Origin of the sequence: Paraburkholderia panacisoli (genome assembly GCF_008369935.1) — a bacterium.
GTDB lineage: Bacteria > Pseudomonadota > Gammaproteobacteria > Burkholderiales > Burkholderiaceae > Paraburkholderia > Paraburkholderia panacisoli.
In genome coordinates, this window is sequence record NZ_VTUZ01000026.1 from 1 (window position 1) to 56201 (window position 56201).

Sequence of the window (56201 nt, forward strand, 5' to 3'; positions counted from 1 at the left end):
GACGCGCTTGCCGACACACCGTGCCGCCGACATCACGCAACTGCTTCCTCATCGCTGGACGCCGACCACGGCTTGATCGTTTCAGCGATTGCCCTTGTCAAGATGCCTTCCCCGGGTGCTTACGCTCAAATCGCCATAGGCGCGGTCAGCGGCTCGTGATGCCGATAACCGACCAGCGAAAAATCCGCAGGCTCAATCTTCTCCAGCCACTCGGGTTCATACACGCCGGTTTTCGCGTACTCCGGCACGCGATCCGAAATCGCCAGAGTCGGGCTTTCATAAGGCTCACGCGTGAGCTGGTGCTGCAACATATCGAGCTGGTTCTCGTAGATGTGCGCATCGCCGATGAAATACGTGAACCAGCGCGGCGTGTACCCCGTCAGGCGTCCGACCAGGTGCAGCAACGCCGCGCCTTCGGTCAGGTTGAACGGCGTGCCGAGCCCGACATCGTTGCTGCGAATGTACAGACACAGCGAGATTTCGCGGCGCGCGACGTTCGGCAGAAACTGATAAAGCAGGTGGCAAGCCGGCAGCGCGATCTGATCCAATACCGCCGGGTTCCAGGCATGAAACAGAATGCGCCGGTCGGCGGGGTTCTGCATGATCGTATCGAGACACTGGCGCAACTGGTCGATTGCCTTGTAGAGCAGCACTTTAGGGCTGCCGTCTTCTTCGAATCCGGTCACCACCTGGAAGCCGCGCGCGCTGGCGTCGGCAAGCTGCGCGCTCGCGCCGGCGTCGAGTACCTTGTACGCCGGCCACTGGCGCCACTGCACGCCGTATACGTCGCCGAGATCGTCCGGGCCCTGCCGGTACGGATTGGCAAGCCATTGCGGATTCTGGTTGGCGTTCGCATCCCACACCTTGCAGCCGAGGTCGCGGAAATCCGCCGCGCTGCGCGACGCGCGCAGAAACCCGACCAGTTCGCCCACTGCCGACTTGAACGCGAGCTTTTTCGTCGTGACAGCGGGAAACCCCTGCTGGAGATCGAAGCGCAACATCGCGCCCGGCATGCTGATGGTGCGGATGCCGGTGCGATTCTCCTGCCACGTGCCGGTGTCGAGAATCGTGCGAACGAGGTCCAGGTATTGTTTCATGCGGGTTCCTTCGACGCGGCGCCCGCGCAATGTCAATGCGCGTGCCACGGGGATTGAGCGGAAAACCCGATTTTAACAAGCGCGGCAGCTCGACGCCTTGTCGCGGCAAGCAGTGGAGAAAATTTCGCCGGAGAAGTTGCCTTGAGAGAAAGGTGTGACGATGGACAGACGGGGACGGACGGGCCAGGACGGCTCTTGTTGCAAGAGTCCGCGTGAAGCGCGGAAGTTAGCGCGGCCCACCAGGCCAGTCAAACGCCATGGCGAGGCCCGTGTCCGCCCGCGGGTAAGGACCAACGCGCCTGATGAGCCCTAAAAAGGCCCCAAGCGCCGCCCCACCCCGCCTCAGCAAATGCCCGCAACCCGCCTAAAGATGCGGCACCGAAGCCGGCAAATCACCATGCGGCGTGGACAGCGGCTCGCCTTCCATATGCCGCATTCCATGCGAGCACAGCAGCCGATACAGCGTCACGCGCGAGATGCCCAGTTCCTGCGCGGCGTCGCCAAGCCGCCCGCGATGACGCAACAGCGCGAGTTCGATCGCCTGACGCTCGGCCGCCTCACGCGCCTGCGCAAGCGACACCGGCACGATCTCGACATATTCCGCCAGCTCCAGATCGCGTGCCGTGATCGCACGTCCCTCGGACATCACGATTGCGCGCCGCACCCGGTTGATCAACTCGCGCACATTGCCCGGCCAGCCATAGTTATGCAACGCCGCGATTGCATCGGGCGCGAAGCCGCGCAAGCGGCGGCTCGCATCCTTCTTGAAACGCTCCAGCATGTGGCGCGCAAGCAGCTCGATGTCCTTGCCGCGCGCGCGCAGCGGCGGCTCGTCGATCTGCAGCACGCACAGCCGGTGATAGAGGTCGGAACGAAAACGCCCTTCGATCATCGCCGCGGTCATGTCGACGTGCGTCGCCGAAATGATCCGCACGTCCACGTCGATCGCGCCGTGGCCGCCCAGCCGCTCGACCTTGCGCTCCTGCAGGAAGCGCAACAGGCTCGCCTGGCTCTCGAGCGGCAGATCGCCGATTTCGTCGAGAAACAACGTGCCGCCGTTGGCGGCTTCCACCCGGCCGATCTTGCGCTGATTGGCACCGGTGAACGCGCCGCGCTCATACCCGAACAGTTCCGATTGCAACAGATGCGGCGGAATCGCGCCGCAGTTGATCGGCACGAAAGGCGCATGGCGCCGCGCCGAGCGTTCGTGAATCGCGACAGCCGTCAGTTCCTTGCCGGTGCCCGATTCGCCCGAGATGAACACCGGCGCGTCGGTCATCGCCACTTTGCGGATCGAGCGGAATAGCGCGAGCATCGCGTCGCACGAGCCGACCATTTCGCCCTCGGCGCCTTGCGAGCCATCGTTCGAAGCCGGCTCGCCCAGCGAGATCATGCCGTACGCGTGCCCGACGGAATCGACGATGCGGTCACCCGAATACGGCACCGTCACGTAGTCGAAACAATAGTCGCGCACGAGCCGGCGCAAAGCGGCGTCACGAAGCTGGCCAGGCGTGGTGGCTGCCACCCAGCCGACGTTCGGCATGGTCAGGCAGGACTCGAAAGCGGCGATTTCGTGCGGCTGGAAATCGCTGGAGAGATCGAGCAGGCCGCCCGCCGCCGTTCCGGCGCGAACCGCCCGGCGCGCGTCGCGTGCCGAACCCACGACTTCGACATGCCAGCCGCGCTGATGAAACCTGGTATTCAACTCCGCGCTCGGATCGCGTGAAACGTAAATCAGTTGCCGCGTTGCGGGTTCCATTATTCAGATCCTCTCGTCAACGAACGTTAAGGATGACGCACGCACCTGAACTGCAATTCAGACACGCTGACTCATTCGGGATTCGCGAATAGCAAAACCCGAACGGCCATTCCATTCCGTGCGGACAGCTGATCCCCAAGAAAGCGGCGTGTGTGTTTGAGACGGCCTGATAGCGGCCTTTTTTAAATGTGAAGCTGTTTTCGAGAGCTTACTATACGTCAGCCGCTTCGAAAACATTTATACGAATTTAATCACGGAGTCCTTTACCACCAAGGCTCGGCGGTGGATAAGCATTTATTCAGCCGACGAATAAAACATTAGTGGAAGCGCTTTTCCTGGCGTCACCCGAAGGTAGTTTGTACGCGCCCGATTAACGAATTACAGGTATTTTGTGCCTACCGTTTCAGCGCTGAAACGTTTTTCTCCGATTTGTCGAATAACGCTCCCTGGTATGTAGATCGCATCCATACGCATCAACGGATTGCGAGCGATGGCACACGTTTCGCTAAATGCCATGCACCAAGGAGACCCATCATGCGACTCGCTCCCCGCATCGACCAAATCGGCGTCGCTGCCTGCGCGGCCCTGTGCGCGGCGATCGCCCTGATCGTGCTGCCCGCCGAGGTCCATGCCCAGTCCCTACAGACTCGATCCGCCACGCTGGCGGATCTCGCCGGGACCAGCCCCGAAGGCGACAGCGTCGCCGCAGCCTCGTCGGATGCGACGCCCGGCGCGGCTAAAGAATTCGGCCAGCTCGCGAGCGATGCGCCGGGCGCGCCCGCCGATGCTGCATCCGTGAACGATATTTCTCTCGACGACCAGGTGCTGGCGCGCCAACGCGGCGGCGCGGTCGGCATGTTGATGGTCGCCGCGACACCGCAGCTAATGCGCGGCAGCAGCGGCGGGCACGTGACGCTGTGGGACGAGATCGCTCCGCCCCCGCCGTTGCCAATCCCGGTCGACGCCGCGCGCGCCGCCCAAGGCAACGTCGCCACGTACCAGAGAAAGTAGAGCGAACAAATTTGCGATGCAACAGCGGCAGCGCAGAAACGAAAACACCGCGCGCCGGGAACACAAAAAGAAAGGACCGAACCATGACTACCTCCATAGGGACGCCGCGCGCGCACAGCTCGCCGGCGGCGTCACCACCCGTCGCCCTCACGGGACTCCCGGCGGCCCTCGCAAGCGTTCTCGTCCTGTTCACCACATGCTTTGCCGACAGCGCGGCCGCACAGCAGGTCGTCAATCCGGGCGACATCGTCGTCGAGCGCACGGTCACGCCGCGCGACGCCTTCGTCCCCGTGCCGCGCGACCAGGACCCGGTCGCGGTGCGCGCCACCACTTTCCCCGCCAACTCGTTCAATCCGGCCATCGCGCAACTCGTGGGCGACTCCGATCTGACGAACGCGCACGGATCGAGCGGTGTGGCCGCGGGCGGCGTGCCCGGCGGCACCGGCATGCAGGCGGTCGCGCAGATCCTGAGCGGCAAGGCGACCGGCAACAACATCGCGCTCAATGCCGGCGGCATCGGCGGGCCGACGGCGGGCATCGGCGGCGCCATCAGCTCGTCGGTGACGGGCGCACTCGCGCCGCTGTCGAATGTACTGGGCGGCGCGCTCGGAGGTCTGAAATGAGCCCGCTCCGAGTCACTTCGATGCACGCGGCGCTGTGCGTGTGCCTAAGCGGCGCGGCGCTCCTGGCGAGCCACGCGCAAGCGCAAGCGGTGCCGGCCATCAGCGCCGGCTCGACCATCGCCAGCGGCGCGGGCGCCGGCGTAACCGGCGCGTTCACGGTCAACCAGACAGCCGGTCTCGACAACGCGCAGGCCAATCAGATCACGATCACGAACGGCGGCGCGGTGGGCAATGAGAACGCCAGTGTGCAAAGCGCGTCGGTGGCCGCGCGGGTCACGGCGGCGCGGGCGTCGATCGAAGCCAATGCTTTTTCGAATACTTCCGGCGCGGTGCTGGTGAACCAGTCCGCCGGAGCAGGGAATCTGCAGCGCAATAGCACCCAGTTGGGAACTGCGGCGCTCGGAGTCGAGACCGTCTCGGATGGGGAGCTATCCGCGACGGCCCCGAAAAACGGCGGTCTGGGTCAATCCATCGGGGTTCATGGCGTACGCGAGGCAAGCATATCGAGCGATGCCTTCAAGAACGTCAGCGGGATCGTGCAGATCAACCAGACAGCCGGCGCCGGTAATGCCACGGCAAACAGTTTTGTGCTCCGTCCCCCGGCGGGCACTTTTTTTAACTGACCACATTTAAAGTATCGGAGCGAATCATGAAGCGCACTCTTATTGCCGCAGCCGTTCTCGCCGCCGCATCCGGCAGCGTGCTAGCCGCACCGCCAAAGGCCTATCTGTTCAACACCACGCTGATCGGCGACGCAATCGGCGTCGAAGGCATGGTCGGACTGTATGGTTGCGTGCACGTGTCCAGCACGGCCGGCGCAGTGGTCAACAACAACCAGTCGGTCAACGTGAACGCATCGCTCGTCGCGCCAGCGCAGAACTACATGAGCGGCAGCGTGGCGACCACCTACAACAACCGCGCGATCTCGGTCAAAGGCAGCGGCGCGGCTTTCGCCGTGCTGACGCAAAGCCATTCGTCGATGACCTCGAGCTCGCAAGGCTTCCAGGCATCGGGCGGCTATGCGTATGGCAATCAGAGCTCGTCGGTGGCGGGTGGCGGCTATGAAACCAGCCAGCAGGCCGCCGGCATCGCAGGCAGCGTCAGCCACACCAGCTCCAACTCCGGCGGCCATATCTCGGCCGGCGGCTCGATCGGCGGCGGCTACAACTATCAGGTCCACAACACGCCGTCGCACGGCAGCGGTTCGTTCAGCGCCGGTGGCGGCCTGCGTGCCGGCTACAACCAGTCCAGCTACGCCAACACGTCGAGCCTCGCCGGCGGCTTCGAAGCCACGGAAGCGTCCGGCCAGGGCCGCGTGTGGGGCTTCCGCGCGAACCAAGGCTCGGGCTTCGCGGCGGTCGGCGAACATTCGTCCGGCTACAGGGCGACCCGCTCGTCGTCCACCGACGTCTACGGCGCAGCCTTCGGTATCGACGCCAGTCTGGCCACGACCGACGTAAGGACCACCGGGACGGTCACCCAGTACTACAACAACCAGGCGGCCGGCACGCTGAACGCCACCACTGGCAACAACGCGGCCAACGGTGTGTCGGGCAACCTCGGCATCAACATCGCGGAAGGCATCAGCAACGCGCAGAGCAACGACGTGTCGCTCGCGTCGGTGGACGTCGGCAATGTGTTCGGCAACGCGCAGGTGTTCAACACGCAAGCGTCGAGCGGCACCGCCCAGATCAACAACTTCAATCTGAACGCGTCGATCGGGGATGGCTCGCTGTCGGGGGTGACGGGCAATGTCGGGGTGAACGTCGCCTCGGGTATCGGCAACGTGCAGAACAACAGCCTCGCCGGCGCAGTGACGACGACCAAGCCGGGCAAAGCGTTGACCACCGCGATGGTCGCCACGGATGACAACTCGCAAACCGCCGCGATGACGGTGGTGGGTCAATTCCAGGGCACCGCGATGCTGGGCGCCAACTCGCTCGCCGGCGCGTCCGGCAACATCGGCGTGAACATCGCGGGCGGCGCGGGCAACCTGCAGCACAACGGCCTCGCTATCGCGGCGCTGAACAGCGGCAAATAAGCCGGCGGCACCGACCGAGGGCAGTCAGAAGAAGCAAGAAAGCAGTAAGGGAGGACGCGCCGGCAGCGATCGCAGCGGCCGGCGCGTACACCGCGGGAGACCAGCATGTACGGGTTCAAGGGGTTCCCGGCGCTACAGCTCGCCGTAGCGCTGGCAGGCTGCATGTTGTGCGTGGACCACAGTTACGCACAGTCGAGCATCGACACGTCCAGATTGGCGGGCGTGCCGTTGACGAAGACGGTTCGTTCGATGAAGGACATCCGTTACAGCCACATCGTCAATCAGCAGTTCGACTTCAGCTGCGGCGCGGCGGCGCTCGCCACCCTCCTCAAATTCGGCTACGGCATCGACATTCCGGAGACCGAACTGATCCGCCGGATGATGGTTTTCTCGACGCCCGACGTCGTTGTCCAGAACGGCTTCTCGATGCTCGACATGAAGAAGTTCGTCGAGACCATCGGTTTGCGCGGCCGCGGCTTTCGCGTGAACACCGACGCTCTCCACCATTTGCAGATTCCCGTGATGGTTCTGATGAACATCGACGGGTACGAGCATTTCGTGATCGTCAAGCATGCGCAGGACGGCCGCGTGTTCATCGCGGACCCGGCGCTCGGCAATCGCATCGTGCTCGAAGAGGACTTTGCGAAGACCTGGAACGGTCTCGTGTTCGCGGTCCTCGGCAAACCATTCAGGGAGGACTCACCGCTGTTGCAGGACAACGAGTCGCTCGCGCTGAAGCTGCGCGCCAGCGCGCTGGCCAACGGCACGGCTGCGACTCCTTTTGTCGACTACGGCTTGAACAAGGCAGACATGTTCTGACCCAACCATGAAGCAATACCTCACCCAGCTCGGCCTTGCCCTCTGCGCCATCACGTGCGGCGCAACCGGCAGCGCCCATGCGTCACAAGGCGCCGGCTCGCCACCGGTGCCCGAGTTTCCCGCTTCACACGACGCCGACTCCGCGGCCCTCAAGGTGCAGATAGTCGGCGATGATGTCCTTGCCAATCAGACCGGCAAATATGCCGGCGCTTCGATGATTTCCGGCTTCGTTCTGAATGTTCTGTCGCAATGGCAATTGCCCAACGGCGTGACCGCCCTCGCCCAGGGCACGCTCGCCGCGGTGCAGAACACGGCCGGTCAGATCTCCACCTCCGTCAGCACGCTTGCGAGCGTGACGGGCGGCGGCCCCGGCGGCAACGCAGCCAACTCCGGGGCCAATCCCAATGCTCGGGTCAACGGCGGACAAAGCATTGCGGTCAACGGGGTTTCACAGGTCACCCAGGTGGGCGGTGATCGCAACAGCGGCGCGAACTCCGCGCTGATCGACTTCAACAATAGCGCCGTGACGCTGGCGGGCGCCGCCAACGCACCGTCAGCAGCGGCCAGCAACTCGACCGGCTCCGTCAAAGCCGGCATTACGTTCGGCAGCGACGGCGTGCGCGTCGCGCTGCAGACTCCGGCTGGGCTCGCCACCCAGACCATCGCGCCAGGCAACGGGCAGATCGCCCAGTTGCTGCAGATTGCAGGCAATAACCAGCAAGTCGCCAACGCATTGCAGTTGCATCTGCAGACCCAGCAGATGCCGACCTCGATGATCCGTCAGTTAGGCGTACTACAAGCTCTGCAAAACAGGAGATGAACAGGCGGGCCGCCACCCGCCATCGAGCAGCACAGCAGCACAGCAGCAAAGAAAGGCCACGCGCCGTCAGGGGATGGGCGATGCGCGGCCGGAAACACCGGGGGATCAAAAATGAAAAGTCTTTCATTGACCAAGGTGCCGCACATGGCACTGGCGGCCATTCCGGCCGCCGTCATGCTCTTGGCCCTTTCACAAGCAGCGAACGCGCAGGCGCTCGCCGGACAGTCCGTAGAAGAACGTTTGAACACGTTGATGCGGATCGTCGACGAACAGCAGCGGCAGATCCATTCACTCGAACGCCAGGTCACCAACCTGGAAATGGCGCAGCGCGGCCGCGGCGTGCCGGGCGCCGGCGCGCCGGCCGGCAACCAGAGCGTGGCCGATCAGCCCGGCGCCGACGGCTTGCCGGTGCCGCTGCCGCTGCCGCCGCTCGCGCAGCTCAACCCGAGCACGCCCGCGCCCGGCGGCAACACGGGCACGGCGACCGGCGTGCCCGTGTTGCCGCCGCCGCCCGAAGGCGGCAGCGCGGGCGGCCTGCCGGCCGCCACCGACGGCAGCGGCGCCATCGGCCAGACCCAGCGGGCCGCCGAACCGGTGCGCACGCAGGCCGAGCAGGCGGTCGTGCAACGCGAACACGCGCCGCTCTTCGATCACAAGCTGACGATGGACTTCGGCCTCAGCGACACATACTACGACCGGCGCCAGTTGCAGTTGTCCGGCTTCCTCGCGCTCGACGCGATTTTCCTCGGCAACATCAACCTGGGTGAGACCAAGTCGCACCAGTTGATGGCCGATCTCGACACGCGCTACGGCCTGACCGACCGCATCAGCGTCGACGTCGACGTGCCCTACGTGTACCGGCGCAGCAATTTCATCGTCGGCGGCGCGGGCGGCGCGGCGAGCACGATGTCGGACGCGACGGTGAGCAGCAGCGCGCTGGGCGACGTCAACTTCGGGATCTATTACCAGTTCCTCAAGGAGACCTACAGCCTGCCGGACATCGTCGGCAGCCTGCGCTTCAAGGCGCCGACCGGCACTTCGCCGTTCGGCGAGAAGGTGGTGCAGATCGAGCCCGACAACACCAATCTGGTCGCGCCGACCAAGCTGCCCACCGGCACCGGCTTCTGGAACGTGACGGCCGGCGTCTCGGTGTTGAAGACCTATGACCCGGTGGTGCTGTTCGGTAGTGTTTCGTACACCTACAACATCGCGCGCTCGTTCGCGGATATCTCGTCGGTGCAGGGGCAAACCCAGCCGGCGACGGTCAAACTCGGCGACATCGTGCAGTTCGGTGGCGGCGTGGCGCTGGCGTTCTCCGACAAGGATTCGGCCAGCGTGTCGTTCACGATGGCGCTCGAACCCGAATCGAAGACCCGTGCGCCGGGCGGCTCCTACGAGAAGGTGCCGGGCAGCGAAACCACGGCCGCAGCGATGAATTTTGGCTTGAACCACGTTGTGAACAAGAACCTGACCATCAACGGCGCGGTGTCCATCGGGCTCACGCCCGATGCGCCGAACTTCGTGGTCGGCGTGCGGTTTCCCTATACCTTCTGACGTGCCAACGATGCGAGGTCGACTGTGCGTGAATCACCTCATCTGACCAGTGTTGCTCCGGTGGCGGGAGCGGGATCGCATTTGTCGCTTGCGCGGCCGAAGGAGATAGCCGCGACGCAGCCCGTCGACGTGCCGGCGAGCCGAATGCCGGCCGCCTTGTCCGTGGCCGACGCCGGCGCGGCGGCCACGGCCGCACCGCGTTGCCAGCGCGAACGCCCGCTGCTTTACGTCGCGCGCACGCTGGACGAAACGCTCGTCGCGCATCTGAAGAGTCGCGGCTGGCAGGTCGCCACGGCGCGCTCAGCGCACGAACTCGGCCGGCTTGTGAAGCCCGACGCGGCCTGCGCCGGCATCGTCGATCTGGCGAGCTTCGCGCCGCGTGAGCTGGCCGGGCTCGAAGCGAGTTTGCGCCAGCAGCAGGTCGGCTGGATCGCGCTCGCCACCGGCGAGCGGCTCAACGATCCGCTCGCGCGGCGGCTCGTGCGCCATTACTGTTTCGACTTCGTGAAGATGCCGGTGGCGAACGCGACGGTCGATTACCTGGTCGGCCACGCGTTCGGCATGGTCACGCTGTGCGAGCCGGAACTCGCGCCGCCCGTCGGCGAGTCGGGCGACGACGAGATGGTCGGCACCTGCGAGGCGATGCAGCAGCTCTTTCGCACCATCCGCAAGGTGGCGAACACCGACGCGAGCGTGTTCATCGCCGGCGAGTCGGGCACCGGCAAGGAGCTGACCGCGCTCGCGATTCACGAACGCTCGCCGCGCCGCAAGGCGCCGTTCATGGCGATCAATTGCGGGGCGATCCCCCATCATCTGCTGCAGTCCGAACTATTCGGCTACGAGCGTGGTGCGTTCACGGGCGCCAATCAGCGCAAGATCGGCCGGGTCGAAGCCGCCGGCGGCGGCACGCTGCTGCTCGACGAAATCGGCGATCTGCCGCTCGAAAGCCAGGCGGGCCTGCTGCGCTTTCTGCAGGAAGGCAAGATCGAGCGGCTCGGCGGGCGCGAATCGATTCCGGTCGACGTGCGGATCATTTCCGCCACCCACGTCGACCTGGAAGAGGCGATGCGCGACGGGCGCTTTCGGGCCGACCTGTTTCACCGGCTGTGCGTGCTGCGCGTGGACGAGCCGCCGCTGCGCGCGCGCGGCAAGGACATCGAGATTCTCGCGAATCACATTCTGCACAAGTTCCAGGCCGACAGCGCGCGTAAGATCCGCGGCTTCACGCCGTCCGCGATCGAGGCGCTGTACAACTACAACTGGCCCGGCAATGTGCGCGAGCTGATCAATCGCGTGCGCCGCGCGATCGTGATGGCCGAGAACAAGCTGATTTCCGCCGACGACCTCGACCTCGCGCAATTCACCGAGCAGCAGACCATGACGCTGACGCAAGCCCGCGAAGCCGCCGAGAAGCGCGCGATCGAGGCGGCATTGCTGCGGCACCGGCATCGGCTGAACGAGGCGGCGGTGGATCTGAATATTTCGCGCGTCACGCTGTACCGTCTGATGGGTCTGCACGGCCTGCGCGAACTGAGCGGCGCCGACGCGAAAGCGCCATTCGCCGCCGACGATCCGCCGCACGAATGACGCTGCCGGCGCATGACCCGAGGGGCCGCGCGGCGGCCCGCGCCGGCGCGTCAGGTAGAATTGGTCCGGTTACGTTCCCCTTTCCATTCGATGACGACGCTCACCCTGATCGTCGCTCGCGCCAACAACGGCGTGATCGGCCGCGACAACCAGTTGCCCTGGCGACTGCCCGAAGACCTCGCGTTCTTCAAGCGCACCACGATGGGCGCGCCCATCATCATGGGCCGCAAGACGCATGAATCGATCGGCCGGCCGTTGCCGGGACGCCGCAACATCGTCGTGACGCGGGATGCGGCGCGCCGCTTTCAGGGCTGCGACTCTGCCACGACCCTCGAGGACGCGCTGCGGCTCGCCGGTCAGGACCAGGCGCCGGAAGCGTTTCTGATCGGCGGCGCGCAATTGTACGTGGAAGGGCTGCGCCTCGCGGACAAGCTGATCATCACCGAGATTTCCGCGGACTTCGACGGCGATGTCACGTTCCCCAAGCTCGATGACAACGAGTGGGAAGAAGTTGCGCACGAGACGCATCGTGCGCACGCGCCGAACGACTTCGACTACGCGTTCGTCACGTACAAGCGCAAGAGCGCCTGAAAGCGCGACACTTAACTCGTTACGCGTCGCGCGCAATAAAAAACGCCACGCAGATTTTGCGTGGCGTTTCCGCTTTCTGCGCCGCCGGGACGCAGCCCCAACCGCTTACTGCCCCGCGATCGTCATCCGTTCGATCAGCACCGAGCCGGTCTGTTTGGTGCCGCGCGTGATCGTATCCGCGCCGATCGCGACGATATGGCGGAACATCTCCTGCAGCGTGCTCGCCACCGTGATCTCCTCGACCGGATACTGGATCTTGCCGTTCTCGACCCAGAAACCCGACGCGCCGCGCGAATAGTCGCCCGTCACGTAGTTCACGCCCTGCCCCATCAGTTCGGTCAGCAAGAGGCCAGTGCCGAGCTTCTTCAGCATCGCTTCGAAGTCGTCTTCCGGGCGCGTGTTCGTGCTGCGCAACGACAGGTTGTGCGAGCCGCCCGCGTTGCCGGTGGTCTGCATGCCGAGCTTGCGCGCCGAATAGGTGGACAGGAAGTAGCCTTCCACCACGCCGTCCTTCACCACCGAGCGCTGCCGGGTGCGCACGCCTTCTTCGTCGAACGGCGCGCTGCCCATTGCGCGGACCACATGCGGATCTTCGACGATCTGCACGTGCGGCGCGAACACCGGCTTGCCGAGACTATCGACGAGGAACGAGGTCTTGCGATACAGCGCGCCGCCGCTCGTGGCCTGCACGAACGCGCCGAGCAGCCCGGCGGCGAGCGGCGCTTCGAACAGCACCGGCACCTTGCGCGTATCGAGACCGTGCGCGCCGATGCGCGCGAGCGCGCGTTGCGCCGCGTAGCGGCCCACCGCTTCCGGGTCGGCCAGTTCCGACGCGCTGCGGGTCGACGTGTACCAGTCGTCGCGCTGCATGTTGCGGCCGCTACCGGCGATCGGCGCGCACGCGATGTAGTGGCGCGAATACGGATAGCCCGCGAGGAAGCCGCGCGAGGTGGCCAGCACGAACTGCGAGTGCTGCGCCGACACGCTCGCGCCTTCCGAATTCTTGATCTGCGGATCGGTCGCGAACGCGGCATCTTCCGAGCGGCGGGCGATTTCGACCGCTTCGTCGGCGGACAGATTCCACGGGTGATAGAGATCGAGATCGCGCGGCGCGGTTTCCAGCAGCTCGGCTTCGGCAAGGCCGGCGCAGTCGTCTTCGGCGGTGAAGCGCGCGATGTTGTAGGCCGCCGCGACCGTGTCCTTCAGCGCCTGCGACGAAAAGTCCGAGGTGCTCGCATTGCCGCGCTTGTTGCCAATGAACACCGTCACGCCGACCATCTTGTCGCGATTGTGTTCGATCGTCTCGACTTCGCCGCGCCGCACGGAGACGGACAGGCCGTCGCCCTCGGAGATTTCGGTTGCCGCGTCGGTGCCGCCGAGCGACTTCGCGTGACGAAGGATGTCCGAGGCGATTTCCTTCAGTTCATCCTGGGTATGCGGAAAAAAGCGCTGCTTGACGTCCATGTCTGCTGCCATTGTCGTTGCCGTCCTGTTCGGGGCCGAGCGGCCCTGGGTGTTCGCACATGCCGCGCTCATGCCCGCGCACGTGCGTGATGGTTTACGCATCCCGCGATCATAGCAAGGTACGCGCCGCTGTACCTGGCAATCGCTGAGGCTCGCGTGCGTCGCCGCGGGTTGCCGGCTGGCTGTCCGGGGGTTGCCCCGCGTGAAGCGCTTCCCCACGCCCAAGCCCTCGTGCGCGCCGCCAGCGCGGGTGTGGCGGGCGCGGCACGCTACAATACCGGCATGACACGCAAAACCCGCATTCAACCCATCGAATCCGCCGCGCCGGAAGTCGACGAAAACGGCTACGACCGCCCCAGCAAGTCCCAGCTCAAGCGCGAAATGCACGAGCTGCAGGAGCTGGGCGCGGCGCTGATCGCGCTGCCCAAAGACGCGCTCAAGCGCATGCCGATGCCCGAAAAGCTCGACGACGCCGTGCGCGAAGCGCGCCGCATCACCGACCACGAAGGCAAGCGCCGCCAGGTGCAATACGTAGGCCGCGTGATGCGCTCGCTGCTCGACGAGGAAACCGCCGCGCTGCGCACCGCGCTCGACACCTACAACGGCGTCAACAAGGCGGAAACGGCCAAGCTCCACTGGATCGAGCGCACCCGCGAGAAACTGCTCGCCGACGACGCCGCACTGACCGAGTTCATCCGCCAGCACCCGAATGCCGACCCCCAGGAGGGCCGCACGCTGATCCGCAACGCCCGCAAGGAAGCGCAGCAGAGCAAGCCGCCGCGCTATTTCCGCGAACTGTTCCAGTGGATCAAGAACGCGGACGGCCCGTCCGCGCAGAGCGATTCCGACGCCGACGACGCCCCGGAAGACGACGATGACGAGCGCGACGAGTAAGCCCATTCGCCGGCACCCGGACGAGATCGTGATCGGCCTCGTGTCGATCAGCGACCGCGCGTCGAGCGGCGTGTACGAGGACAAGGGCATTCCGGCCTTGCAGGAGTGGCTGGGCGCGGCATTGATCTCGCCGTTTCAGGTGCTCACCCGGCTGATTCAGGACGACGTGCCGACCATTTCCGCGACGCTCATCGAACTGGTCGACGAAGCCGGCTGCGATCTGGTGCTGACCACCGGCGGCACCGGCCCGTCGCGCCGCGACGTGACGCCTGAGGCGACGCTTGCGGTCGCGACGAAGGAGATGCCCGGTTTCGGCGAGCAGATGCGGCAGATCAGCCTGAATTTCGTGCCGACCGCGATCCTGTCGCGCCAGGTGGCGGTGATCCGCGAAACGGCGGATCACGCGGCGCTGATCATCAATTTGCCGGGTCAGCCGAAGTCGATCAGGGAAACGCTGGAGGGCTTGCGCGATACGGAGGCAGGCGGCACGGCCGGCGCGGTGAAGGTGCCGGGCATTTTCGCGGCGGTGCCTTACTGCATCGACCTGATCGGCGGCCCGTATGTGGAAACGAATGCCGACGTGGTGAAGGCGTTCCGGCCGAAGAACGCGGTGCGCGCTCCCCGGCCGGCCTAGCGCTTATTCGGCGCTGGCGGGCGCGTCCGGCGCCGACGGAATCAGGAAGTGCTCGCGGTAGTACTTCAGTTCGTCGATCGATTCGTGGATGTCGGCCAGCGCGGTGTGCATCGCGCGCTTCTGGAAACCCTTGTAGATGGCCGGCTGCCAGCGGCGGCACAGTTCCTTGAGCGTGCTGACGTCGAGGTTGCGGTAGTGGAAGAAGCCCTCCAGATCCGGCATCCAGCGCGCCATGAAGCGGCGGTCCTGACAGATCGAGTTGCCGCACATCGGCGACTTGCCGGGCGGCACGTACTGTGCGAGGAAATCGCGGATCAGCTCGGTGGCATCGGCCTCGCTGACCGTGGATACCTTCACGCGGTCGATCAGCCCCGAACGGCCATGCGTGTTCTGATTCCACTGATCCATCTTGGCGAGCGTTTCGTCGCTCTGGTGAATCGCCAGCACCGGACCTTCGACCATCCTGTCGAGCGTCGAATTCGTCACCACCACCGCGATTTCGATGATGCGGTCGGAGTCGGGCTCGAGCCCGGTCATTTCCATGTCCAGCCAGACGAGATTCATGTCGCTGCGCACGAGCGGCGGCTGTTCGGTGGATGCGAGGATGTCAGTCATGAAGGCAACCCTGATGGCCCGGCCGGCGGCTTCTGTGCAAGCGCGCTTGCCACGGCGATTGTTCGTTTGAGATTGGTTTGAGCGGTTGGCTGGAGCCGGTTTCAGCCGGTTTGACCACGTCGCCCCGCCGCGAGGCGGGAAGAAACATATAATTCTCGCATAGATACCACGGAATCCCCGGATGCCCACCCTGTACTTCACCGTTCTGTTCGTCGTCGCCGTCGTGGCGATGGTCGGCACCAAACTCTGGCTCGCGTCGCGGCAAATCCGCTTCGTCGCCGCCCACCGCGAGCAGGTGCCGAGCCAGTTCGCCGGCACCATCGCACTGACCGCGCACCAGCGCGCCGCCGACTACACCATCGAGCGCACCCGCCTCACGATGATCGAGATCCTGGTCGGCGCGGCCGTGCTGATCGGCCTCACGCTGCTCGGCGGCGTGCAGGCGCTCGATCTGGCGATCTCCGACTGGCTCGGCCGCGACTACATCGGCCAGATCGCGCTGATCGTCGCGGTGATCGCGATCACCGGCGTGATCGACCTGCCGTTCGACTATTACCGGCAGTTCGTGATTGAACAGCGCTTCGGCTTCAACCGGATGAGCAGGCGCATCTTCTTCCTGGATCGCGTCAAGGGCACGCTGCTCGGCGCCGCGTTCGGCCTGCCGCTGCTGTTCGTCGTGCTGTGGCTGATGAAACAGGCGGGCGACCTGTGGTGGCTGTGGACGTGGATCGTCTGGGTGGCGTTCCAGATGCTCGTGCTGGTGCTGTACCCGTCGTTCATCGCGCCGCTCTTCAACAAGTTCGAACCGCTGAAGGACGAGGCGCTGAAAAGCCGCATCGAAGCGCTGATGCAGCGCTGCGGCTTCGCCGCCAAGGGCCTCTTCGTGATGGATGGCAGCCGCCGTTCGGCGCACGGCAACGCGTACTTCACCGGCTTCGGCGCGGCCAAGCGGATCGTGTTCTTCGACACGCTGCTCGCGCGCCTGTCGGGCAGCGAGATCGAAGCCGTGCTCGCGCACGAACTCGGCCACTTCAAGCGCCGTCATGTGATCAAGCGGATGCTCGTCACGTTTGCGATCAGTCTCGTGATGCTCGCGCTGCTCGGCTGGCTTTCTCAATGCGTGTGGTTCTACGAAGGCCTGGGCGTGCGGCCGTCGCTGCTGGGCGGCAATAGCGGTCTTGCGCTCGTGCTGTTCTTCCTCGCGCTGCCGGTGTTCCTGTTCTTCGTCACGCCGCTGGGCAGCCTCAGCTCGCGCAAACACGAGTTCGAAGCCGACGCGTTCGCCGCGACGCAGACCGATGCGCAAGACCTCGTCAACGCGCTCGTCAAGCTGTATGAGGACAACGCGTCGACGCTGACACCCGATCCGCTTTACACCGCGTTCTATTACTCGCATCCTCCGGCGTCGCAGCGGATCGACCGTCTGCTGCGGCACGCATGAGCGGCCGCTCCCCGAAAGCGCCGCGCGCGCCGTCCAGCCCGCGCGTAGGCGGCCTCGTGGTAGCCGCGCATGGCCGCCACTATCTGGTGGCGCCCGAGGACGGCGGCGCGATGCTCCAGTGCTTCCCGCGCGGCAAGCGCAGCGAGGTGGCGGTCGGCGATCGCGTGATCTACGAGCCGACTTCCGTGGACCAGGGCGTGATCGTCGAGATCGGCGAACGGCGCAATCTGCTGTATCGCTCGGATCAGTACAAGTCGAAACTGTTCGCCGCCAATCTCGATCAGCTGTTGATCGTGCTCGCCACCGAACCGCATTTCAGTGAAGACCTGCTCGGCCGCGCGCTGGTCGCCGCCGAAGCGAACGAGCTCAAGCCGTTGATCGTGCTGAACAAGATCGACGTGACCGGTGCGCTCGACGGCGCGCGCAGACGGCTGGAGCCGTATCGCGCGTTGGGCTATACGGTCGTCGAGGTGTCGATCAAAATGCAGCCCGTGGCGGCTCGTGACGCTTTGATCGAACATTTGCGAGGTCATTCGACGCTGCTGCTGGGACAGTCCGGCATGGGGAAATCGACGCTCGTGAACCTGCTGATTCCCGATGCCGAAGTCGCCACGCGCGAAATCTCCACGGCACTGAATAGCGGGCGTCATACCACCACTTTTACGCGGCTCTATCCGTTGCCGAACGTCGACGATAGCGGCGCAGGCGGCGCATTGATCGACTCGCCCGGCTTTCAGGAATTCGGCCTGCATCATCTGACCGAAGGCCGGCTCGAACGCGCGCTTCCGGAGTTCCGGCCGCTGCTGCCGAACTGCCGCTTCTACAATTGTCATCACTTGCACGAGCCGGGCTGCGCGATTCTCGAAGCGGTCGCCGATGGCCGCATCCGTCGCGAACGGCATGCGCTGTATGCGCAACTCGTGCACGAAGCCAGCCAGATCGTACGCTGACATGAAACTGATGCGCGCGCCGAATCTGATCACCGGACAGCATTGGGTGAATGTGCTGGAGACCGCGGGAATCCGTTGCGAGCTGCACAACCGCTATCTGAACGGCGCGCTCGGCGACATTCCGGCGGATCAGTGCGCGCCTGAGCTATGGCTCGTCGATGAACGCGACGAGGCGATGGCCCGGCGATTGATCGACGCGGCAGCGCATGGACCGGCGGCGGGCTCGCCCGACTGGCGATGCCGTCAGTGCGGAGAGACGCTCGAAGCGCAATTCACGGTGTGCTGGCAGTGCGGGACGGCGCGTGATCCGTTGGATGGGTGAGGCGTGCGGCGCGAGCGTTGTGCGAGATGGCTGCGGGAGATCCGTTAGTCAAGGCGGTTTGAGCGCGGGGCATCGTGGGTGAGCAGTTTCGGGCACGGAGCATCGGGTGATGGGCGGCCCGCGTCGCGGGCAATGAACGGCATGTCCGCGTTGGCCGAACCAATAAAAAACCGGGCAATTGCCCGGTTCTTTTATGTGTTGCGCTAGCGTGCCCGTATCAAGCGAGCCATACCGCGATGGTCAGCATCAACAGCAGAATCATCCACAGCACCACCGCGCGCCACACCAGACCCACCGCCGATTGCAGCGTGCGCGGCGTGCAGTCGTCGCCGACCTGCATCGGGCCGCCGTCGCCGGTAGCAAGCGCGTCGAGGCTCGACGGTTCGGCAAGCGGACCGCTCAGACGCGCGCCCAGCGCGCCGCTTCCGGCGGCCAGCAACACGCCGTCGTTCGTATCGGGCCACTGACGCGCATGATTGCGCCACGCATAAATCGCATCCTCGAAATTGCCGACGATCGCAAAGCCCAGCGATGTCAACCGCGCCGGCACCCAGTCGATCACGAAGAACGCTTGCTGCGCGAAGCTCGAAAACGCGGCGGTCCGATCGTCGGCCGGCCGCGCCCATGCGCGCGCCAGGTATTCGGCGATCCGGTACAGCACCGCGCCCGCCGGCCCGACCGGAATCAGGAACCAGAAGAACACGCCGAACACATGGCGATGCGAGGCGACCACCGCGTGAATCAGCGTATGACGGACGATCTCGCTGACAGGCATATCGACGGTATCGAGCCCGGTCCATTCATTCAGAATTTCACGCGCGCGCGGCACGTCGTCATTGTTCAACGCGAGATGGATATCCGTGAAATAGTGGCTGAACTGGCGGAAGCCGAGCGTGAAGTACAGCACCGCGACGTTCCATAAGAACGCCAGTGCGAAGTGAATGTGATACAGCACGTAGTAGACGAGCGCGACGGCCAGCGTCCAGGGCACCACCACTACGAGCCACGCGAGCAGGCCATGCTTGGGCTTGCCGGCATCGAATCCGTGCGCCGCCGACTCCGCATGGTATTGAAGCAGCGCGGACACCGGGTTATTCGGTGACAGCGCGCGTACCTGTTCAATGATCAGAGCCAGCAATACGGAGAAAAAAGTCATGCGATGCGCCGTGCTTTTTGAGTTTTTACGATTATTTTATAACGATAGCACAGGGTCGGATTCGTCTGAGTGCAGACACTGACAAACAGCCAACGACTGCACGGTCCGGCGCGCTTCACGCAGCGAGGAAACGATACAGGTTGCGCAGCATCGCCGCTGTCGCTCCCCAGATGAAATGGTGAGCCCCGACTTCGCTGACGCCCTGCCCGCTCGCCGCCGCCGACTCGCTGCGCGGATACGGCATCGCGAAGAAGCGGCGCTCGCCGCCCTCATAACGGAACACGCGCTCCTCGTGATTCGCGGGGTCCATCAGAAAAGCGAGCGGCACTTCGAAGACTTCGGCCACTTCCAGTTCATCCATTTTCAATGCGAACGGCGGATGCACGAGACCGATCACCGGCGTCACGCAGAAGCCGGTGCCCGTCAGGTAGTCGGGCAACGCACCGAGAATTTCCACTCGCGACGGCGCGAGGCCGACCTCTTCCTGGGCTTCGCGCAGCGCGGTAGCGATCGCGTCGGCATCGAAGGGTTCCTGGCGGCCGCCGGGAAAACTCACCTGGCCGGCGTGATCGTTCAGATGGTCGGCACGTTGCGTGAGCAGCACGGTCAGCCCGCGTTCGCGGACCACCAGCGGCACCAGCACTGCGGCAACACGCGGATCGCCCGACGTGTTGCGCCATTGCACTTCGACGACAGGCTCCGGCACCCAGGTAAGGCGCTGTTCGAAACGTGCACGCAGGCGATCAGGTGTGAGGCGCTCGGCGGCCACCGGCGGCAAATGGGCGCCAGTCGCTTCGACAGGGAGGGTTTCAGGCTCAAAGATGGGGCGGGTCAACGGGTCTCTCTGAATAAGCGGATATGGGACATGCCGCTATTTTGACCTGGCAAACAAAAAAGCACCCGCGAGGGGTGCTTTTTCTTACAGCATTTACGCTTGGGAAGCAGCGCGGTCTTTCGAGACCAGCTTTTCCTTGATCCGGGCCGACTTGCCCGAACGGTCGCGCAGGTAGTACAGCTTCGCACGACGCACATCGCCGCGACGCTTCACGACGATGCTTGCCAGCAACGGCGAGTACGTCTGGAACGTACGCTCGACGCCTTCGCCCGACGAAATCTTGCGGACGATGAACGACGAATTCAAACCACGGTTACGCTTGGCGATCACGACGCCTTCGTAAGCCTGAACACGCTTACGCGTGCCTTCAACCACGTTCACGCTGACGATCACCGTGTCGCCCGGAGCGAAGTCGGGGATGGTCTTCTCGCCGAGGGCGCGCGCGATTTCTTCCTGCTCGAGTTTTGCAATCAGATTCATTACTGACTCCTAGATCCATCTTGTCGGCGTTCGTACCTGCCTTGCGGCTACGGCCCCGATAGAGGATGGGTTCACTTCTGGCGCCGAACACGCATGTGCGGCGCCGCCTGGTGTCCGCTCGAAAGACCGCCGGCTTTACGCCTTCGATTCTTCCTTCGCGAGACTCGCGAGCCATGCCTCGTCGGCACGGCTCAACATCTTGTTCTTTCTGGCCTTCACGATCAGATCGGGCCGCTTCTTCAACGTGTTGCGCAGCGCCTCACGCCGACGCCACGCCTCGATTTCCGCGTGATGGCCACCGAGCAGCACATCGGGCACCCGCACGCCGTCGTATTCCTCGGGACGCGTGTAATGCGGACAATCCAGCAGCACGTCGACAAAGCTGTCCTGCACCGCCGACTGCGAATCGTTCAGCACGCCGGGCAACTGGCGCACGACCGCGTCCATCAACGCCATCGCGGGCAATTCACCACCCGACAGCACGAAGTCGCCAAGGCTGACCTCCTCGTCGACGACACGGTCGAGCAGACGCTGATCAATCGCTTCATAGCGCCCGCACAGCAGGATCAGACCGGGTTCGGCGGCGAATTGCATGACGCGCTCGTGATTCAACGTTGCGCCTTGCGGCGACATCATCACGACGCGCGACGCGCCGATGCCCTGCTCCGCCTGCGCCGCTTTCGCCGCGCCGATCGCATCTTCCAGTGGCTTTGCCAGCATCACCATGCCGGGTCCGCCGCCGTAAGGGCGGTCGTCGATTGTGCGGTAGTTGTCGGTGGTGAAATCACGCGGATTCCACGTACGCAACCCATAGCGCTCCTGCTTCGCGGCACGGCTGGTGATACCCCAGTCGGTCAGCGCGCGGAACATTTCAGGAAAGAGCGTCACGACATCGAACTGCATCGCTCTCTCCATTCAGCGAATGTTTTTAGTAATCGGCTTCCCAGTCGACGATGATCTGCTTCGCCGCCTGGTCCACCGTTTTGACATAGACGCCGACGAACGGGATCAAACGCTCGCCTGCGACCGGCTTGCCGTTTTTGTCGGTAGCCGGATATTCGATGCGCAACACCGAGTGCGCACCGTTGTCGATCATGTCTGCAACCTTGCCGAGATTGACTCCGGCAACGTTCACCACATCCAGGCCGAGCAGGTCGACCCAGTAGAATTCGTCGGCTTCGAGGGCCGGAAATTCGCTGCGGCTGATATAGACGCGAGAGCCGCGCAGTGCCAGCGCCACATCGCGGTCAGTGACGCCGCCCAGATGGGCAACCACACTGTCGCTATGCGTTTTTGCCTGCAATGACGGCGCCGACTTGCGCTCATGGCCTTTCAGCAGCCACCAGCGCTTCGCGCTCAGCAAAGCGTCGCCGCCATGCCCGGCATCCGCATGCGCGGCTACCTTGACCCAGCCTTTGAGGCCGTAAGCGTCGACGATTGCACCGACCTCGACCGCGTCGGCCGGCCAGCTTTCCACCGTTTCCGCGCGCATTTCCGCTGCAGCGGAACTGGTGGCTTGTGCAACTTGGGCTTGCGCCCTGCCTTCGGCCCGTTCGACCGGCTTGCGGACGAATGCACCGAACGGCGCCTGACCAGACGTCTTCGCGTGCGAAGCTGCCGCCTTTGCCTTCACGCGACCTGAACTGCCGGAATCACGCTCGGACATAGGAAAACCTCGCTGCCAGCTTCGACGTCTGCTTCAGTAAAACAACTCGCGCATCGGACTGCTCACGCAAGCTGCGCGAGCCGCCGGCCGAACCGACGACGATACGCAGGCTAGCTACCATTAAGCAGCCGGCTGCGCCTTTTGCGCTTCCTTCACGAGACGCTCGACGGTCGGCGACAGTTGTGCGCCAACACCTTGCCAGTACGTCAGGCGATCTTGAGCGATACGCAGGGATTCACCCTTCGTAGCGACCGGGTTGTAGAAGCCGACGCGCTCGATGAAGCGGCCGTCACGACGGCTACGCGAATCGGTTGCGACGATGTTGTAGAACGGGCGCTTCTTGGAGCCGCCACGAGCCAAGCGGATGATGACCATACTAGAATCCTTGAAAACCGGGGTTCGGAACGACTGAAACACGCGATTATAGCGGGAAACCGACGCCATAACAAACACTTACCGGGATAAACTGGGCGACCGGCCCGCGCCGGCCGCCCGCAAAATGGCCCAGGACCACGCCAGAACGCCCGGATTACCTGATGGAGCGCCCGTGAAACTGCTGCCGCCGACTGCTTTTTTGCCCGCTTTTCTTCTCGTATTTAAGTGTTTTGCCAGCCTCATGCGCAACTCGCGCCGCTGCACGTTACGCTTCGCGGCGGCCGCGTTGCTCGCCGGCCAGGCCCTGGCGGCGGTTGCCGCGCTGCCGGTTGAGCGCATCAAGTTGCCGCCGGGCTTTCACGTCGAGGTTTTGTCGGACACCGTGCCGAGCGCGCGTGCGATGGCGCTCTCGCCGAAGGGCATTCTTTACGTAGGCAGTTTCGACGGGCAAGTCTATGCGCTCGAACTGCAAAACGGCCGCGTGACAGGCCGCCACGTAATCGCCTCCGGTCTGGAATCGCCGGCGGGCGTGGCGTGGCGGGACGGCGCTCTGTATGTGTCCGCGGTGTCGAAGATTGTACGCTTCGACGCGATCGACGCTCATCTGAACGATCCGCCCAAACCCGCCGTCGTCATCGACACGCTCCCCACCGACACGCATCACGGCTGGAAATTCATCGCCTTCGGCCCGGACGGCAAGCTCTATGTGCCGCAAGGCGCACCCTGCAATGTCTGCCTGAGAGACCGCGACCGGTTCGCGATGATCGGCCGGATGGACCCGGACGGCAGCCACTATGAAGTCGTGGCACGCGGCGTACGCAACTCGGTGGGTTTCGCGTGGCATCCGGCGACGCACGAACTGTGGTTCACCGACAACGGTCGCGACCTGCTGGGCGACGACGTGCCCAGCGACAAGCTCAACCGCGCGCCGCGCGCCGGGATGGACTTCGGCTTTCCTTATTGTCACGGCGGCGACACGCCCGACCCGGAATTCGGCCAAGGCCATCCGTGCAGTTCGTTTGCGCCGCCGGTGGTCAAACTGGGCGCGCACGTCGCCGCGCTCGGCATGCGGTTTTATACCGGCTCGATGTTTCCGGCTGCATACCGGAACACTATTTTCATCGCCGAACATGGGTCGTGGAATCGCAGCAAGAAGGTTGGCTACCGTGTGGTGCGGGTGATCACCGACCCGGATGGCGGCAACGCGCGGCAGGAAGTCTTTGCCGAAGGCTGGCTGCAGCCGGGCGAAGCCGTCTGGGGACGCCCCGCCGACGTGTTGCCGTTGCCCGACGGTTCACTGCTGATCAGCGACGACTACGCGGGCGCGATCTATCGCGTGACGTATTCGGCCCCATAGTGTTGACGGGTTCACGCACGGTGGCGGCCAGACCCGGCCGCCTTGCTACCCGTTCCAGGCTGGGCACGAACATCCGCCTGCCGACGTGCCCAAATTCCGCGCAGCACGCTCCATTCGCATAAGCCGTAACTTCGCAACCCGCTGACCCATCCCGTGCCCCCGCCATGCGGCAGGCGTAGAATGCGCGTCGGTCCGCACCCAATGGCGCGCCGCTCCTTTCGACCGCCTGTCATCGCCCACGCCTACATGTCCACTGCTGCTTCGATTTCCTCGCGCTTCCGATCCAAGACGATTACCGCCGCGCTGGCGTTCCTTGTGGGCAGCCTCGGCGCCCACCGCTTCTATCTGTTCGGCAAACGCGACGTATACGGCTGGGCTCATCTGCTCGGCACGTTGATCGGCATTCCCGGCGTCATGCTGCTGGTGGCAAGCGAGCGCGCTTCGATCCTCGGCTGGGTGTTGGCTTTTTTCGGCGCGGTTTCGGTACTTTCCGCGTTTCTCGCCGCGATCGTCTACGGGCTGCGTCCCGATGAAAAATGGGACGCGCAGTTCAACGCGCACACGCAACGCAAAAGCCGCTCCGGCTGGACCGTTATTTTCGTGGTGATCTTCTCGCTGCTGATCGGCGCATTCCTGCTGATGACCGGCCTCGCCCTGTCGTTCCAGACGTACTTCGAAAATCAGGTGGAAGCGGCCAAAGCGATCTCGCAATGACGTGCGGCGCGCCCCGCTAAAAGAGCTTCAATTGCGGATTCACGCGCACCGGCTCTTCGGCTTGCACCGGCTCGCTCCGGCGAAAGTGCGACATATCGAGAATGCCGCGATCGCGGCGGTTCAGGCCTAACCGGCGTACCGCGTTGTGGAATCGCTGCCTGAGCAGATCCGCCCATAAGCCCTCGCCCTTCATTCGCGTGGCGAACGATGCATCGTAGTCTTTGCCGCCCCGCATATCGCGCACGCGGCTCATCACCCGCTCGGCGCGGTCGGGGAAATGCGCGGTGAGCCAATCCTTGAATAGCGGCGCGACTTCCCACGGCAGACGCAGCACGATATAGCTCGCATTGCTCGCCCCCGCTTGCGCGCATGCTTCGAGCACCCGCTCCATGTCCGGCTCGGTAACGAACGGGATCACCGGTGCAATGCTGACGCCGACCGGAATGCCCGCCTCACTCAATGTGCGGATGGTGCGCAGCCGGCGCGACGGCGTGGCCGCGCGTGGTTCGAGCGTGCGCGCGATCTCGGCGTCCAGCGTGGTGATGGTGATGGCCGCCATGAATTGCCCGCGCGCCGCCATGGGAGCAAGCAGGTCGATATCGCGCTCGATCAGCGACGATTTGGTGATGGCAGCAAACGGATGGTTGCGCTCGCTGAGCACTTCGATCACGCGGCGCGTGAGGCGCAATTCGCGCTCGGCGGGCTGCCACGCGTCAGTATTGACGCCAAGCGCAATCGGCTCGGGCACATAAGATTTCTTCGACAACTCCCGCTCGAGCAACTCCGGCGCGTTGATCTTCGCGTAGATCCGGCTTTCGAAGTCGAGCCCCGGCGACAGCCCCAGATAGCTATGCGTAGGCCGCGCGAAGCAATAGATGCAGCCGTGCTCGCAGCCGCGATACGGATTCAGCGACACGCCGAACGGAATGTCCGGCGACGCGTTGCGCGTGAGGATGGTCTTCGCGCGCTCTTCGAAAATCTGCGTGCGCAGCGCCTTGGGCTCGTCGCCGTCTTCCTGCGCGGCGGGCAGCCAGCCGTCGTCCACCGCTTCGCGCTGGTCGACTTCGTAGCGGCCTTGCAGGTTCGTCACCGCGCCGCGCCCCTTGCGAGGCGCCGGCGGCGCGATCGGAAATTCTTCGGCGGTACGGGTGTCGGAGTTAGCCACGGCTGGGTCACGCAAAACAAACAGAAAACGGCGCAAAACACCTGTATAAATATACAGTGTTTACGCCGTTTGTCGAGCCCTACGTACTGCTGCCGCAACGCCTGTTAATCGCCTACCGCGATCGTCAGCGTCTCCTTGATTTCCTCCATCACCACGTAGCTCTTCGACTGCACCGCGCCGGGCAATTGCAGAAGGATGTCGCCGAGCAGCTTCCGGTAATCCGCCATCTCGCCGATGCGCGCCTTGATCAGATAGTCGAAGTCGCCCGATACCAGATGGCATTCCAGCACCTCGGGGATCTTCTGCACTTCACGGCGGAACTGGTCGAACATGTTGCCGCTCTTGTGATCCAGCGTGATCTCCACGAACACCAGCAGCGCCGCGCCGAGGTCGGCCGGGTTCACCCGCGCATGGTAGCCGGTGATCACGCCGTCGCGCTCCATCCGTTTGACCCGCTCGATGCACGGCGTCACCGACAGCCCGACCTGCTCCGCCAGATCCTTCATGGCCATCCGGCCGTCCTGCTGCAGACGCCGCAGGATCTTGTGATCGAGTTTGTCGAGGGTCCGGACGGGTTGGCGCTGTGTACGCATGGTGTTTTTGCTGAAAATTCTGAAAATACAATAACAAAACCTACCTGACTGTTAATAGTATACCGGTTAACACTGGGCGATCAGCGTTACACCTCGTGAATCGAATGAAATCAGACGAATCGACGAGCGCCGCGCCCTCCAACCTATTTTGAGTTTCCTGGAGCAGCTATGCGAGTCGTCGTTTTGGGCAGTGGCGTCGTCGGGGTGACAACCGCGTATTACCTCGCGCGCGCCGGTCATGAAGTGACCGTGATCGACCGCGAGGCCGGTCCCGCGCTCGAAACCAGTTTCGCCAACGCCGGCCAGATCTCGCCGGGCTACGCGTCGCCGTGGGCCGCGCCCGGCGTGCCGCTGAAGGCCGTCAAGTGGATGTTCCAGAAGCACGCGCCGCTGGCGATCCGTCTGGACGGCACGCAATTCCAGCTGCAATGGATGTGGCAGATGCTGCAGAACTGCACGTCGGCGCGTTATTCGGTGAACAAGGGCCGCATGGTGCGTCTCGCCGAATACAGCCGCGACTGCCTGCAGGCGCTGCGCGCCGATACCGGCATCCAGTACGAAGGCCGCACCGGCGGCACGCTGCAGGTGTTCCGCACGCAGCAGCAATTCGACGGCGCCGCGAAAGACATCGCCGTGCTGCAGGAAGCCAACGTGCCGTATGAACTGCTGTCGGCTCCTGAACTCGCGCAGGCCGAGCCGGCGCTCGCGGCGGTGTCGCACAAGCTGACCGGCGGATTGCGTCTGCCGGGCGACGAAACCGGCGACTGCCAGATGTTCACCACGCGCCTCGCGGCGCTGGCCGAGCAACTGGGCGTCAAGTTCCGCTACAACACGCCGATCGACGCGCTCGCGATGTCCGGCGACCGTGTTGCCGGCGTGCAATGCGGCGGCGAGCTGGTGCGCGCGGATTCGTTCGTCGTCGCACTGGGTTCGTACTCGACGCAGTTCCTAGCGGACCTGGTGAAAATTCCGGTCTACCCGCTCAAGGGCTATTCGATCACCGCGCCGATCGTCGATGAAGCGGCGGCTCCCGTCTCCACCGTGCTCGACGAAACCTACAAGATCGCGATCACGCGCTTCGACAACCGGATCCGGGTCGGCGGGATGGCGGAGATCGTCGGCTTCGACAAGTCATTGCGCGAGGCGCGCCGCGCCACGCTGGAACTGTGCGTGAACGACCTGTTCCCCGGCGGCGGCGATACGTCGAAGGCCAAGTTCTGGACCGGTCTGCGTCCGATGACGCCGGACGGCACGCCGGTCGTCGGCCGCACGCCGGTCGCGAACCTGTTCCTGAACACCGGCCACGGCACGCTCGGCTGGACCATGTCGTGCGGCTCGGGCCAGTTGCTGGCGGACGTGATGTCGGGCAAACAGCCCGCCATCAAGGCGGATGACCTGTCGGTGCATCGCTATCTCGGCGAGACCGGCGGCGCGCATCGTCCGGCTTATGCCTGAGACCGGACGCCGGGCGCCGCACGCCTCGCCAACGCGTACGTTGGCCAGGCCCTCGGTGGAACTCACGCAAGCATGAAAAACGGCGCCTCGCTTCACGCGAGGCGCCGTTTGTTTTCACGCCGCGGCAGCGAGCCGCGAGCGTTGCGTCAAAACTGATCTTCCGACAAAGCCAGCACGCTCTCCCCACCCTTCGCGCTGACAATCGACGCTTCGAGCGCCGACGCCTGCGGCAGCACATGCTCCGCATAAAACTGCGCGGTCGCGATCTTCGCGCCGTAGAACGACGGATCTTCGTCGCGCTTCCGAACCGCGACGAGCAGCGCACGCGCCATCTGCCAGCCGCCCAGCACGATGCCCGCGAGCTTCAGATACGGCACGCTGCCGGCAAACACCGCGTTCGGATCGCCCTTCGTATTCGCGACGACGAAATCCACCGCCGCGCTCAGCGAACGTTGGCCTTGCGCCAGATACTTCTTCATCGACTCGAATGCCGGGCCTTGCTGCGAACCAAGCGCCTCGACCGTAGCCCCGACGTCGGCGAGCAGCGACTTCGCCACCTTGCCGCCGTCGCGCACGGTCTTGCGGCCGATCAGGTCGTTGGCCTGAATCGCGGTCGTGCCTTCGTAGATCGGCAGAATGCGCGCGTCGCGGTAGTACTGCGCGGCGCCCGTTTCTTCGATGAAGCCCATTCCGCCATGCACTTGCACGCCCAGGCTCGTGACGTCGATCGACAGCTCCGTGCTCCAGCCCTTCACGATCGGCACGAGGAATTCGTAGAGCGCCTGGTGCCCGGCGCGCTGCGCTTCGTCCGGGTGACGGTGCGCGATATCGCAGTGAGCCGCCGCGACGTAGGCGAGCGCGCGTGACGCCTCGGTAAGTCCGCGCATCGTGGCGAGCATGCGGCGCACGTCGGGATGCTGGATGATCGCGACCGACTGCTTCGCGGAGCCATCCACGGGACGGCTCTGCACGCGGTCTTTCGCATACGCGACCGCCTTCTGATACGCGCGGTCCGAAATGCCGACGCCCTGCATGCCGACCGCGAAACGCGCCGCGTTCATCATGATGAACATGTACTCGAGACCGCGATTTTCTTCGCCGATCAGATGCCCGATCGCACCGCCGTGGTCGCCGAACTGCAGCACCGCGGTCGGGCTCGCCTTGATGCCGAGCTTGTGTTCGATCGACACGCAATGCACGTCGTTACGCTCACCGAGCGAACCGTCTTCGTTGACGAGAAACTTCGGCACGATGAAGAGCGAAATGCCCTTCACGCCTTCCGGCGCATTCGGCGTGCGCGCCAGCACGAGATGGGCGATGTTCTTCGCCATGTCGTGCTCGCCCCACGTGATGAAAATCTTCGTGCCGAACAGCTTGAACGAACCGTCGCCCTGCGGTTCGGCGCGCGTGCGCACCTGCGCGAGATCGGAGCCGGCCTGCGGCTCGGTGAGATTCATCGTGCCGGTCCACTCGCCGGAAATCAGCTTCGGGACATAGGTCTGTTTTTGCGCTTCGCTGCCGGCGGTCAGCAACGCTTCGATCGCGCCGTCGGTCAGCAGCGGACACAGCGCGAAAGACAGGTTCGACGCGTTGAGCATCTCGACGCAAGGCGTCGCGATCAGCTTCGGCAAGCCCTGACCTTCGTAGTCGAGCGGATGCTGCACGCCTTGCCAGCCGCCTGCACTGAACTGGCGGAAAGCCTCCTTGAAACCCGGCGTCGCAGTGACCACACCATCCTTCCAGCTGCTCGGATTGCGATCGCCTTCGACATTCAGCGGCGCCAGCACTTCACCGCACAGTTTCGCCGACTCGTCGAGCACGGCCTGAGCCGTGTCGAGGTTGGCGTCCTCGAAACCGGGCAGCGTCGCAATGTCTTCGAGACCGGCCAGTTCCTTCATCACGAACAACATGTCCTTGATCGGCGCCGTGTAGTTCATTTTCGTTCTCCTCCTGCCTCGATAAAAAAAAGGGCGCTGGACTCGTTCGGTCCTGCGCCCTTCGTGTGTTGCCAGACGCCTTTTACCCGGCGTTGCGGCGCTACGGTGATTAGCCGAGTTCCCTGACGAGTTCCGGCACGAGCGTGAACAGATCGCCGACCAGACCGTAATCGGCGACGCTGAAGATCGGCGCTTCGGGGTCCTTGTTGATCGCGACGATCACTTTGCTGTCCTTCATCCCGGCCAGATGCTGGATCGCACCCGAGATGCCGACTGCCACGTACAGTTGCGGCGCGACGATTTTTCCCGTCTGGCCGACCTGATAGTCGTTCGGCACGAAGCCCGCATCCACTGCGGCACGCGAGGCGCCCAGCGCGGCGTTCAGCTTGTCCGCCAGCGGTTCCAGAATCTTGGTGTAGTTCTCGCCGTTGCCCAGACCGCGGCCACCCGAGACGATGATCTTCGCCGATGTCAGTTCCGGACGATCCAGCTTCGTCACTTCGCGGCTCACGAACTGCGAAATTCCGCTGTCTGCGGCGGCTTCTATCTTTTCCACCGATGCGCTGCCGCCTTCGGACGCCACTGCATCGAAACCGGTCGAGCGCACCGTGATGACCTTGATCGGATCGGCCGATTGCACTGTCGCGATGGCGTTGCCCGCGTAAATCGGACGCTCGAACGTGTCGGCGCTGTCCACTGCGGTGATGTCGCTGATCTGCGCGACATCGAGCTTCGCGGCGATACGCGGCGCGATGTTCTTGCCGTAGGCAGTCGCCGGCGCGAGGATGTGCGTGTAGTCCTTCGCGATGTTCATCACGGTTGCTTCGACGTTTTCCGCGAGGCCCGCTTCGAGTTGCGGCGCGTCGGCCAGCAGCACTTTGGAAACACCCGCGATCTTCGCTGCCGCATCCGCTGCGGCTTGCGCGTTGTGACCCGCCACCAGCACGTGAATATCACCGCCAATCTTCTGCGCTGCTGCAATCGTGTTCAGCGTCGCAGCCTTGATCGACGCGTTGTCGTGTTCTGCAATTACCAGATTCGTCATTTTGTCCGTCTCCTCACAGCACCTTGGCTTCGGTCTTCAGCTTCTCGACCAGAGTCTTCACATCCGGCACCATCACACCGGCGGAGCGCTTCGGCGGCTCGACAACCTTCAGCGTCTTCAGACGCGGCGTGACATCCACGCCGAGCTCTTCCGGCTTGATCGTTTCCAGCGGCTTTTTCTTCGCCTTCATGATGTTCGGCAGCGTCACATAGCGCGGCTCGTTCAGGCGAAGATCGGTGGTGACGACAGCGGGCAGCGTCAGCGACAGCGTTTCGGCCCCGCCGTCCACTTCGCGCGACACGGTCGCCTTGCCGTCAGCCACGACCACCTTGGAAGCAAAGGTCGCTTGCGGCAGATTCGCCAGCGCGGCGAGCATCTGGCCGGTCTGGTTCGAGTCGTCGTCGATCGCCTGCTTGCCGAGGATGATCAGCTGCGGCTGTTCCTTGTCGACCAGCGCCTTCAGCAGCTTCGCGACCGCCAGCGGCTGCAGGTCTTCACCCGACTCGATCAGGATCGCGCGATCCGCGCCGATCGCCAGCGCCGTGCGCAGCGTTTCCTGCGCCTGCGTGACACCCGCCGACACGGCGATCACTTCAGTCGCCACGCCCGCTTCCCTCAGACGCACCGCCTCTTCCACCGCGATTTCATCGAACGGATTCATCGACATCTTCACGTTCGCGATGTCGACACCCGTGCCGTCCGATTTGACCCGGACTTTCACGTTGTAGTCGACCACTCTTTTGACTGGCACCAGGATTTTCATGCACACGCTCCAAAGTTACGAATACGTCAACCCAACGGACATTATAGCGACTGCCCTTATGGCAGCCGATGTCGTGGGCCCTTTATCAGGAGGATATCGCTCCTCGTCAGCGTGACGGCAATAGCGAACGATCGTTCTATTTTAATCTCGAAAAAACCCGGGTGGCAACCCCGGGTTATGACCTACGTCGCAAATTCGCCATTGCCGTCGTGTTTTGCGATGCCGGAAGGCCGCCGGCTCACCACGCGGTGATCACCGACCCGCCGAATTTGCTGTCGACGAACTGCTTCACTTCCGGCGAATGATACGCCGCGACCAGCTTGGCGACCCACGGCTTGTTCCGGTCGACTTCGCGGATCGCGATGATATTTACGTAAGGCCCTTTCGGGTCTTCGATGGCGATCGCGTCCTGCTTCGGCTTGAGGCCGGCTTCCATCGCGAAGTTCGTGTTGATGGCGGCGGCGTCCACGTCGTTCAGCGAGCGCGGAATTTGCGCTGCATCGAGTTCGACGATCTTCAGCTTGCGCGGGTTGTCGACGATATCCAGCGGCGTCGCCTTCAGGCCCGCATCGGCGCGCAGCTTCAGCAGCCCCTGCTTTTGCAGCAGCAGGAGTGCCCGGCCGCCGTTGGTCGGATCGTTCGGCACCGCGATCTTCGCGCCCGGCTGCAGTTCGGCAAGCGTCTTGATCTTCTTCGAATAGATGCCCATCGGGTACGTGACCGTATCCGCGATGCGGATCAGCTTGTAGCCGCGGTCCTTCACCTGCGCCTGCAAGTACGGGTCGTGCTGGTAGCTGTTTGCATCCAGATCGCCGCCGGCGAGCGCCGCGTTCGGCTGCACGTAGTCGGAGAACTCGACGATCTTGATGTTCAGACCGTTCTTCGCCGCGACCGTCTTCACGACGTCCATGATCTGCGCGTGCGGACCACCGGTGACGCCGACCTTGATCGTGTCCTCGGCGTGCGCGGCGGTGGCGAACAGCGACGCAGCGCCCAGCGCCGCGGCGAGCTTGAGAATGAAACGACGTTGCATGATGGACCTCTTGCGAGTCTGCCGACTCTGTTAGCGGGTTCCGATGACCCTTGTTTATTTATGGCTCAACCGACGCACGAGCCAATCCCCGAACGACTGCACCAACTGCACGAAGACGATCAGAATCACCACGACCGTCAACATCACTTCCGGCAGAAAACGCTGATACCCATAGCGGATCCCGAGGTCGCCCAGCCCGCCGCCGCCGATCGCGCCGGCCATCGCCGAATAGCCGACCAGCGACACAAAGGTGATCGTCAACCCGGCGACCACGCCCGGCAGCGATTCCGGCAGCAGGACCTTGAACACGATCTGCGCGGTGGTCGCGCCCATCGCCTGCGCCGCTTCGATCAAGCCGCGGTCGACCTCGCGCAGCGCGGTCTCGACCAGACGCGCGATGAACGGCGCGGCGGCGATCGTCAGCGGCACGACGGCGGCCGCCGTTCCGATCGACGAACCCACCACGAGGCGCGTGAACGGAATCACCGCCACCAGCAGGATGATGAACGGCGTCGAACGCACCGCATTGACGACCACGCCCATTACGCGATTCACCGCGACGTTCTCCAGCACGCCCTGACGGTCCGTCAGATACAGCAGCACGCCGAGCGGCAAGCCCAGCAATGCGCCGATCAGTCCGGAAATGCCCACCATCACGAGCGTTTCCCAGAACGACTGAACGAACATATCGAACATTTCACTCAACATGCGAGAGCTCCTCCACCACCACACCCTGTTCGCGCAGATACGTCAGCGCCTGCGCCACTTTCGCCGGTTCGCCGCCCGCGAGCACCGCGAGCGAGCCGAACGCCTGCCCCTGGATCTCGTCGATCTGGCCGTGCAGGATGTTGAAGTCGAGTTCGTAACGGCGAATGGTTTCCGACAGAATCGGCTGATCGACGCCCGAGCCCGTGAACGCGAGGCGCAGCAAATGGCCGCTGCCGGTCTTCAGCCGTTGCGCGACGCGCGCCTTCATCGCGGGCGGCAGTTCCTGCGCGATCACGTCGCCGATCAGCGCGCGCGTGACTTCATGATGCGGCTGCAGGAACACGTCGATCACCTTGCCCTCTTCGACCACCCGGCCCGCGTCCAGCACCGCGACGCGGTCGCAGACCTGCTTGATCACGTCCATCTGGTGCGTGATCAGCACGATCGTCAGGTTCAGTTCGCGATTGATGCGCTTGAGCAGGTCGAGGATCGCCCGCGTGGTTTCGGGGTCGAGCGCGGACGTCGCTTCGTCGGACAGCAGCACTTTCGGCTTGCTCGCGAGCGCGCGCGCAATGCCCACGCGCTGCTTCTGGCCGCCGCTGATTTGCGCCGAATAGCGGTCCTTCTGTGCCGACAGGCCGACCAGATCGAGTAGCGGCAGCACGTTCGCTTCGATTTCGTCGCGCTTCATGCCGGCCAGTTCGAGCGGCAGCGCGACGTTCTCATAGACCGTGCGCGACGACAGCAGGTTGAAATGCTGGAAGATCATGCCGATCTCGCGGCGCGCCTCGCGCAATTGCGCGGCGGCCAGCGTGGTCAGATCGCGGCCGTTGACGACGATATTGCCTTCGGACGGACGCGTCAGCAGGTTGATGGTGCGCACGAGCGTACTCTTGCCCGCGCCGCTGCGGCCGATGATGCCAAACACCTCGCCCGTCGGGATCGACAGATTGACGTTGTGCAGCGCCTCGACCCAGCCCCGGGGCCCGGCGAACCGCTGGGAGATATTGCGTATTTCGATCATGGAAAAACGAAACGGCGGAGTCTGTCGGCGAGCGTTGTGCGCTCCCGGCAAGCGGCCGCCGTTGCTTTTATTGGGATTTGAGGCCGCAATTCTACCGCAGCGTCGTCATTCCCTTTAATAATCAATTACGATCTTTTCACAACGTATGGGTATTAGAGGGACGCCTGGTGCGAGACGCTCGCGCGCGAAGCAAGGCTGCGTCTATGATCGGGCGACACCAATCAGAACGGGCCGCAGCCATGCAAACATCCCCAGTTCATCACGTGCGCGCCAGCGGCGACAACCAGGACCCCGGCGCGCAACCGCGCGCGTCGGTTACGACCGCCGACGGCGTGAGCTTGCCGCTGTACCGCTGGCCGGCCATCGGACCGGCTCGTGCGACGGTCGCGCTGCTGCACGGACTGGCCGAGCACGCCGGCCGCTATGCCGCGTTGGCCGGCCGGTTGAACGCGGCCGGCATCGAACTGGTGGCGATCGATCTGCGCGGCCACGGACACGCGCCCGGCAAGCGGGCCTATGTGAAGCGCTTCGACGACTATCTACTCGACGCGCAAGCTTTGCTCGACGCCGCCGCGCAAAGCTGCGTCCCGCTCTTTCTGATGGGACACAGCATGGGCGGCACGGTGGCCGCGCTCTATGCGATCGAGCGCCTCGACGCGACCGGCCGCCGCTTGAACGGGCTGATCCTGTCGAGCCCAGCTCTCGCTCCCGGCCGCGACGTGCCGCGCTGGATGCTCGCGCTGAGTCAGGTGATCAGCCGTGTCTATCCCAGCTTTCCGGCGATGAAAATCGACGCCGCATTGCTGTCGCGTCTTCAACCGGTGGTGAACGCCAATCGCAACGACCCGCTCGTCCATCACGGCGCGATTCCGGCGCGCACCGGCGCGGAACTGCTGCTGGCAATGACGCGGATCGAACGTGGCCGCGCGGCGCTGCGCATGCCGCTGCTGGTGTATCACGGCACCGCCGACAAACTCACCGAGCCCGAAGGCAGCCGGGCATTCGGGCAGCATGCGGGGTCGCCGGACAAGACACTGACGCTGCACGAAGGCAGCTATCACGAGACGATGAACGATCTCGACCGCGACCGGGTGATCGGGGCGCTGATCGACTGGATTGAAAAACGCGCAGTTGGACGCGCAGTTGGAAGTTGAGCGCGGCCGTTGCACCTACCTGCCTAGCGCTTCCACGACGGCGCGCGTTTGTCGATAAACGCCTGCACACCTTCGAGCGCCGAGTCGTCCATCATGTTGCAGGCCATTGTCTGGCCGGCAAGCTGGTAAGCCGCCTCGATGCCCATTTCGAGCTGCCGATAGAACAAGCCCTTGCCGGCACTCACCGCTTCGACGGGTTTCGCGCAGATGCTGGCCGCCAGTTGCGCCAGCTCCGCGTCGAGCGCGTCGGCAGGGACCACGCGGTTCACGAGGCCTTGCCGCTTCGCTTCGGCGGCGTCGAGGAAGTCGCCGGTGAGCAGCATTTCAAGCGCCGCCTTACGCGACAGGTTGCGCGACAACGGCACCGAAGGCGTCGCGCAGAAGAGCCCGAGGTTCACGCCCGACACGGCGAAACGCGCGGAGTCCGCCGCGACCGCCAGATCGCACATCGCGACCAGTTGGCAGCCGGCCGCCGTCGCAATGCCCTGCACTCGCGCGATCACCGGTTGCGGCAGCCGCTGGATCGTCATCATCAGCTTCGTGCAGCGGGCGAACAACTGCTGGTAATAAGCCAGCGACGGCGCCGCGCGCATTTCCTTCAGATCGTGGCCCGCGCAGAACGCCCGCCCCGCGCCGGCAATCACGACCACGCGCGCCTGCGACCGCGCGATCTCGGTCAACGCGCTCTGCAGCGCGTCGAGCAGCGCTTCGGAGAGCGCGTTGAACGCGTCGGGCCGGTTCATCGTCAGCAGCACGACGCCCGGCACCCGATACGCATCGTGTTCGATCTCGATCAGTGAAGCGCTGCGCGCGTCGGCATTCATGGCTCGCTCCTGATGGTGTCGTGCAAATGCAGCCCGGGGTGCGGCAAACTCAGATGCCGGCCAGCGAGCGCACATGCGCGACTACGCTGCGCCCGAGCGCCGACAGGTTGTAGCCGCCCTCGAGACAACTGACGATCCGGCCGCGCGCATAGCGTTTCGCGATCTCGCCCATCTGGTCGGTGATCCATGCGTAGTCGTCTTCGACGAGGCCCATGTTGCCGAGGTCGTCTTCGCGATGCGCGTCGAAGCCGGCCGAAATGAACAGCATTTCCGGCTTGAATTCGTGCAGGCGCGGCAGCCACATCATGTCCACCGCCTCGCGCACCTCCATGCCTTTCGAGCGCGCCGGCATCGGCACGTTGCACATGTTGGGCGCCTGATGGTCCGCGCCGCTGAACGGATAGAACGGATGCTGGAAGATGCTGCACATCAGCACCCGCGAGTCGCCCGCGAAAGCCGCTTCGGTGCCGTTGCCGTGATGCACGTCGAAGTCGATGATCGCGACGCGCTGCAGCCCGTGTACGTCGAGCGCGTGACGTGCGGCAATCGCGACGTTGTTGAAGAAGCAGAAGCCCATCGCACGCGCCGGCTCCGCATGGTGGCCGGGCGGTCGCACGCTGCAGAACGCGTTGTCGAAGCGGCCTTCGATCACGGCGTCCGTGGCCGCCACCGCGGCGCCCGCCGCGCGCAACGCGGCTTGCAAGGAATGCGGATTCATCGACGTATCGGGGTCGATTTCAGCGATCCCTTCGACGGGCGATCGGCTGCGGACGTAGTCGATGTGCGCCTGGGTATGCACGCGCAGCAGCGCGGCATCGTCGGCGAGCGGCGGCGACTCGCGCTCGATCAGCGCGTCGATGCGGCTCGCGATCAGTTGATCTTCGATTGCCTGCAGGCGCGCGGGGCATTCGGGATGCCACTGCCCCATATCGTGCAGCATGCAGTCGGCGTGGGAATAGAAGCCTGTTGCCATGGTTTTCTTATGCGGCACGGCTTCTTCGAAGCGCGCGCAGCGTGTCTCCTTCCAGGGGCGCGCGCCCTCGGCGCGCCAACATTTATGAAGTTACCACACGACGCCGCCGTGGCGCGTCGAGCATGGTTTTGCAGAAGGCGTCGGGTATACTGCCCCATCCGTTTTTCGCTGTCTTTTTCCCTGTCTCCCACGCACCACGCTCCTCGCTCACTATGACCGTCAAGCTTGCTCTGTCCGCACGAAACCGGCTTCGCATCAGCACGCTGGCCGCCTCACTGTCCGTCGCATCGTGCATGTTCATGGCAACCAGTCCGGCGCTCGCGCAAAACATCGGCAAGAAGCCGCCGGTGCTGGTCGCGCAAAGCCAGCCGCAGCCGGCCGTGCCGCAAGGGCAAACGTTCGAGGAAGAAATCATCCCGCAGCGGTACGCGAACAATCCGAACGTGGACGCCTTCATCAACGACATGGTCGCGCGCTACGACTTCGACGAGTCCGCGTTGCATGCGCTGTTCTCCGGCGTCAGCTATTCGGCGACCGCGGTCAAGCTCGTGACGCCGTCGCCGTCGCCGACGGTGAAGAACTGGCGCGTGTATCAGTCGCGCTTTCTCGACCCGGTCCGCATCAATGCCGGCGTGCGCTTCTGGCGCGCGAACCAGGCCACGCTGCAACGCGCATACGAAGAGTTCGGCGTGCCGCCGGAAGTGATCGTCGGCATCATCGGCGTGGAAACGATTTACGGCCGTTACATGGGCAACTTCCGCGTGCTCGACGCGCTGACCACGCTGAGCTTCGACTACCCGAACACCGCCAATCGCGGCGATCGCCAGGCGACCTTCCGCAAGAATCTCGAAGACTATCTGGTGTGGACGCGCGACTCGCAGATCGATCCGACCACGGTACTCGGCTCCTATACCGGTGCGATCGGCATCCCGCAGTTCCTGCCGAGCAGCATCGTGCAATACGCAGTGAGCTACGACGGCAAAAAGGAGATCGACCTGCGCACGAGCGAGGCGGACGCGATCGGCAGTGTGGCCAACTACCTGCGCCAGAACGGCTGGGAAAGCGGCCGGCCGGTGGTGTGGCGGATCGGCTCGGATGCCGGCAGCCTGGGTGTCGCGCAAGCCGCCGCCGACGGCCAGCCGGAACCGCACTGGCCGCTCGAACAGCTGCTGCGCGCCGGACTGCTGCTGAACGAACCGGGCGTGGATGTCGCGGCGGAAGCCGGCACGCCGGTGACGGTGGTGGATTTGCCGTCGCCGGGACGCGGCACCGAGTTCAAGCTGGGATTGAAGAACTTCTACGTGCTGACCCGCTATAACCGCAGCTTCTTTTATGCGCTCGCGGTGTATCAGTTGGGCCAGCGGGTCAAAGCGCAGATGGAAGCAGGCGATGCGGCGAATGCCGTCGATAACGCGGCGCCGCCGAACGGGGCTTCGCAATGAGTTGCAGCGTGCGCTGAGTCTGCCTCATGCCTGAACGAAAAAAGCGCCGGTCTGTTCAGAGCTGGCGCTTTTTCTTTGGCCTTCTGTTGCCCAGCGCTGCGGCTCGGCACCCTTAGGCGTCAGGCGGGAAACACCCCGGTCGACAGATACCGGTCGCCGCGGTCGCAGACGATGAACACGATCGTCGCATTCTCGACCTGGCGCGCGACACGCAGCGCCACTTCACACGCGCCGCCCGACGAGATGCCGGCGAAGATGCCTTCGACCGATGCCATGCGGCGCGCCATGGCTTCGGCGGCGGCCTGGCTCACATTCTCGACGCGATCCACGCGGCTGCGGTCGAAAATTTTCGGCAGATACGCTTCCGGCCATTTGCGGATGCCCGGAATGCGCGACCCTTCCTCAGGTTGCGCGCCGATGATCTCAATCGCCTGATTCTGCGTTTTCAGATAGGTGGACACGCCCATGATCGTGCCGGTCGTCCCCATCGACGACACGAAGTGCGTGATGCGCCCTTCGGTGTCGCGCCAGATTTCCGGGCCCGTGCCTTCGAGGTGCGAAGCCGGATTGTCCGGATTCGCGAACTGATCGAGGATGATGCCCTTGCCCTCGCGCTGCATCTGTTCGGCCAGATCGCGGGCGTACTCCATGCCGCCGGTGACGGGCGTCAGAATGATCTGCGCGCCATACGCCGCCATGCTCTGACGGCGTTCCACCGACAGATCCTCCGGCATGATCAGCACCATCTTGTAGCCACGGATCGCAGCCGCCATTGCCAGCGCAATGCCGGTGTTGCCGCTGGTGGATTCGATCAGCGTGTCGCCCGGTTTGATGCGCCCGCGCGCTTCCGCTTTCTTGATCATCGACAAAGCCGGGCGATCCTTCACCGAGCCCGCGGGATTATTCCCTTCGAGCTTTGCAAGAATCACGTTGTTGCGGCTGCGGATCTCGTCGTCGGGGAGCCGGACGAGTTGCACGAGCGGCGTATTGCCGATCGTATCTTCAATCGTTTTGTAAGCCATATCGGTTCTGGTGCTGTCGATGCGCGGAGTCTGCAAGCTATCGATTCTAAACCACCGTGTGCGCGGCTGCCGTGCGGCCCTTCTGCCCGCATGGGTCCAGCGGGGCATCGGCGCTCGCGTTCGACGCCAGCCTGACGCGCAAACCGCGGTGTACGAGCACGGCATTCACCACGCAAAAAGCCCGCGGCCGAGAACCGCGGGAGCCAGTCATCTGCATGACAGCTGAAGGAGTGTTCTTGCCACTCCGACCATGAACGGGACGACGGTCGCGGACCGCGCGCGCGGTAGGGGGCCCCACGCGCCCGGCCCGCGTCGGGCTATTTCTTCACCGCCACTGTGGGATTGCTTTTGGACGCGTCGGCCGAAACGGCCGCGCCTTTGCCCGGTGTAGCCGCCGCAACCTGCGTGTTAGCAGCCGCGCCAGCCGGACCGACAGCGAGACCCTCCGCCTGCAGGCGCTCGACGGTATGCCCGCCCATGCCTTTGACGCGTTTGCCGAGATCGGCCGGGTCCTTGAACGGGCCATGCGCTGCACGCTCGTCGAGAATGGCTTTCGCTTTGGCCGCACCGATGCCCTTGATGCCGCGCAGCGCATCCTCGTTAGCCGTGTTGACGTCAACCGCCGCATACGCGTGGCCGAAAGCGGCGAGCATGGCCGCGGTAACCAGAGTTTTTCGAAACATATGGAATCTCCCTCGTACTACCGGTCGGCGACCATCACCGACCGGGAGATTCCAGTTTAAAGAGGGATCCGAATTAATTACACCTGGCCGAACAGCCAACGTACGTAGCGATCGACACCTTCCTGCACGCTCAGAAACGGCGCATCGTAGCCGGCCGCGCGCAGCTTCGACTGATCGGCTTGCGTGAAGCATTGGTATTTGCCGCGCAGCGCGTCGGGAAACGGAATGTATTCGATCAGCCCGCGCTGCACCTGATCCGCGAGCGACAGCGCCGGCTCGTGGTTCAGCGCGCGCAACGTGTTGACCACGGTGCTCGCGATGTCGTTGAACGGCTGCGCGCGGCCGCTCCCCAGATTGAAGATGCCCGACTTGTCCGGATTGTCGAAGAAGAACAGATTGACCTTCACCACGTCTTCGACGGACACGAAATCGCGCGTCTGCTCGCCGGCCGCGTAGCCGTTGTATTCGCCGAACAGCTTGACCTTGCTTTCAGCGCGAAACTGGTTGAAGTTGTGAAACGCAACCGACGCCATGCGCGCCTTGTGCGTTTCGCGCGGGCCGTACACGTTGAAGTAACGGAAGCCCGCAATCTGGCTCTTCGCGGTGGGCAGCACGCGCCGGATCACCTGATCGAACAGGAACTTCGAATAGCCGTACACGTTCAGCGGCTGCTCGACTTCGCGCTCTTCGACGAAACGGTTCGACCCGCCATAGGTGGCCGCCGACGACGCGTACAGGAACTGGATGTTCTGCGCGAGGCAGACATCGAGCACGTCGCGGCTGTAGCGGAAATTGTTGTCCATCATGTAGCGGCCGTCGGTCTCCATCGTGTCCGAGCAGGCGCCTTCGTGGAAAATCGCGCGCACCTTGCCGAAGTCGCCGCGCTTGAAGCGCTCGACGAATTCGGTCTTGTCGAGATAGTCGTCGATCTCGCAGTCGACCAGGTTCTTGAACTTGTCAGCACGCGTGAGATTGTCGACGGCGATGATGCGTTGTTCGCCGCGCTCGTTGAGCGCCTTCACGAGATTGCTGCCGATGAAACCGGCCGCGCCGGTGACGATGAGGGTCATGATGAGCCTGCGGTAATGAGCTTTGCATGGGACTGGAGTAAGCGCTCAAGCGCCAACTCCACTCGACAGCGTTGCATGGGTTCATGCTGATGCCCCGCGAATCCCTGGTTCAGGCAGCCCGAAGGCGCACATTCGGGGATTGCGCGGGCCGCATCAAAGAAAGAGTTCGTCGTAGTCGACGGTGGCGGTGCCGAGTTTGCCGACCACGATGCCGGCCGCGCGATTCGCGAGGCCGACCGCCTCGACCAGCGTGAGACCCGCGCCCAGCATGGCTGCGAGCGTGGCGATCACGGTGTCGCCCGCACCTGAGACATCATACACTTCGCGTGCGACGGCCGAAGCGTGCAGGACGCCGTCGTCGGAGAAGAGCGTCATGCCCTCTTCCGAGCGCGTCAGCAGGAGCGCCTTGAACGCCAGCTCGGCGCGCAGTTTCGTCACGCGCGCGAGCAGATCGTCTTCGGATTTCCATTGACCGACCACCTCGCGCAACTCGGCGCGATTTGGCGTGATCAGCGTCGCGCCGCGATAGCGCTCCCAGTCGTCGCCCTTCGGATCGACCAGCACCGGCTTGCCGGCCGCGCGTGCTTTCGCGATCATCTGCGTGACGTGGGTCAGGCCGCCCTTCGCGTAGTCGGACATCAGGATCACGTCGTGCAACGGCAGCAATTCGTCGAAGCGCGCGAGACCCGCGAGCAGCACTTCGTGCGCCGGCGAGTTTTCGAAGTCGACCCGCAGCAACTGCTGCTGACGCGACAGCACGCGCAGCTTGATCGTGGTGAGCAGCGCCGGATCGCGTTCGAGATGCGGCGTCACGCCGCTTTCGCTCAGCAACTGGACGAGGCGCTCGCCGGGTTCGTCATGGCCGACCACGCATAACAGGCCGGCCTGCGCGCCGAGCGCGACCGCGTTGCGCGCGACGTTGGCCGCGCCGCCGAGGCGGTCTTCCTGACGCTGCACATGCACCACCGGGACCGGCGCTTCCGGCGAGATGCGGTTGACGTCGCCGAACCAGTAGCGGTCGAGCATCACGTCGCCGACCACCAGCACACGCGCCGCGCCGAGCTGGGCGCGCGGCACGACCGTGAGCCTCGGCGCCGGTGTCGCCGCGGGTGCGCCCGGCATGGCCTCAGGCATTGGCCGGAAGTTCAGAGGGTTGGGCATAGGGGCGTCCAATCGAGTGATAGTCGATGCCGAGTTCGGTCATCGCGTCCGGTTCGTACAGATTCCGGCCATCGAAAATCAGCGGCGACTTCAGCACCGATTTCAGATGCACGAAATCCGGACTCTTGAATTCTTTCCATTCGGTCACGATCACGAGCGCATCGGCGCCGGTGAGCGTTTCATCCTGCGTGCCGGTGAAGGTCAAACGCGCGAGTTGCTCGGGCGCCGCGTGCAGATCCATCGCGAACACACGGTGCGCTTCCGCTACCGCGACCGGATCGTACGCGCGCACCTGGGCGCCACGCGCCAGCAGTTCGGCAATCACGCGACGGCTCGGCGCCTCGCGCATATCGTCGGTATTCGGCTTGAACGCGAGGCCCCATACCGCGAACGTGCGGCCGCTCAGATCGTCGCCGAGCGTGGCCGTGATCTTGTTCACCAGCACGTCCTTCTGCTTGTGGTTCACTTCCTCGACCGCTTCGAGAATGCGCAGATTGTGGCCGCTCTCGCTTGCGGTGCGGATCAGCGCCTGGACGTCCTTCGGGAAGCACGAGCCGCCGTAGCCGCAACCGGCATACAGGAAGTGATAGCCGATCCGCGGGTCCGAGCCGATGCCGCGACGCACCGCTTCGATATCCGCGCCGACCCGGTCCGCCAGATTCGACATCTCGTTCATGAACGAGATGCGCGTGGCGAGCATCGCATTGGCGGCGTATTTGGTGAACTCGGCCGAGCGCACGTCCATGTACAGCGTGCGTTCGTGATTGCGGTTGAACGGCGCGTACAGACGCTTCATCAGTTCGCGCGCGCGCTGGCCGGCTTCGTCCTCGTCGACGCCGAGCACGATGCGGTCGGGCCGCATGAAGTCGTCGACAGCCGCGCCTTCCTTCAGAAACTCGGGGTTGGAAACCACCGAAAAGCGGTGCTGCGCGCTATTCGCGAGCCCGCGTTTAGCCAGCTCTTCTTCGATCACCGCGCGCACCCGCTGCGCGGTGCCGACCGGCACGGTCGATTTATCGACGATCACCTTGAAGCCGTTCATCGTGCGGCCGATGTTGCGGGCCGCCTCCAGCACGTATTGAAGATCGGCCGAGCCGTCTTCGTCGGGCGGCGTGCCGACCGCGATGAACTGCACGTCGCCGTGGGCGACGCTCGCTTCGACATCGGTTGAAAACGTGATGCGCCCGGCCGCGCGCGTGCGGGCGATCATCTCCTGCAAGCCCGGCTCGTGAATCGGGACGCCGCCGTTGTTGAGGATCTCGATCTTGCGGGGATCGACGTCGAGGCAGAAAACGTCATTGCCGATCTCAGCGAGACACGCGCCAGTGACGAGGCCGACATAGCCAGTGCCGATAATGGTGATTTTCATACGTTTTCCGGTAGAGGGTTCCGGTGATGATTGCCGGTCATGAGGCCGGCGACGAACTCGCGGCGAAATCCGCCCGCGCAAGCACTAGCGCCGCATGTGCGGCGCCGTAGCCAACGACCGAAGCGGCGGTCAACGCAGCGTCAGGTCGGCGCCGCAATCGGTTCGACGCGACGCGGCGCATAGGTTTCCCAACCGCTGCAGCCCGGGCACTGCCAATAGAACAGCCGGGCCCTGAAACCGCAATTCTGGCACGTATAGCGCGGCAGATTTTTGGTGCGCTGACGGATCAGCGTGCGCATCAGTTCGAGTTCGCTGCGCCGCGGCTCTTCCGCGACGGCTTGCTGCGCCTCGAGCAGGCGCGTCATACCCGCCAGATTCGGCGACTTCTGCATCTGTGCGCGCGCCAGCGCGTGCGCCGCATCGGTTCCGCGCAGCGACGCGACGTGCTGATAAGCGACGTCCAGCAGATCGTTGCTCGGATGACGATCGACCCACACGGTGAGCAGGTCGGCGCCGTCCTGCGGACGGCCAAGCGCCTCGTAAGCCTTCATCACCTTCTCCGCCACCAGCGGCAGATAGGCCGGGTTCTGTTCCTCGACGCGCCGCCACTGCGCGATGGCCGCTTCCTGCGCGCCGCCGGCCGCGTCGACGTCGCCGAACAGGATCGTCGCGCGCACGTTGGTCGGGTTCGCCTTCAGCGCGAAGCTGAGCTGCCGGCGCGCCTCGTCCGGATTGTTCTGCTGCAGCGCTTCCTGCGCGAGTTCGCAATGGAACTGCGCGATTTCCCTGTCGAGCGATTCGGCGCCCATCGTTTCCAGATGGCGCGCGATATCGATCGACTTGACCCAGTCCTTCTCGATTTCGTAGATGGTGAGCAGCGCCCGTTGCGCGCCCAACGCGTAGTCGCCCGTTTCGAGCGAACGGAAAGTTTCCTCGGCGCGATCGAGCAGGCCCGCTTTCAGGAAGTCCTGACCCAGCTCGTAGAGCGCGTGATCGCGTTCGCTGACCGGCAGATCGGCGCGGCTCAACAGGTTCTGATGCACGCGAATCGCGCGGTCCGTTTCGCCGCGGCGGCGGAACAGATTGCCCAGTGCGAAATGCAGTTCGACCGTTTCAGGGTCGAGCTTGACCACTTCGATGAACGCGTCGATCGCCTTGTCCGGCTGCTCGTTGAGCAGGAAGTTCAGGCCGCGAAAATACGAGCGCGGCAGGTTGGCGCTTTCGGACAGCAGCGTCTTGAGGTCGTAGCGCGCAGCCATCCAGCCGAACGCGAAAGCGACGGGGATGACAAGCAGCCACCAGAAGTCTAGATCCATGCGATTAATGCAAATGTGCGGGAAAGCGGGAACGGAACGCCGCGCCTGAGCCGCGCGGCGGAAGAAAACTCAGATCAGCGGCGGCATGGGCGGCTGTTCGACCACCACCGGCGTTTCGCGTGCGACGCGCAACTCGCGCTTGAGCCGGCCATTTTCCATGCGCAAGCGCACCATGGCGGGCATCGACGACACCAGGCCAGCCAGCAGCCCCACTACGAAGAACGCGAGGCCGATCAGGATCAAAGGCGCCGACCACGCATAGCCGGCGAGGAAATTCAGCGTAGCAGGTTGTGTGTTGGAGAGCGCGAGCACCAGCAGCAGCACGAACACCAGCACACGGATCAGCCAGACGATAAATTTCATAGAGGTCTCTTGACGGCAGTTGCGGGGTGACGCCGGCTTGATGACGCGTCGCGCCACGGTGTTGCCCGCGCCGAAGTGACCCGTATTGTAATTGAAGCCCTCGCGGCTGGGCAGGAACTGGCGGATTGCGGACTTACACGAGTTTTAGCGCGCTGCAAAGGGCTGCACGGACAGATGTCCCATGCCGGAAAGGGCGACTTGCGGCACGTTGGGCACCTCTGCGCAAATCGGCACGGCAACTCAGCACGTCAAATCAGCAACGAGCACGCAGCGCAAAAAGCACGGACGAAAAAAAAGCGCCCGAAGGCGCTTTTTCTGGTCTTTTGCCGACTGGCTTTGGCCGCTGACGCTACCAATGCCACGCTGCAAAACGCACAGCGGGGCATTTACAGATCGTCATCCGGCTCTTCAGCCTTCAACGGCTCGCCCGCGCGGCGATCCACCCGCTCACGCAATTCCTTGCCTGGCTTGAAGTGCGGTACGTACTTCTCAGGTACCAACACCTTCTCGCCCGACTTCGGATTGCGTCCGACGCGGGAAGGACGGCGGTTGAGGCCGAAGCTGCCGAAGCCACGAATTTCGATGCGATGACCGTTGGCAAGCGCCTCCGACATCGCATCAAGCATCGTCTTCACCGCGAAATCCGCATCTTTGAGTACAAGCTGCGGAAACCGCGTAGCCAGCTGGGCGACCAATTCCGATTTGGTCATTCTGCAGCAGACCTCTCAGGCTTACTGGTTCTGGCCGTCGAGCTTGGCCTTCAACAGCGCGCCGAGGTTCGTCGTGCCGGTTGCAGCCGAGCTGGAATCCGACGAAGCCAGACCACGGATGGCTTCCTGTTGCTCAGCCGAATCCTTGGCCTTGATCGACAGGTTGATGCCACGCGACTTGCGATCGATGTTGATGATCATCGCGTTGACCTTGTCGCCTTCCTTCAGCACGTTGCGAGCATCTTCCACGCGGTCTTGTGCGATTTCCGAAGCGCGCAGGTAGCCTTCGACTTCAGCCGACAGCTGAACCACTGCACCCTTCGCGTCCACCGTCTTGACCACGCCGTCGACGATCGAACCCTTGTCGTTCATTGCAACGAAGTTGCTGAACGGGTCGCCTTCGAGCTGCTTGATACCCAGCGAAATGCGTTCCTTCTCGACGTCGATGCCGAGAACGATCGCTTCCACTTCGTCGCCCTTCTTGTACTTGCGAACTGCTTCTTCGCCCGTTTCGCTCCACGACAGGTCCGACAGGTGAACCAGACCGTCGATGCCGCCCGGCAGACCGATGAAGACGCCGAAGTCGGTGATCGACTTGATTGCGCCTTGCAGCTTGTCGCCCTTCTTGAAGTTGCGGCTGAAGTCGTCCCAAGGGTTCGGCTTGCATTGCTTCATGCCGAGGCTGATACGGCGGCGGTCTTCGTCGATTTCGAGAACCATGACTTCGACTTCGTCGCCTAGTTGCACAACCTTCGACGGTGCAACGTTCTTGTTCGTCCAGTCCATTTCCGACACGTGGACGAGGCCTTCGATGCCCGATTCCACTTCGACGAATGCGCCGTAGTCGGTGATGTTGGTGACCTTACCGAACAGGCGCGTGCCCGACGGGTAACGGCGCGAGATGCCTTCCCACGGATCGTCGCCCAGTTGCTTGATGCCCAGCGAAACGCGGTTCTTCTCTTGGTCGAACTTGAGGATCTTCGCGGTGACTTCCTGGCCGACCGACAGCACTTCGCTCGGGTGACGCACACGACGCCATGCGATGTCGGTGATGTGCAGCAGGCCGTCGATACCGCCGAGGTCCACGAACGCGCCGTAGTCGGTGATGTTCTTGACCACGCCTTCGACGATCGCGCCTTCCTTCAGCGTTTCGAGCAGCTTTGCGCGCTCTTCGCCCTGGGTCGCTTCGATCACGGCACGGCGCGACAGCACGACATTGTTACGCTTGCGGTCGAGCTTGATGACGCGGAATTCCAGCGTCTTTCCTTCGTACGGGGTCGTGTCCTTGACCGGACGCGTGTCGACCAGCGAACCCGGCAGGAACGCGCGGATACCGTTGACCATCACGGTCATGCCGCCCTTGACCTTGCCCGTGATCGTGCCGGTCACGAGTTCGTTGTTGTCGAGAGCCTTTTCCAGCGACAGCCACGAAGCCAGACGCTTCGCCTTGTCGCGCGACAGGATCGTGTCGCCATAGCCGTTTTCCAGCGCGTCGATCGCGACGGAAACGAAGTCGCCCGCCTGCACTTCTACCTCGCCCGCGTCGTTCAGGAACTCTTCGAGCGGGATGTAGGCTTCGGACTTGAGACCAGCGTTGACGACCACGAAGTTGTGGTCAACACGCACGACTTCGGCGGAGATCACTTCGCCAGCGCGCATGTCTTGCTTGGTCAGCGACTCTTCGAACAGAGCCGCAAAAGATTCGGTATTCGGGGTAGAGGTTTGCAGGTCGGACATAAAAATCAAAATTTGCATGGTTCTCGCGGTGCCCGGCTGGCCGGACGGTCAGCAACAACGGCCAAGAATGCGAATGCCACGCGGGGTTAAAGGGTTTAAACAACGCTCCACGACCATCGTGAAGCACCTACCGACAACGAGATTTCTACTGCTCCCGGCGCTGATGCACAACTCGTAGTTCCATCAGGATTGCGGGACTAAAGCTTCATACCATTGCACCACTTGCTCGACCGCCTGGTCGACCGACAATGCGGAGGTATCAAGCAGCTTTGCATCCGCTGCAGGCTTGAGTGGCGCGGCTGTGCGCTGACTGTCACGCTCGTCGCGCTCACGCAAATCCCGGAGCAAGTCATCTATATTAGCAGAAAATCCTTTTTGGATCAATTGCTTATACCGGCGCGCCGCGCGAGCCTCGACGCTGGCGGTCATGAACACCTTCAGCACGGCGTCCTGGAAGATCACAGTGCCCATGTCGCGACCGTCGGCGACCAGCCCCGGCTCCTTGCGGAAAGCCCGCTGACGCGCCACCAGCGCGGCTCGCACGGGTGCGTGCACGGCGATCGCCGAGGCCCGGCTGCCGACTTCCTCGGCGCGAATCTCGGCCGACACGTCGACGCCGTCGAGTTGCGCCAGCCCCTCACGAAACGTGATATGCAGGTCGTCGATCAGTTTGACAAGGGCGTCGCCGTCATCCGCCGCGACGCCGTAACGCAGGCTGGCTAGCGCGGCCAGCCGGTACAGCGCGCCGCTATCCAGCAGGTGAAAGCCGAGGCTCGCGGCAACCAGCGCGGCCACGGTGCCCTTGCCGGAGGCACTCGGGCCGTCGATCGTAATGACGGGCGTCTGGTGAAAGGGACGGGTCGGTTTCATCGAAAAAGTCGCACGTCAGTCGATTCGGGGTCGAATCAGGGTTGAGCAAGCGCGGTGAAGCGCTCGAAATAATCGGGAAATGTCTTGCCGACGCACTTCGGGTCGTTGATCCGGATCGGCACGCCGCCGAGACTGACCAGCGAGAAGCACATCGCCATGCGGTGGTCGTCGTAGGTGTCGATCGCGGCGTTCGGAATCAGCTTTTCAGGCGGCGTGACGACGAGGAAGTCCTCGCCCTCCTGCACCTTCGCGCCGACCTTGCGCAGCTCGGTCGCCATCGCGGCGATCCGGTCGGTTTCCTTCACGCGCCAGCTGGCGATGTTGCGCAGCGTACTGGTGCCGTCCGCGAACAGCGCGGCGACGGCAATCGTCATCGCGGCATCGGGGATCAGGTTGAAGTCCATGTCGATGGGTTCGAGCTTGCCGCTGTCGTGACCGACGCCGCGCACTTCGATCCAGTCGTCGCCCATCTGCAGGTTCGCGCCCATCTTAATCAGCGCATCGGCGAAGCCGACGTCGCCCTGGATGCTCCCGCGGCCCACGCCTTCCACTCTCAGCGGCCCGCCGCCAAGCGCGCCGGCCGCAAGGAAATACGACGCGGACGACGCATCGCCCTCCACCATGATCGTGCCCGGCGACTGGTAGCGCTGGCCCGCCGGCACAACGAACTGGTGCCAGCCGTGGCGCTCGACCTCGATGCCGAAGCGCGCCATCAGTTTGATCGTGATCTCGATGTACGGTTTCGAGATCAGTTCGCCGTCCACCTGCACGGTGCTCACGCCGCTTTCGGTGCGCACGAGTGGCAGCGTCATCAGCAGCGAAGTCAGAAACTGGCTCGACACGTCGCCGCGCACGCGGATGGGCGCGTCGGCGGCAATCTGCGCCGGGCGGATCCGCAGCGGCGGATAGCCTTCATTTTCTTCGTAGTCGATCTTCGCGCCGATCTGGCGCAAGCCGTCGACCAGATCGCCGATCGGCCGCTCGTGCATGCGCGGCACGCCGTGGATCCGATAGTCGCCGCCGTTCACGGCCAGCGCCGCGGTCAGCGGACGCACCGCCGTGCCCGCATTGCCGAGGAACAGGTCGGCCTGGCGCGCGGTGAACGCGCCACGCGTGCCCGTCACGACACAGGTGTCGCCGTCGCGCTTCAGACGCACGCCGAGCTTTTCGAGCGCGTCGAGCATCACGCGGGTGTCGTCGGAGTCGAGCAGGTTCGTGATCGTCGTTTCGCCTTCGGCGAGGGCCGCGAGCAGCAACACCCGGTTCGAAATGCTCTTCGAGCCAGGCAGACGAACCGTGCCGGACGCACGGGAATACGGTCCGAGATCGAGGAATTCCATGATTGAGTCCAGTTTCCGGTTATTTCGGCGCGTCGCTCTGGGCAAGCCCGGCCGCGCGCTGTTCCTGCCATTCGGTGCGCGCGAGCCGCGAGCGTGCGAAGACGGCTTCGAGCGCGGCGCCGTCGGCGGCTTCGATCGCGGCGCGCAGGCGCGCAAGCACGTCCGTGTACGCGTCGAGTTCGTCAAGCAGGGCGGCGCGGTTGGCCACGCACACGTCGCGCCACATTTCCGGGCTCGACGCGGCAATGCGTGTGAAGTCGCGAAAGCCCCCCGCCGCAAACGAGAACTTCAACGCGGCGTCGGGTGAATTGAGAATCTGCTCGACCAGCGCGAACGACAGCACGTGCGGCAGATGGCTGACCGACGCGAACACGCGGTCATGCTGCTCGGGCGTCATCTCGCGCACGAGCGCGCCGGTGGCCCGCCACATCGCCGCGACCCGCTCGACCGCCTCCGGCGCATTCTCCGGCAGCGGGCACAGCACGACGTTGCGGCTCACGTACAGGTCGGGCAACGCGGCATCCACACCGCTCGACTCGCGGCCGGCAATCGGATGCCCAGGCACGAACTGGCCGATGCGTGCCCCGAGCGCCGCACGAGCCGCGCCGACCACGTCCGACTTGGTGCTGCCGGCATCGGTGACGACGGTGGTAGTGTCGAGGTACGGCGCGATGCGCTCCAGGAGCGGCTGCGTCTGCGCGACGGGCGCCGCCAGCAGCACGAAGTCCGCGCCGCGCAGCGCTTCACGCAGCGCGGCGTCGTCGTTCAACGAGGCGGCGCCGTCGATCACGCCCAAGGCCCGTGCCCGCTCGGTCGACGCGGGCGAACGTCCGACGCCGATCACCGTGCGCGCGCCCTCGGCCTCGCCCCGCTCGCGCAACGCGCGCGCGAGCGATCCGCCGATCAGGCCGACACCGAAAATCACCAGCTTGTTAAAAGAAAACGCGGCCACGTCGGTCACAGAAAAAGCGCGCCAGTCATGCCGATGGAGTTAGCCGATCAGGCGCGCGGGTCAAGGATCACCGCTTACGCGGTAGCGAGCGTTTTTTCGAGCGCCGCGAGGAAAGCTTCGTTTTCTTCCGGCAGGCCGATCGTGATGCGCAGCCATTGCGGCAAACCGTAGTTGCCGACCCGGCGCACGATCACGCCCTGCTTCAGCAATTCGAGATTCACGCGATTGCCCGCGGCAGCATCGTCGCCGACGCGCACCAGCACGAAGTTGCCGTCCGACGGCACATACTCCAGGCCGAGCTTGTCGAACGCCTCGGTCAAGCGGCGGTAGCCTTGCGCGTTCAACGCCGCGCTCTTGTCGAGAAACGCCTGGTCGTTCAGCGCGGCGATCGCCGCGGCTTGCGCCAGCGTGTTCACGTTGAAGGGCTGCCGCAGACGGTTCAGCAGGTCGGTCAATTCGGGCTGCGCAATCGCGAAGCCGACGCGCAGGCCGGCGAGGCCGAACGCCTTCGAGAACGTGCGCGATACGAGCAGATTCGGGTAACGGCGCACCCATGCGATCGAGTCGTAGCGCTTTTGCGCCGGCAGATATTCGGTGTACGCCTCATCGAGCACGACGGCCACGTGGCGCGGCACCTTGTCGAGAAACGCCTCGAGCTTCGGACCTTCGATGAACGTGCCGGTCGGATTGTTCGGGTTGGCGACGAACACGAGGCGCGTGTCGTCGGTGATCGCGGCTAGCATCGCGTCGAGGTCGTGACCATATTTGACGGCCGGCACGACGATCGCGCGGGCGCCCACGCCTTGCGTGGCCAGCGCGTACACCGCGAACGAATACTGTGCGAAGACGATCGACTGGCCTTTCTCGACGAACGCGTGCGCGGCGATTTCGAGAATGTCGTTGCTGCCGTTGCCGAGCGTGACCCAGTCCGCCGGCACGCCATAGCGCTCGCTCAAAGCGGCCTTCAGCTCGAAGCCGTTCGCATCCGGATAACGGCCGAGTTCGCTGACGGCCTGCGCCATCGCGCGCTGTGCCGACTCCGGCATGCCGAGCGGATTTTCATTCGATGCCAGCTTCACGATGGTCGCCTCGTCCAGACCGAACTCGCGGGCCACTTCCGAAATCGGCTTGCCGGCGATGTAAGGCGCAATTGCGCGCACGTAGGAAGGACCAAAAGACGCTGTCATGAATATCTCCGAACGACTATGAATGTGGAATATGCGGGTGGGCGGCCCGGTGCCGCCCGAATCCCCTTGCCTGCGTGCCGTTAGCGGGCGCGCGGGTACGAACCGAGTATCTTCAGGAACGCGGCCTTCTCGCCGAGTTCGGTCAACGCGGCAGCAACCGCCGGATCGTCGCGATGGCCCTCAACGTCGATGTAGAAGTAGTACTCCCACGTGCCGACGCGCGCCGGACGCGATTCGAAACGGGTCATCGACACACTATGGCGCGCGAGCGGCTCCAGCAACTTGACCATCGCGCCCGGCTCGTTCACGACCGACACGATCAGCGAAGTCTGGTCGTAGCCGCTCTGGCCGGCCGGCTGCTTGCCGATCATCACGAAACGCGTGCGATTGTGCGGGTCGTCCTGAATCAGCGCGTTCACCACCTGCAAACCGTAATGGGTCGCGGCGCGATCGCCGGCGATCGCCGCGACCGTCGGATCGTCCGCGGCCATCCGCGCGGCTTCCGCATTGCTCGACACCGCCTGACGCTCCAGATGCGGCGCGTTCGTCGACAACCAGCGCTGGCATTGGGCGAGCGCCTGCGCATGCGCGCACACGCGCTTCACGCCTGTGAGGCCGCCATTCAGCGTCAACAGATTGTGGTGAATCGGCAAAGCCAGTTCGCCGCCGATCGTCAACTGCGTTTGCAGCAGCAGGTCGAGCGTGCGCGACACTGCGCCTTCGGTCGAATTCTCGACCGGCACGACGCCGAATTCGGCGGCGCCCGCCTCGACCGAGCGGAACACCTCGTCGATCGACGGGCACGGCAGACCTTCGATCGACTGACCGAAGTACTCGTGCATCGCCTGTTCGCTATAGGTGCCGACCGGCCCGAGGTAGGCGGCCTTGATGGTTTTTTCGAGTGCACGGCTCGCGGCCATGATCTCGCGCCAGATCGCGCTGATGTGCTCGCTCGCGAGCGGCCCTTCGCTCATGTCCTGCAAACGCGCGATCACCTGCTGTTCGCGCTCCGGCCTGAACACCGGCGCGTTGAAATGCTTCTTGACCTCGCCCACTTCGAGCGCCACCGCGGCGCGCTGGTTCAGAAGTGCGATCAACTGCGCGTCGAGCGCGTCGATGCGTTCGCGAAGGGGTTTGAGTCGGGTATTGAGTTCGTCGTCCATGCGTGAAAACGGCCCTGCCGGGTAACTGCTGGAAAGGATGCGCGCGCCTGCTGGTCAGCGTGACTCAGGCGCTGCGCTGCTCGAATTCCTTCATGTATTCGACAAGCGCTTTGACGCCTTCGAGCGGGACGGCGTTATAAATCGACGCCCGCATGCCGCCGACGGACTTGTGGCCCTTTAGCTGCACCATTCCCCGCGCTTTCGCGCCGGCCAGGAAATCCTCGTTGCGCGACTCGTCGGCGAGGAAGAACGGTACGTTCATCCGCGAGCGCGAGCCCCGCTCGACCTTGTTCAGATAGAAGCTGCTCGAGTCGATCGCGTCGTACAGCAGCTTCGACTTTTCGAGGTTGCGCGCTTCGATCGCGGCAAGGCCGCCCTGCTTCTTCAACCACTTGAACACCAGCCCGGCGATGTAGATCGCGTAGGTGGGCGGCGTGTTGTACATCGAATTGTTCTCGGCGACGGTCTTCCATTCGAACGCCGACGGGCAGATCGGCTGCGAGCGACCCAGCATGTCCTCGCGCACGATCACCACCGTCACGCCGGCCATGCCGATGTTCTTCTGCGCGCCGCCGAACAGCACGCCGTATTTGGCGATGTCCATCGGGCGCGACAGAATGTGCGACGACGCGTCCGCCACCAGCGGAATATCACCGAGGTCGGGAATCTCGAAGGTCTCAACGCCGTGAATGGTCTCGTTCGTGCACAGATGCACATAAGCCGGATCGTCCGACAACTGCCATTCCGAGCGCGCCGGCGCACGCGTGAAACCGTCGGCCGTCTGGCCGCTGGCGGCCAGATGCGCGCTGCCGTATTTCTGCGCTTCCTTGAACGACTTCTGCGACCACGAACCGGTGATGACGAAATCCGCGCGCGGTTTCGCGCCGAGCAGGTTCATCGGCACAATCGCGTTTTCGCCCAGCCCGCCGCCCTGCAGGAACAGGATGCGATGGCTAGCCGGCACCGCGAGCAACTCGCGCAGATCGGTAAGCGCTTCCTCGTGGATCGACATGAACTCTTTGCCGCGATGGCTCATTTCCATCACGCTCATGCCACTGCCTTGCCAATTGAGCATCTCGTCGGCTGCCTGGCGTAGCACTTCTTCGGGCATGGCCGCCGGGCCGGCTGAGAAATTAAAGACGCGCATCGTGAAGTCCTGGAAGCGGGCGCGAAAAACGATAGATCGCGCAAAAAACGGCGAAGGTGGCCGCCGGCAAGGCGACCACGATGAAACGGGCCACGCGGATTCGACGGCGCGGATCCGTTAGCGCGGACCGGAGGAAGCTAATCACCGGAACGATTCCGCCGAAAATCCGCGCCGAAAAGAAAATGGCCGTCTGCGCGTGTGCGCAAACGGCCATTATCGCATTGTCACCGCCAACGCGCCAAACCCGGCACGCGCTACGGCGTGCCCGGCGAGCCTGCCAGGCGGCGGCTCATGCGATGTCAGCGCAGTCTTTCGACCCTGGAATTACTTGGCCGCCGACTTGACCGAAGCGACTTCCTTGTCGGCCTGATCACGCGTTGCCTTGATCGATTGCGGCATGTACTTCTGCATCAGGCCGTTCACGACGTCGCGGCCAACCTGGTCTTGCACCTGGATGAACTTGCGGCCGGTCGGGCTCTTGTAGAACGCCGTCAGATCCTTGATTTCCGACGTGCTGTAGTACTTCGCGTACGCGTCGTACTGAGCTTGCATTGCGTCCTGACGGAAGTTGTCCGTTGCGAACACCTGGCCTGCGCCGTCAACCAGCTTCGGCACTGCGTTCTTTTGCAGCGTCGGGACGGCAGCCTGCTTCTGCTTGTCCGACATCGTCTTGTTTTCGCTCAGCGCGTCCGACAGGATGGCCGGAACCAGTTGCTTCGCTTGCATTTGCGCGCTGTTGCCGATTGCGCCGACGAGCTTCTGCGCGTCGATTGCGTCCAGCAGGTCCTTGATCGCAGCCTGCTTGGCCGGGTCAACCGGTGCTGCGGCAGCCGCCGGAGCCTGAGCCGCCGGCGGCTGGCTTTGCAGCGCTTGAGCCATGGCGAAGGTCGGCACGAGAGCGGCCAGCAACATCAGTTGTTTGAATCGTTTTTGCATCATTACTCCCTAAGAGAAATTAACTTGACTGCGCGCTGTGCGGGATGCGTGTCGGCCCGACACGCCATTGTTCCCTGCGCAGCATTCAACCTGTTACCGAGACCGGAAGCCGCGGATCAGGCTGCACCGTTGTCTTCACCGCCGTTGTTGCCTTCGGCAGGACCTTCGGCGTCGCCTTCCACATCGCCTTCCGCTTCCGCCTCGGCCACTTGTTGCAGACCGGAAAGCTTGGTCCCTTCGTCAAGGCTGATGAG

Annotated in this window: 56 protein-coding genes (1 of these 56 running past the window's edge); 19 read left to right on the forward strand and 37 right to left on the reverse strand. The window is 64.0% G+C overall.

Annotated features, from left to right (window positions below):
- Positions 1 to 125: 125 nt before the first annotated feature.
- Entirely contained in the window at positions 126 to 1097 is a 972-nt protein-coding gene (locus FVF58_RS30975; RefSeq protein WP_149673584.1) for a thymidylate synthase, read from the reverse strand.
- A 364-nt stretch (positions 1098 to 1461) separates the two neighbouring features.
- Positions 1462 to 2856 (reverse strand): sigma-54 dependent transcriptional regulator, encoded by a 1395-nt coding sequence (locus tag FVF58_RS30980; protein WP_149673585.1) that lies wholly within the window; start codon positions 2854 to 2856, stop codon positions 1462 to 1464.
- A 534-nt stretch (positions 2857 to 3390) separates the two neighbouring features.
- Between FVF58_RS30980 and FVF58_RS30985 the strand changes: the two genes are divergently transcribed.
- The 9 genes from FVF58_RS30985 to FVF58_RS31025 all read left to right on the forward strand — a co-directional run bounded on the left by FVF58_RS30985 (position 3391) and on the right by FVF58_RS31025 (position 11902).
- The gene (locus tag FVF58_RS30985; protein WP_149673586.1) at positions 3391 to 3867 is read left to right on the forward strand and encodes a hypothetical protein; all 477 of its coding nucleotides are present in this window, start codon (positions 3391 to 3393) and stop codon (positions 3865 to 3867) included.
- Between the two features lie 83 nt (positions 3868 to 3950).
- A complete protein-coding gene (locus FVF58_RS30990; RefSeq protein WP_149673587.1) occupies positions 3951 to 4490 on the forward strand; it encodes a hypothetical protein in 540 nt (179 codons plus the stop codon).
- Positions 4487 to 5113, forward strand: coding sequence for a hypothetical protein (locus FVF58_RS30995; RefSeq protein ID WP_188130971.1), 627 nt, complete (start codon positions 4487 to 4489; stop codon positions 5111 to 5113). Before FVF58_RS30990 ends, FVF58_RS30995 begins: the two co-directional genes overlap by 4 nt.
- Before the next feature lie 26 nt (positions 5114 to 5139).
- A complete protein-coding gene (locus FVF58_RS31000; RefSeq protein WP_149673588.1) occupies positions 5140 to 6531 on the forward strand; it encodes a hypothetical protein in 1392 nt (463 codons plus the stop codon).
- A 105-nt stretch (positions 6532 to 6636) separates the two neighbouring features.
- Positions 6637 to 7350, forward strand: coding sequence for a C39 family peptidase (locus FVF58_RS31005; RefSeq protein ID WP_149673589.1), 714 nt, complete (start codon positions 6637 to 6639; stop codon positions 7348 to 7350).
- Between the two features lie 7 nt (positions 7351 to 7357).
- Positions 7358 to 8170, forward strand: a complete 813-nt coding sequence (locus FVF58_RS31010; RefSeq protein WP_149673590.1) for a peptidase C39 — start codon at positions 7358 to 7360, stop codon at positions 8168 to 8170.
- Between the two features lie 111 nt (positions 8171 to 8281).
- Complete coding sequence (locus tag FVF58_RS31015) at positions 8282 to 9724, forward strand: hypothetical protein (RefSeq protein WP_246217247.1); 1443 nt, start codon at positions 8282 to 8284, stop codon at positions 9722 to 9724.
- A gap of 24 nt (positions 9725 to 9748) precedes the next feature.
- A complete protein-coding gene (locus tag FVF58_RS31020) occupies positions 9749 to 11311 on the forward strand; it encodes a sigma-54-dependent transcriptional regulator (protein ID WP_149673591.1) in 1563 nt (520 codons plus the stop codon).
- A gap of 90 nt (positions 11312 to 11401) precedes the next feature.
- Complete coding sequence (locus tag FVF58_RS31025) at positions 11402 to 11902, forward strand: dihydrofolate reductase (protein WP_149673592.1); 501 nt, start codon at positions 11402 to 11404, stop codon at positions 11900 to 11902.
- Positions 11903 to 12007: 105 nt separating this feature from the next.
- On the opposite strand, the gene pmbA is transcribed toward FVF58_RS31025, so the two are convergent.
- Positions 12008 to 13378 carry a metalloprotease PmbA gene (pmbA, locus tag FVF58_RS31030; protein ID WP_149673593.1) on the reverse strand — a complete coding sequence of 457 codons (1371 nt, stop codon included), beginning with the start codon at positions 13376 to 13378 and terminating at the stop codon, positions 12008 to 12010.
- 270 nt (positions 13379 to 13648) lie between these two features.
- On the opposite strand from pmbA, the gene yjgA reads away from it, so the two are divergent.
- Together yjgA and mog are read left to right on the forward strand one after the other, a co-directional pair.
- The gene (yjgA, locus tag FVF58_RS31035; RefSeq protein ID WP_149673693.1) at positions 13649 to 14260 is read left to right on the forward strand and encodes a ribosome biogenesis factor YjgA; all 612 of its coding nucleotides are present in this window, start codon (positions 13649 to 13651) and stop codon (positions 14258 to 14260) included.
- Complete coding sequence (gene mog / locus FVF58_RS31040; protein ID WP_149673594.1) at positions 14241 to 14894, forward strand: molybdopterin adenylyltransferase; 654 nt, start codon at positions 14241 to 14243, stop codon at positions 14892 to 14894. The genes yjgA and mog overlap by 20 nt, the downstream gene beginning before the upstream one ends.
- Positions 14895 to 14897: 3 nt before the next feature.
- Here the strand turns inward: mog and orn are convergent, their stop codons facing one another.
- A complete protein-coding gene (gene orn, locus FVF58_RS31045; RefSeq protein WP_149673595.1) occupies positions 14898 to 15509 on the reverse strand; it encodes an oligoribonuclease in 612 nt (203 codons plus the stop codon).
- 181 nt (positions 15510 to 15690) lie between these two features.
- Here orn and FVF58_RS31050 point away from each other — a divergent pair, with 181 nt between their 5' ends.
- Genes FVF58_RS31050 through FVF58_RS31060 form a run of 3 tightly spaced genes read left to right on the forward strand, consistent with a single transcriptional unit; the run spans position 15691 to position 18222 of the window.
- The gene (locus tag FVF58_RS31050) at positions 15691 to 16950 is read left to right on the forward strand and encodes a M48 family metallopeptidase (protein WP_149673596.1); all 1260 of its coding nucleotides are present in this window, start codon (positions 15691 to 15693) and stop codon (positions 16948 to 16950) included.
- On the forward strand, positions 16947 to 17900 hold the full coding sequence (rsgA, locus tag FVF58_RS31055) for a ribosome small subunit-dependent GTPase A (protein ID WP_149673597.1): 954 nt from the start codon (positions 16947 to 16949) through the stop codon (positions 17898 to 17900). Before FVF58_RS31050 ends, rsgA begins: the two co-directional genes overlap by 4 nt.
- Before the next feature lies 1 nt (position 17901).
- Positions 17902 to 18222: a putative signal transducing protein gene (locus FVF58_RS31060; protein WP_149673598.1), complete on the forward strand. Its 321-nt coding sequence runs from the start codon at positions 17902 to 17904 to the stop codon at positions 18220 to 18222.
- A 217-nt stretch (positions 18223 to 18439) separates the two neighbouring features.
- On the opposite strand, the gene FVF58_RS31065 is transcribed toward FVF58_RS31060, so the two are convergent.
- The 6 genes from FVF58_RS31065 to rpsP form a co-directional block, all read right to left on the reverse strand.
- Entirely contained in the window at positions 18440 to 19378 is a 939-nt protein-coding gene (locus FVF58_RS31065) for a CobD/CbiB family protein (protein WP_149673599.1), read from the reverse strand.
- A gap of 115 nt (positions 19379 to 19493) precedes the next feature.
- On the reverse strand, positions 19494 to 20213 hold the full coding sequence (locus FVF58_RS31070) for a CoA pyrophosphatase (protein ID WP_149673600.1): 720 nt from the start codon (positions 20211 to 20213) through the stop codon (positions 19494 to 19496).
- Positions 20214 to 20306: 93 nt separating this feature from the next.
- Positions 20307 to 20693: a 50S ribosomal protein L19 gene (gene rplS, locus FVF58_RS31075; protein WP_149673601.1), complete on the reverse strand. Its 387-nt coding sequence runs from the start codon at positions 20691 to 20693 to the stop codon at positions 20307 to 20309.
- A 135-nt stretch (positions 20694 to 20828) separates the two neighbouring features.
- On the reverse strand, positions 20829 to 21596 hold the full coding sequence (gene trmD, locus FVF58_RS31080; RefSeq protein ID WP_149673602.1) for a tRNA (guanosine(37)-N1)-methyltransferase TrmD: 768 nt from the start codon (positions 21594 to 21596) through the stop codon (positions 20829 to 20831).
- A gap of 25 nt (positions 21597 to 21621) precedes the next feature.
- Positions 21622 to 22359, reverse strand: a complete 738-nt coding sequence (rimM, locus tag FVF58_RS31085) for a ribosome maturation factor RimM (RefSeq protein ID WP_149673603.1) — start codon at positions 22357 to 22359, stop codon at positions 21622 to 21624.
- 120 nt (positions 22360 to 22479) lie between these two features.
- On the reverse strand, positions 22480 to 22734 hold the full coding sequence (gene rpsP / locus FVF58_RS31090; protein ID WP_013090118.1) for a 30S ribosomal protein S16: 255 nt from the start codon (positions 22732 to 22734) through the stop codon (positions 22480 to 22482).
- Between the two features lie 172 nt (positions 22735 to 22906).
- Here rpsP and FVF58_RS31095 point away from each other — a divergent pair, with 172 nt between their 5' ends.
- Together FVF58_RS31095 and FVF58_RS31100 are read left to right on the forward strand one after the other, a co-directional pair.
- Positions 22907 to 24091 carry a PQQ-dependent sugar dehydrogenase gene (locus tag FVF58_RS31095; RefSeq protein ID WP_425468985.1) on the forward strand — a complete coding sequence of 395 codons (1185 nt, stop codon included), beginning with the start codon at positions 22907 to 22909 and terminating at the stop codon, positions 24089 to 24091.
- Positions 24092 to 24337: 246 nt separating this feature from the next.
- On the forward strand, positions 24338 to 24805 hold the full coding sequence (locus tag FVF58_RS31100; protein WP_149673605.1) for an NINE protein: 468 nt from the start codon (positions 24338 to 24340) through the stop codon (positions 24803 to 24805).
- Between the two features lie 16 nt (positions 24806 to 24821).
- On the opposite strand, the gene FVF58_RS31105 is transcribed toward FVF58_RS31100, so the two are convergent.
- A complete protein-coding gene (locus tag FVF58_RS31105; RefSeq protein ID WP_149673606.1) occupies positions 24822 to 25970 on the reverse strand; it encodes a PA0069 family radical SAM protein in 1149 nt (382 codons plus the stop codon).
- Positions 25971 to 26074: 104 nt separating this feature from the next.
- Positions 26075 to 26563: an Lrp/AsnC ligand binding domain-containing protein gene (locus FVF58_RS31110; RefSeq protein WP_149673607.1), complete on the reverse strand. Its 489-nt coding sequence runs from the start codon at positions 26561 to 26563 to the stop codon at positions 26075 to 26077.
- Between the two features lie 168 nt (positions 26564 to 26731).
- On the opposite strand from FVF58_RS31110, the gene FVF58_RS31115 reads away from it, so the two are divergent.
- On the forward strand, positions 26732 to 28018 hold the full coding sequence (locus FVF58_RS31115) for a D-amino acid dehydrogenase (RefSeq protein WP_149673608.1): 1287 nt from the start codon (positions 26732 to 26734) through the stop codon (positions 28016 to 28018).
- 146 nt (positions 28019 to 28164) lie between these two features.
- Here FVF58_RS31115 and FVF58_RS31120 read toward each other — a convergent pair whose 3' ends face one another.
- The 6 genes from FVF58_RS31120 to FVF58_RS31145 form a co-directional block, all read right to left on the reverse strand.
- Entirely contained in the window at positions 28165 to 29955 is a 1791-nt protein-coding gene (locus FVF58_RS31120; protein WP_149673609.1) for an acyl-CoA dehydrogenase, read from the reverse strand.
- 109 nt (positions 29956 to 30064) lie between these two features.
- Positions 30065 to 31000 (reverse strand): electron transfer flavoprotein subunit alpha/FixB family protein, encoded by a 936-nt coding sequence (locus FVF58_RS31125; RefSeq protein ID WP_149673610.1) that lies wholly within the window; start codon positions 30998 to 31000, stop codon positions 30065 to 30067.
- A gap of 13 nt (positions 31001 to 31013) precedes the next feature.
- The gene (locus FVF58_RS31130; protein WP_149673611.1) at positions 31014 to 31763 is read right to left on the reverse strand and encodes an electron transfer flavoprotein subunit beta/FixA family protein; all 750 of its coding nucleotides are present in this window, start codon (positions 31761 to 31763) and stop codon (positions 31014 to 31016) included.
- 238 nt (positions 31764 to 32001) lie between these two features.
- Positions 32002 to 32796: a MetQ/NlpA family ABC transporter substrate-binding protein gene (locus FVF58_RS31135; RefSeq protein WP_149673612.1), complete on the reverse strand. Its 795-nt coding sequence runs from the start codon at positions 32794 to 32796 to the stop codon at positions 32002 to 32004.
- A gap of 54 nt (positions 32797 to 32850) precedes the next feature.
- Positions 32851 to 33504 carry a methionine ABC transporter permease gene (locus FVF58_RS31140; protein ID WP_149673613.1) on the reverse strand — a complete coding sequence of 218 codons (654 nt, stop codon included), beginning with the start codon at positions 33502 to 33504 and terminating at the stop codon, positions 32851 to 32853.
- A complete protein-coding gene (locus FVF58_RS31145) occupies positions 33494 to 34528 on the reverse strand; it encodes a methionine ABC transporter ATP-binding protein (protein WP_149673614.1) in 1035 nt (344 codons plus the stop codon). The genes FVF58_RS31140 and FVF58_RS31145 overlap by 11 nt, the downstream gene beginning before the upstream one ends.
- Positions 34529 to 34767: 239 nt before the next feature.
- On the opposite strand from FVF58_RS31145, the gene FVF58_RS31150 reads away from it, so the two are divergent.
- Positions 34768 to 35682: an alpha/beta hydrolase gene (locus FVF58_RS31150; RefSeq protein ID WP_149673615.1), complete on the forward strand. Its 915-nt coding sequence runs from the start codon at positions 34768 to 34770 to the stop codon at positions 35680 to 35682.
- A 23-nt stretch (positions 35683 to 35705) separates the two neighbouring features.
- Here FVF58_RS31150 and FVF58_RS31155 read toward each other — a convergent pair whose 3' ends face one another.
- Both FVF58_RS31155 and FVF58_RS31160 read right to left on the reverse strand, forming a co-directional pair.
- The gene (locus FVF58_RS31155; protein WP_149673616.1) at positions 35706 to 36506 is read right to left on the reverse strand and encodes an enoyl-CoA hydratase; all 801 of its coding nucleotides are present in this window, start codon (positions 36504 to 36506) and stop codon (positions 35706 to 35708) included.
- A 49-nt stretch (positions 36507 to 36555) separates the two neighbouring features.
- Positions 36556 to 37479: a histone deacetylase family protein gene (locus tag FVF58_RS31160; protein WP_149673617.1), complete on the reverse strand. Its 924-nt coding sequence runs from the start codon at positions 37477 to 37479 to the stop codon at positions 36556 to 36558.
- 212 nt (positions 37480 to 37691) lie between these two features.
- Between FVF58_RS31160 and mltB the strand changes: the two genes are divergently transcribed.
- Positions 37692 to 38921 carry a lytic murein transglycosylase B gene (mltB, locus tag FVF58_RS31165; RefSeq protein WP_149673618.1) on the forward strand — a complete coding sequence of 410 codons (1230 nt, stop codon included), beginning with the start codon at positions 37692 to 37694 and terminating at the stop codon, positions 38919 to 38921.
- A gap of 119 nt (positions 38922 to 39040) precedes the next feature.
- On the opposite strand, the gene cysM is transcribed toward mltB, so the two are convergent.
- The 17 genes from cysM to gyrA form a co-directional block, all read right to left on the reverse strand.
- The gene (cysM, locus tag FVF58_RS31170; RefSeq protein WP_149673619.1) at positions 39041 to 39943 is read right to left on the reverse strand and encodes a cysteine synthase CysM; all 903 of its coding nucleotides are present in this window, start codon (positions 39941 to 39943) and stop codon (positions 39041 to 39043) included.
- 317 nt (positions 39944 to 40260) lie between these two features.
- Positions 40261 to 40626 carry a ComEA family DNA-binding protein gene (locus FVF58_RS31175; RefSeq protein WP_149673620.1) on the reverse strand — a complete coding sequence of 122 codons (366 nt, stop codon included), beginning with the start codon at positions 40624 to 40626 and terminating at the stop codon, positions 40261 to 40263.
- 77 nt (positions 40627 to 40703) lie between these two features.
- A complete protein-coding gene (gene rfaD, locus FVF58_RS31180) occupies positions 40704 to 41696 on the reverse strand; it encodes an ADP-glyceromanno-heptose 6-epimerase (protein ID WP_149673621.1) in 993 nt (330 codons plus the stop codon).
- Between the two features lie 153 nt (positions 41697 to 41849).
- Positions 41850 to 42857, reverse strand: a complete 1008-nt coding sequence (gene rfaE1 / locus FVF58_RS31185) for a D-glycero-beta-D-manno-heptose-7-phosphate kinase (protein WP_149673622.1) — start codon at positions 42855 to 42857, stop codon at positions 41850 to 41852.
- Positions 42823 to 44226 carry a UDP-glucose dehydrogenase family protein gene (locus tag FVF58_RS31190; RefSeq protein WP_149673623.1) on the reverse strand — a complete coding sequence of 468 codons (1404 nt, stop codon included), beginning with the start codon at positions 44224 to 44226 and terminating at the stop codon, positions 42823 to 42825. Before FVF58_RS31190 ends, rfaE1 begins: the two co-directional genes overlap by 35 nt.
- 140 nt (positions 44227 to 44366) lie before the next feature.
- On the reverse strand, positions 44367 to 45542 hold the full coding sequence (gene lapB, locus FVF58_RS31195) for a lipopolysaccharide assembly protein LapB (protein WP_149673624.1): 1176 nt from the start codon (positions 45540 to 45542) through the stop codon (positions 44367 to 44369).
- Between the two features lie 69 nt (positions 45543 to 45611).
- On the reverse strand, positions 45612 to 45905 hold the full coding sequence (locus FVF58_RS31200) for a LapA family protein (RefSeq protein ID WP_091800094.1): 294 nt from the start codon (positions 45903 to 45905) through the stop codon (positions 45612 to 45614).
- A gap of 386 nt (positions 45906 to 46291) precedes the next feature.
- Positions 46292 to 46615, reverse strand: a complete 324-nt coding sequence (locus FVF58_RS31205; RefSeq protein ID WP_007180889.1) for an integration host factor subunit beta — start codon at positions 46613 to 46615, stop codon at positions 46292 to 46294.
- 21 nt (positions 46616 to 46636) lie between these two features.
- Positions 46637 to 48370, reverse strand: a complete 1734-nt coding sequence (rpsA, locus tag FVF58_RS31210) for a 30S ribosomal protein S1 (protein ID WP_042321879.1) — start codon at positions 48368 to 48370, stop codon at positions 46637 to 46639.
- Between the two features lie 165 nt (positions 48371 to 48535).
- The gene (gene cmk / locus FVF58_RS31215) at positions 48536 to 49222 is read right to left on the reverse strand and encodes a (d)CMP kinase (protein WP_149673625.1); all 687 of its coding nucleotides are present in this window, start codon (positions 49220 to 49222) and stop codon (positions 48536 to 48538) included.
- 35 nt (positions 49223 to 49257) lie between these two features.
- Positions 49258 to 50562, reverse strand: a complete 1305-nt coding sequence (aroA, locus tag FVF58_RS31220) for a 3-phosphoshikimate 1-carboxyvinyltransferase (RefSeq protein ID WP_149673626.1) — start codon at positions 50560 to 50562, stop codon at positions 49258 to 49260.
- Positions 50563 to 50581: 19 nt separating this feature from the next.
- The gene (locus FVF58_RS31225; RefSeq protein WP_149673627.1) at positions 50582 to 51523 is read right to left on the reverse strand and encodes a prephenate dehydrogenase; all 942 of its coding nucleotides are present in this window, start codon (positions 51521 to 51523) and stop codon (positions 50582 to 50584) included.
- Positions 51524 to 51588: 65 nt separating this feature from the next.
- Positions 51589 to 52701: a histidinol-phosphate transaminase gene (hisC, locus tag FVF58_RS31230; protein WP_149673628.1), complete on the reverse strand. Its 1113-nt coding sequence runs from the start codon at positions 52699 to 52701 to the stop codon at positions 51589 to 51591.
- 80 nt (positions 52702 to 52781) lie between these two features.
- Entirely contained in the window at positions 52782 to 53864 is a 1083-nt protein-coding gene (gene pheA / locus FVF58_RS31235; protein ID WP_149673629.1) for a prephenate dehydratase, read from the reverse strand.
- 64 nt (positions 53865 to 53928) lie between these two features.
- On the reverse strand, positions 53929 to 55011 hold the full coding sequence (gene serC, locus FVF58_RS31240; protein WP_149673630.1) for a 3-phosphoserine/phosphohydroxythreonine transaminase: 1083 nt from the start codon (positions 55009 to 55011) through the stop codon (positions 53929 to 53931).
- Between the two features lie 324 nt (positions 55012 to 55335).
- On the reverse strand, positions 55336 to 55947 hold the full coding sequence (locus tag FVF58_RS31245) for a DUF2059 domain-containing protein (RefSeq protein WP_149673631.1): 612 nt from the start codon (positions 55945 to 55947) through the stop codon (positions 55336 to 55338).
- A gap of 116 nt (positions 55948 to 56063) precedes the next feature.
- On the reverse strand, positions 56064 to 56201 hold the final stretch of the coding sequence (gene gyrA / locus FVF58_RS31250) for a DNA gyrase subunit A (RefSeq protein ID WP_149673632.1). 2499 nt of this gene lie beyond the right edge of the window; only the last 138 of its 2637 coding nucleotides appear in the window; its start codon lies off the right edge, out of view; its stop codon occupies positions 56064 to 56066.

Excerpts from the sequence above, each read along its gene's own strand:
- FVF58_RS31015 (WP_246217247.1), top strand. The coding sequence starts at position 8,282 with ATGAAAAGTCTTTCATTGACCAAGGTGCCGCACATGGCACTGGCGGCC.
- yjgA (WP_149673693.1), top strand. The coding sequence starts at position 13,649 with ATGACACGCAAAACCCGCATTCAACCCATCGAATCCGCCGCGCCGGAA.
- FVF58_RS31010 (WP_149673590.1), top strand. The coding sequence starts at position 7,358 with ATGAAGCAATACCTCACCCAGCTCGGCCTTGCCCTCTGCGCCATCACG.
- FVF58_RS31110 (WP_149673607.1), bottom strand. The coding sequence starts at position 26,563 with ATGCGTACACAGCGCCAACCCGTCCGGACCCTCGACAAACTCGATCAC.
- mltB (WP_149673618.1), top strand. The coding sequence starts at position 37,692 with ATGACCGTCAAGCTTGCTCTGTCCGCACGAAACCGGCTTCGCATCAGC.
- lapB (WP_149673624.1), bottom strand. The coding sequence starts at position 45,542 with ATGGATCTAGACTTCTGGTGGCTGCTTGTCATCCCCGTCGCTTTCGCG.
- FVF58_RS30980 (WP_149673585.1), bottom strand. The coding sequence starts at position 2,856 with ATGGAACCCGCAACGCGGCAACTGATTTACGTTTCACGCGATCCGAGC.
- FVF58_RS31005 (WP_149673589.1), top strand. The coding sequence starts at position 6,637 with ATGTACGGGTTCAAGGGGTTCCCGGCGCTACAGCTCGCCGTAGCGCTG.
- FVF58_RS31145 (WP_149673614.1), bottom strand. The coding sequence starts at position 34,528 with ATGATCGAAATACGCAATATCTCCCAGCGGTTCGCCGGGCCCCGGGGC.
- pheA (WP_149673629.1), bottom strand. The coding sequence starts at position 53,864 with ATGGACGACGAACTCAATACCCGACTCAAACCCCTTCGCGAACGCATC.
- FVF58_RS31065 (WP_149673599.1), bottom strand. The coding sequence starts at position 19,378 with ATGACTTTTTTCTCCGTATTGCTGGCTCTGATCATTGAACAGGTACGC.
- mog (WP_149673594.1), top strand. The coding sequence starts at position 14,241 with ATGACGAGCGCGACGAGTAAGCCCATTCGCCGGCACCCGGACGAGATC.
- FVF58_RS30985 (WP_149673586.1), top strand. The coding sequence starts at position 3,391 with ATGCGACTCGCTCCCCGCATCGACCAAATCGGCGTCGCTGCCTGCGCG.
- aroA (WP_149673626.1), bottom strand. The coding sequence starts at position 50,562 with ATGGAATTCCTCGATCTCGGACCGTATTCCCGTGCGTCCGGCACGGTT.
- FVF58_RS31100 (WP_149673605.1), top strand. The coding sequence starts at position 24,338 with ATGTCCACTGCTGCTTCGATTTCCTCGCGCTTCCGATCCAAGACGATT.
- rplS (WP_149673601.1), bottom strand. The coding sequence starts at position 20,693 with ATGAATCTGATTGCAAAACTCGAGCAGGAAGAAATCGCGCGCGCCCTC.
- orn (WP_149673595.1), bottom strand. The coding sequence starts at position 15,509 with ATGACTGACATCCTCGCATCCACCGAACAGCCGCCGCTCGTGCGCAGC.
- FVF58_RS31130 (WP_149673611.1), bottom strand. The coding sequence starts at position 31,763 with ATGAAAATCCTGGTGCCAGTCAAAAGAGTGGTCGACTACAACGTGAAA.
- trmD (WP_149673602.1), bottom strand. The coding sequence starts at position 21,596 with ATGCAGTTCGATGTCGTGACGCTCTTTCCTGAAATGTTCCGCGCGCTG.
- rfaE1 (WP_149673622.1), bottom strand. The coding sequence starts at position 42,857 with ATGCCCAACCCTCTGAACTTCCGGCCAATGCCTGAGGCCATGCCGGGC.
- FVF58_RS31135 (WP_149673612.1), bottom strand. The coding sequence starts at position 32,796 with ATGCAACGTCGTTTCATTCTCAAGCTCGCCGCGGCGCTGGGCGCTGCG.
- FVF58_RS31125 (WP_149673610.1), bottom strand. The coding sequence starts at position 31,000 with ATGACGAATCTGGTAATTGCAGAACACGACAACGCGTCGATCAAGGCT.
- FVF58_RS31245 (WP_149673631.1), bottom strand. The coding sequence starts at position 55,947 with ATGCAAAAACGATTCAAACAACTGATGTTGCTGGCCGCTCTCGTGCCG.
- hisC (WP_149673628.1), bottom strand. The coding sequence starts at position 52,701 with ATGACAGCGTCTTTTGGTCCTTCCTACGTGCGCGCAATTGCGCCTTAC.
- FVF58_RS31120 (WP_149673609.1), bottom strand. The coding sequence starts at position 29,955 with ATGAACTACACGGCGCCGATCAAGGACATGTTGTTCGTGATGAAGGAA.
- FVF58_RS31050 (WP_149673596.1), top strand. The coding sequence starts at position 15,691 with ATGCCCACCCTGTACTTCACCGTTCTGTTCGTCGTCGCCGTCGTGGCG.
- FVF58_RS30995 (WP_188130971.1), top strand. The coding sequence starts at position 4,487 with ATGAGCCCGCTCCGAGTCACTTCGATGCACGCGGCGCTGTGCGTGTGC.
- FVF58_RS31205 (WP_007180889.1), bottom strand. The coding sequence starts at position 46,615 with ATGACCAAATCGGAATTGGTCGCCCAGCTGGCTACGCGGTTTCCGCAG.
- rsgA (WP_149673597.1), top strand. The coding sequence starts at position 16,947 with ATGAGCGGCCGCTCCCCGAAAGCGCCGCGCGCGCCGTCCAGCCCGCGC.
- FVF58_RS31200 (WP_091800094.1), bottom strand. The coding sequence starts at position 45,905 with ATGAAATTTATCGTCTGGCTGATCCGTGTGCTGGTGTTCGTGCTGCTG.
- FVF58_RS31160 (WP_149673617.1), bottom strand. The coding sequence starts at position 37,479 with ATGGCAACAGGCTTCTATTCCCACGCCGACTGCATGCTGCACGATATG.
- cysM (WP_149673619.1), bottom strand. The coding sequence starts at position 39,943 with ATGGCTTACAAAACGATTGAAGATACGATCGGCAATACGCCGCTCGTG.
- rpsA (WP_042321879.1), bottom strand. The coding sequence starts at position 48,370 with ATGCAAATTTTGATTTTTATGTCCGACCTGCAAACCTCTACCCCGAAT.
- FVF58_RS31140 (WP_149673613.1), bottom strand. The coding sequence starts at position 33,504 with ATGTTGAGTGAAATGTTCGATATGTTCGTTCAGTCGTTCTGGGAAACG.
- pmbA (WP_149673593.1), bottom strand. The coding sequence starts at position 13,378 with ATGGCAGCAGACATGGACGTCAAGCAGCGCTTTTTTCCGCATACCCAG.
- FVF58_RS31115 (WP_149673608.1), top strand. The coding sequence starts at position 26,732 with ATGCGAGTCGTCGTTTTGGGCAGTGGCGTCGTCGGGGTGACAACCGCG.
- FVF58_RS31190 (WP_149673623.1), bottom strand. The coding sequence starts at position 44,226 with ATGAAAATCACCATTATCGGCACTGGCTATGTCGGCCTCGTCACTGGC.
- FVF58_RS31155 (WP_149673616.1), bottom strand. The coding sequence starts at position 36,506 with ATGAATGCCGACGCGCGCAGCGCTTCACTGATCGAGATCGAACACGAT.
- FVF58_RS31060 (WP_149673598.1), top strand. The coding sequence starts at position 17,902 with ATGAAACTGATGCGCGCGCCGAATCTGATCACCGGACAGCATTGGGTG.
- FVF58_RS31175 (WP_149673620.1), bottom strand. The coding sequence starts at position 40,626 with ATGTTTCGAAAAACTCTGGTTACCGCGGCCATGCTCGCCGCTTTCGGC.
- FVF58_RS30975 (WP_149673584.1), bottom strand. The coding sequence starts at position 1,097 with ATGAAACAATACCTGGACCTCGTTCGCACGATTCTCGACACCGGCACG.
- rpsP (WP_013090118.1), bottom strand. The coding sequence starts at position 22,734 with ATGGTCATCATCCGCTTGGCTCGTGGCGGCTCCAAGAAGCGCCCGTTC.
- FVF58_RS31000 (WP_149673588.1), top strand. The coding sequence starts at position 5,140 with ATGAAGCGCACTCTTATTGCCGCAGCCGTTCTCGCCGCCGCATCCGGC.
- FVF58_RS31150 (WP_149673615.1), top strand. The coding sequence starts at position 34,768 with ATGCAAACATCCCCAGTTCATCACGTGCGCGCCAGCGGCGACAACCAG.
- FVF58_RS31025 (WP_149673592.1), top strand. The coding sequence starts at position 11,402 with ATGACGACGCTCACCCTGATCGTCGCTCGCGCCAACAACGGCGTGATC.
- rfaD (WP_149673621.1), bottom strand. The coding sequence starts at position 41,696 with ATGACCCTCATCGTCACCGGCGCGGCCGGTTTCATCGGCAGCAATCTC.
- serC (WP_149673630.1), bottom strand. The coding sequence starts at position 55,011 with ATGCGCGTCTTTAATTTCTCAGCCGGCCCGGCGGCCATGCCCGAAGAA.
- cmk (WP_149673625.1), bottom strand. The coding sequence starts at position 49,222 with ATGAAACCGACCCGTCCCTTTCACCAGACGCCCGTCATTACGATCGAC.
- FVF58_RS30990 (WP_149673587.1), top strand. The coding sequence starts at position 3,951 with ATGACTACCTCCATAGGGACGCCGCGCGCGCACAGCTCGCCGGCGGCG.
- rimM (WP_149673603.1), bottom strand. The coding sequence starts at position 22,359 with ATGTCCGAGCGTGATTCCGGCAGTTCAGGTCGCGTGAAGGCAAAGGCG.